This is a genomic window from Dactylosporangium maewongense (assembly GCF_039531485.1).
Classification (GTDB): domain Bacteria; phylum Actinomycetota; class Actinomycetes; order Mycobacteriales; family Micromonosporaceae; genus Dactylosporangium; species Dactylosporangium maewongense.
Genome location: NZ_BAAAQD010000021.1, coordinates 115,343 through 171,003 on the forward strand (window position 1 = coordinate 115,343; position 55,661 = coordinate 171,003).

Genomic DNA, 55,661 nt, shown 5'->3' on the forward strand with positions numbered 1-55,661 from the left:
GGGAAGACGCTCCGCCACTGGGTGATCTTCGGGTCGTTGGGGTTGACGCCCACGACGTCCGCGACGGCGATGACGGCGTCGCTGACCATGCCGTTGACCGCCGGGAACGGTGTGGTGAGCGTGGAGGCGGCCAGGCGCAGGCCGTTGACCAGCACGGCCGGCGGGTCCTTGCGCTCCGTGGACAGCGAGGCGCTGTAGCCGGGCGGCCCGAGCGGCGAGCCGAACGCGTCGTTGACGCGCAGCATGGCCGGCCCGGCGAGCACGACCATGCCGGCGACGATCGCCAGGCCGGCGCCGGCGGTGCGCAGCCACTGCCCGGTCCGGCCGCCCGCCCTGTCTGAAAGCCCGTCCGAAAGCCCGTCTGAAAGCCCGTCTGAAGGCCCGTCTGAAGGCCCGTCTGAGGGCCCGTCTGAGGGCACGGGAGCCTCGGACGTCACCGCCAACCGCGCCGGCCGGAGACGGAGCTGGCAGACGCCCCAGAAGACGAGGATCGGGGCGAGGGGCATGAGGCCGGTCGACTTGGTGACGGCGGTGAGGCCGGCGACCGTGGCGAGGGTCAGGACGTCGCCGGCGGTGGCGACCCGGCGGGCGCCGTCGAGCGCGAGGCTGGCGGCGCAGGCGACCCACGCGGTGACGACGAGGTCGTTCTGGGTGCTGGTGGCCTCCAGGGCGACCGCCGGGGCGGTGAGCAGGACGGCGGCGGCGATGAGCTGGCCGAGGCGGCCGACGCCGAGCTGGGCGGCGCAGCGGGAGACGGCGACGGCGGCCAGCAGCGACACGCCCCACTGCAGCAGGTTGTACAGCGAGTCGTCCCCGGTCAGCAGCCGGGCCTGCAGCAGCAGGTACTCCGCGCCCGGGACCAGGATGATCTGCTGGTTCTGGATTGTGGCGTAGGGGGCCAGGTCGCCGTCGGCGATCCAGTGCTCGATCTTCGTGAGGTGATAGTGGTTCGAGTCGTAGTTGTTCGGCGAGTGGGCCAGCGCGAGGACCAGCTCAGCCAGTACCAACGCCGCAAACGCTGACAGCAGCACCTTGTCCCAGTTTCGCAGGACAAGGTGGGGGACGTGCAGGTGGCGCCTGGCGAAGAAGGCCGACACGCCGGCGAAGAGCACCCAGTAGACGATCACCGGCCAGGTCGTGATCAACCCCGCGAGCGACAGCAGCTCGACGAAGACGACCGTGACGCCCGCCACCGTGGCCGCCGCGCGGATGACCGCCTGGCGGGCGTCCAGACTGCCCGGACGCAGCGCGAACGCGGTGAACACCAGCGCCGCCAGCGGGAGGAGCGCGAGCAGCGTGCGGGCCGTCGGCATCATGGGAACCGGATCGTAGATGACCAGGCTCACCCCGCCGCTGGCGGGCCTTTCGTTAGGCTCACCACGTGCTGCTGTGCATCGACATCGGAAACACCAACACGGTGCTCGCCACGTTCGAGGGCGAGAAGCTGGTCCACTCGTGGCGGATCAAGACCGACGCGAGGGCCACCGCCGACGAGCTCGGCCTGCTCTACCGGGGGCTGCTCGCCACCGACGCCGTGTCGCTGACCGGCATCGCGGCCTGCTCGACCGTCCCCGCGGCCCTGCGCTCCCTGCGCACGATGCTGCAGCGGTACTACCCGGGCGTCCCGACCGTGATCGTCGAGCCGGGCGTGCGGACGGGTGTCCAGCTGGCGATCGACAACCCGAAGGAGGTCGGCACCGACCGGGTCGCGAACACCCTGGCCGCCTTCACGCTCTTTGGCGGCCCGTCGATCGTCGTGGACTTCGGCACGTCGACCAACTTCGACGTCGTCTCCGCCCGCGGGGAGTTCCTCGGCGGCGTGCTGGCGCCCGGCATCGAGATCTCCGTGGACGCCCTTGCGGCCCGCGCCGCCCAGCTGCGCAAGGTGGAGCTGGTCAAGCCGCCGCGGGTGATCGGCAAGAACACGGTCGAGTGCCTGCAGTCCGGCGTCGTCTACGGCTTCGCCGGGCAGGTCGACGGCATCGTGCGGGGTGTCACCGCGGAGCTGGGCGTCCCGGTGAAGGCGGTCGTCGCGACCGGTGGCCTGGCCCCGATCGTGATCGGCGAGTCCGCCACGGTCACGCACCACGAGCCGATGCTCACCCTGATCGGGCTGCGACTGATCTTCGACCGCAACCGCGGTTAGCGTTTGCGGCCGATGTACGCGTAGGTCACGTACGGCAGCTCGAACTCCTCGGTCCGCGGCAGCACCTCCAGCAGCTGCTCCTCGAGCCGTCGCCGCGCCTCGTCGCCCGAGACCAGGTAGTAGCTGCGGGACTTGACCAGCTCCAGGAACGACTCCCTCGTGTGGGTGGCGCTCCACTCGAACGTCCCCCGCTCCACTGGGCCGAAGAGGGGGCCGAAGTCCTGCACGGCCGTCTCGTCGAACGCGTCGCGCTCGCGGGCGCCGTCGAAGAGGGTGGAGGACTCGGCGACCCAGGGGACGCGCTCGTCGCGGATGTTCCAGATCGGGACGAAGCGGCCGCCGGGCCGGAGGACGCGGGCGATCTCGGCGTGCGCCGGCTCGCCGTAGAACCAGTGGTAGGCCTGCCCGGCGGTGACGACGTCGACGGACGCGTCCGGCAGGGGGATGTGGGTGGCGTCACCCTTGCGGGCTTCCCCGGGGATCTTGGCGCGCATCTTGTCGTCCGGCTCGACGGCGATGGTGTGATGGCCCAGGTCGCGGAGCTGGCGGGTCAGGATGCCGGTGCCCGCACCAAGATCGCAGATTTCGGATTTTTCCGGTATCGCCCATTGCAGGGCCTCGCGCGGGTACCGGGGGCGGATGCGGTCGTACAGGTCGGCGGCCGCTCCGAACGAGGAGGCATGTGCTGCGAAATCCACGCCGCCAAAAGTACCGAATCCGAAGTTGCGAGGTCGCGCCGTAAAACGCGGAATTGGCCGGCCGGGCACGCATGGCTCTCTCTGGGCGGCTGTTGGCCTCTGCTACCTGCAGCCGCCATGTTGCAGTTGTGCAAGGTGGTGCTGCACCTGCCATTCGTCACGCATAGCAATGCGACGGACACGGATTTGCGTCGGCGTATCGCCCTATCCGATTCCGAGGCCCTGTCTTCCTTGCCTGCGGCCCTGGCTGCGGTGTGCGTGCCGGGTGCGGATGCCTGATCGGGAACTAACCGCGCGTGATGGAGTACGGAATGCCACCGGCGGCAGGCGTGTGATGGGAATCGATCGCGTTGGCGTGCGGCCCGTCGCGCCCGGCATTCGGGAAACGCGGTGTCTTTCCGCTGGTGCGGTAGCGGTAGTTTCGGCGTACCGTTGACGAAGCGGACCCTGATTGCGTTATCTTTGCATTCGCACAACGCGGGGTGAGCTTCCTCGAAGGGAATACGACAGTGGCCAAGCGGACCATCCACGTGCTGGTCGACGACATCGACGGCGGGGACGCCGACGAGACCGTGAAGTTCGCGCTGGACGGCGTTCAGTATGAGATCGACCTCTCGAAGAAGAACGCGACGAAGCTGCGTGACGCGTTCGGGCCGTTCCTCGGTGCGGCGACCAAGGTCGGCCGGGGTGGCGTCGTGGTCGGAGGGCGCGCCGCCAGTGCCCGCGGCCGCGGTGGGGCAGCCGCCGATCGCGAGCAGAACAAGGCGATTCGGGAATGGGCTCAGAACAAGGGCATCAAGGTCTCCGACCGGGGCCGCATCAAGCAGGAAATCGTGGACCGCTACAACGCCGAGGCCGGCCGTTAGCGCTCGTTGACCGGTTTCGGCCTGAGCGGTCGTTTTGGGGTTCTTTCAGCGCCTTTCACCCATCGTAGCCAACTTGCTACGGTGGGTGACTTGCATGGTGCGTCGATTTCGCTCTTGGCGTACGGGCTCGCCAGCAGGAACACGGCGACGGATGCTCGCGTTGAGCAAAAGCGCCGGGTACACGCGTCCCCGGCGGGTAGACAAGTACCACGCAACGACTCCGACATGGTCCGATGGTGGGGTGCGGCAATGGCGCACACCCGCAATGTGTCGGCCTACGGCGATAGAGTGATGGCACGGTCACGTTGGCGTCCGACAGAGCTTCGGCGTGGCGACCCCCTCGAGGGGTTCCGCGGCAGGGGCGGCGGCGACGGACACGGCACGTGAAGGAGCAGGGATGTTCGAGCGGTTCACCGACCGAGCACGACGGGTTGTCGTCCTGGCGCAGGAAGAAGCCCGGATGCTCAACCACAACTACATCGGCACCGAGCACATCCTGCTCGGCCTCATCCACGAGGGTGAGGGCGTGGCGGCCAAGGCGCTCGAGAGCCTCGGCATCTCGCTGGAGGGAGTCCGCCAGCAGGTCGAGGAGATCATCGGCCAGGGGCAGCAGGCGCCGAGCGGGCACATTCCGTTCACGCCACGAGCCAAGAAGGTGCTGGAGCTGTCCCTGCGCGAGGCGCTGCAGCTCGGGCACAACTACATCGGCACGGAGCACATCCTGCTGGGTCTGATCCGCGAGGGTGAGGGCGTGGCCGCCCAGGTCCTCGTGAAGCTCGGCGCCGACCTCAACCGGGTCCGCCAGCAGGTCATCCAGCTGCTCTCCGGCTACCAGGGCAAGGAGCCGGCCGCCGCCGGCACCGGTGCCCCCGGCGAGGCTGCTCCGTCGACCAGCCTGGTGCTCGACCAGTTCGGTCGAAACCTCACCCAGGCCGCCCGCGAGGGCAAGCTCGACCCGGTCATCGGGCGCGAGAAGGAAATCGAGCGGGTCATGCAGGTCCTGTCCCGCCGCACCAAGAACAACCCGGTGCTGATCGGCGAGCCGGGCGTCGGCAAGACCGCCGTGGTCGAGGGCCTGTCCCAGCGGATCATCAAGGGCGAGGTGCCCGAGACGCTCAAGGACAAGCAGCTCTACACGCTCGACCTCGGTGCCCTCGTCGCCGGTTCGCGCTACCGCGGTGACTTCGAGGAGCGCCTGAAGAAGGTGCTCAAGGAGATCCGCACCCGCGGCGACATCATCCTGTTCATCGACGAGATCCACACGCTCGTCGGTGCGGGTGCCGCCGAGGGCGCGATCGACGCCGCGTCGATCCTCAAGCCGATGCTGGCCCGTGGTGAGCTCCAGACCATCGGCGCCACCACCCTCGACGAATACCGCAAGCACCTCGAGAAGGACGCCGCGCTTGAGCGCCGCTTCCAGCCGATCCAGGTGGGTGAGCCGTCGCTGGCGCACACCATCGAGATCCTCAAGGGCCTGCGCGACCGCTACGAGGCGCACCACCGGGTGACGATCACCGACGCCGCCCTGGTGGCCGCCGCGACGCTGGCCGACCGCTACATCTCCGACCGCTTCCTGCCGGACAAGGCGATCGACCTGATCGACGAGGCCGGCGCGCGGATGCGCATCCGCCGGATGACCGCGCCGCCAGACCTGCGCGACTTCGACGAGCGCATCGCCCAGGTGCGCCGCGACAAGGAGTCCGCGATCGACGCGCAGGACTTCGAGCGGGCCGCGCAGCTGCGCGACAAGGAGAAGCAGCTGCTCGGGCAGAAGGCGCAGCGCGAGAAGGAGTGGAAGGCCGGCGACCTCGACGTCGTGTCCGAGGTCGACGACGAGCAGATCGCCGAGGTCCTGGCGAACTGGACCGGCATCCCGGTCTACAAGCTGACCGAGGAGGAGACGGCCCGCCTCCTGCGCATGGAGGACGAGCTGCACAAGCGCCTCGTCGGCCAGGACGACGCGGTCAAGGCGGTCTCGAAGGCCATCCGGCGCACCCGGGCCGGCCTGAAGGACCCGAAGCGCCCCTCCGGCTCGTTCATCTTCGCCGGCCCGTCCGGCGTCGGGAAGACGGAGCTGTCCAAGGCGCTCGCCGAGTTCCTCTTCGGCTCCGAGGACGCGCTGATCCAGCTCGACATGTCCGAGTTCCACGACCGCTACACGGTGTCGCGCCTCGTCGGTGCGCCTCCCGGGTATGTCGGTTACGACGAGGGCGGCCAGCTGACCGAGAAGGTCCGCCGCCGGCCGTTCTCGGTGGTCCTCTTCGACGAGATCGAGAAGGCCCACCCGGACGTCTTCAACACGCTCCTGCAGATCCTGGAGGACGGCCGTCTCACCGACGGTCAGGGCCGCATCGTGGACTTCAAGAACACGGTGATCATCCTGACCACCAACCTGGGCACCCGCGACGTGGCCAAGGCCGTGTCCCTGGGCTTCCAGGCGTCGGAGGACAACGAGTCCAACTACGAGCGCATGAAGATCAAGGTCAACGACGAGCTGAAGCAGCACTTCCGCCCGGAGTTCCTCAACCGCATCGACGACACGATCGTCTTCCACCAGCTCATGCAGGACCAGATCCTGGGCATCGTCGACCTGATGATCGCCCGCATCGAGTCCCAGCTGCGCAACAAGGACATGGGCCTCGAGCTGACCGACAACGCCAAGAAGTTCCTGGCGAACAAGGGCTATGACCCGGTCCTGGGGGCCCGGCCGCTGCGCCGGACCATCCAGCGCGAGATCGAGGACTCGCTCTCCGAGCGCATCCTGTTCAACGAGCTCCGCCCGGGCCAGATCGTCGTCATCGACTGCGAAGGCGACCCGGCCCAGTTCGAGAAGGCCAAGCTGGTCTTCAACGGCGCCGACCGCCCGGGCGCAGTCCCGGACGCCGTCCCCGCCGAGCTGACCAAGGGCGGCTCCGCCGAGGAGTCCGCAGCCTGACCCGGCACCACGCGAAAGGCCCCCGTCCACTCAGGACGGGGGCCTTTCCCGTTTCGTGCGGTTCCGTTCTTGCGACCACCGCTCTCCCGCCGGCGCCGTTGTCGTGCAGTTTGTTCAGCCACGCACCGCCGTCCACCTCGCGTGCTGACCACTTCCTACTGGAACCTTGGCATTCCACCGCGACCGAATTCGTGCGGTGTTCTCTTTGAACCAGCGCCATCAGGCAAAGTTCGTCGCGCATTCCGGCTGCGCCCAGCGCGCCGGCGTCCAGCGGATGTGGTGATCGAAGGACGAAACCGGTCGTGATGGCAGCCAGATCCGTCCTTCGATCAAATTCAACGGTGTGGCGTCCGCCGGTGCGGTGGCCAGATCCGTCCGTCTTTCCATCAACCCCCCCACATTGCGGGGTCGTCAGCGGCGTGATCGAAGGAGAGGACTGGTCGTGGGGGCAGCCAGATCCGTCCTTCGACCAACTCAATCGTGCGGTGAGCGAAGGAGGGCCGGTCTTGGTGGCGGCACGATCCGGGCATTGATTGTCGGTGGCGTCGTGGGGGCATGTTGCGAGGATGGTTCACGCGGCTGGGTGGGGTTGGTGGCGAAGAGTGACATGTCGAGGGTTCGTGGGGGCGGTCGGCGGGTTACGTTGCCTGGCGTGAGTGGGTGGTGGCGGGACTTCGGGGCGGCGCGCTTCGGGCGGCCGGTCGCGCCGCGGCCGATCGTCCGGACGGGGTTGCTCGCGCGGCTCGACAGGGCGTTCGACGAACCAGGCCGGGAGCAGGCCCACCGAGCTGCCGACCGGGACGCCGGCCTCGCGCCGGACCGGGAGCGGCCACGCCGACCTGCCGACCCGGACGCCGGTCTCGCGCCGGAGCGGTCTGGCACGTTGCCCGGGCAGGGGCTGAGTGAGAGGGCCGAGGCGGGGCAGGAGGCTGGGAGCGACAGGGCGGCAGGGGCGCCGGTGGTTGTGGTGGTGGCGGGGAGCGGGGCGGGGAAGAGCATCCTGCTGGGGCAGTGGGCCGAGCGGCGGGGGGCGGTGCTCGTACAGGCGGAGGAACTGCCGGCTGAGGTGCCTCCGGGTGCCCTCGTCGTGGTTGACGGGGTGGAGCGGCTTGAGGTCGGGGGTGCTGGGTGGGGGTGGGTGGTCGCGCGGGTCGGGGTGGTGCCGTTGGTGCTCAGTGGCAGGGAGCCAATTCCGGTGGCCGCGGTGGACCGGTTGGGGGCGGGGCACCTGGCGTTCGGCGAGGATGAGACGTATCAGGTGCTGGCGGCGGCGCTGGCGGATGCGGCGGGGGCCGACAGGCTGGCGCCTGACCTGCATCTGTTGACGGGGGGATGGCCCGGGCTCGTCGGGCTGGCGGCGGCGTGGCTGGCGCGGGTGCCGCAGGCGGAGCGGGCGGGCAGCCTGCGGCAGCTGGCGCGGGTCGACGGGGGGCTGCAGGAGCATCTCGTCGGCGCACTGGTCGGGGTGCTGGACGCGGGGGAGCGGGAGCTCGTGCGGCGGCTCGCGTACCTGCCGGCGGTGGACGCCGGACGGGCGGATGTCCTGGGGCTGGCGGAGGAGTGGGGCGCGGTGCCGCCGCTCGTGGTGCCGGCCCGTGCGGAGAAGGAGGCTTTCGTCGTACCGGAGCCGCTGCGGAAAACGATCCAGCAGCGGCTGCCGCTCGCTGAAGCCGAACGGCAGGCGCTGCTGGAGGCGTTTCAGGGAATGTAGTCCTCCAGCAGGGCCGGGGTGAGGCCGGCGGCCTTGATGGCCTGGAGGGCCGCGATGAAGTCGTCGACGAACCGGTCGCGGAAGTGCATCAGGATGATGTCGCCGCGCTGGACCGTGTTGCCCTGCTGGTAGCGGACGATGCCCTTGTCGACGGTTTCCTTCCAGAAGAAGGCGGCGTGCATGCCGCAGTCGTGGGAGGCCTTCAGCGTCGTGTCGTCCTTCTCGCCGTACGGCGGGCGGAAGAGGACCGGGCGGCGGCCGTACCAGTTGCCGAGCTTGTCCGCGGAGTCGCAGATCTCCTTGCGCTGGACGTTGTACGACTTGCCGCGCAGGCTCTGGTGGGTGACCGTGTGCGCCTCGATGACGGCGCCGGCGTCCTGGAGGCGCTTGAAGTACTGCGGGTCGTTCCTGATCGCGTCGATCATGAGGAACAGCGTGACGGGCACGCCGGCCTGCTTGATCAGGTCGAGGGCCTCGGGGCGCTTGACCTGGCCGTCGTCGATGGTGATGAACGCGACGGGCTGGTCGGTCGGGATGCGGGAGTAGTACGCCGCGAGGTTGCCCTCCGGCAGGTGGACCTTGTCGGCCTTCGGGGCGCGGTCGAACTTCGGCAGCCGGTCACCGTAGTTGACGCCGGCGGGTGGTGCCGCCGCGGTGGTGGTGGCCTGCGTCTTCGAGGGCTTCGCGGCGGGCGAGGCCGACGGCGGGGCCGCTTCGGACGAGGCCGGCGACGCCGCGACGGCGCTGGAGGCGACCGCCGGCGGCGGGGCGGCGGTGTCCGTCCACTTCGGATGGTCAGGCTTCGACGCGGCACAGCCCGCGAGCGTCGCGACGGCGAGGACCGCCGCGGCGATCCGGCGTGCCCTGAGGCGAGGGATGAGCACGCCGTGAGCCTATCCATGCGGGCACGTGAGGGGAGTCCCGAAAAGTGTGGGAAAAACCAGCTGAACCGGCTGCAACCCTCGCCTCACCCGGGCAGCGTGAACGTCCCACCCCGCTCGCGGACCAGCCCGTCCTCGATCAGCCCGGCCAGCGCCCGACCGCGCTGCACCTCGTCGTCCCAGACGAGGTCGAGCCGCGCCGCGGGCACCGGGTCGTCGCTGGCGCGCAGCACGGCGAGCAGAAGGCCCCGCACATGGCGGTCGGTTCCGTGGTACCGCTGCGTGCGCCGGCTCGGGCCACTGGACGCCGGCGCCCCGGCGATGCGCCAGGCACAGACGCCGGCCATCGGGCACTCCTCACAGCGTGGTGCGCGGGCGGTGCAGATCACGGCGCCGAGCTCCATGAACGCGACCGAGGCGCGGGCCGCCGCCTCGTGGTCCTCGGGCAGCAGCACCTCGACGGCGCGCAGGTCGGCGGGGGTGGTGGCGGGTCCGCCGTCGGCGACGCCGTCGACGATCCTGGCGACGACCCGGCGGACGTTGGTGTCCACGACCGGGTGGCGCTGGCGGAACGCGAACGCGGCGACCGCCCGGGCCGTGTACATGCCGATGCCGGGCAGCGCGAGCAGCGCGTCGACGTCGTCGGGGACGACACCGTCGTGCCGCTCCACGATCGCCACCGCGCACGCGTGCAGGCGCAGGGCGCGGCGCGGGTAGCCGAGACGGTCCCACGCGCGGATGGCCTCGCCGGGCGGGTCGGCGGCCAGGTGGGCGGGCGTCGGCCAGCGCTCCATCCAGCGGCGCCAGGCGGGGTCCACGCGGGACACCTGGGTCTGCTGGAGCATGACCTCGCTGACCAGCACGCCCCACGGTGTCGCGTCGGGCTGCCGCCAGGGGAGGTCCCGGGCGTTGGCGTCGTACCAACTGGTGACGGTCTGTGAGAGGGCGATGGAGGCGATAAGGAAGGATAAGCCAGGTGAACGAGTACGCCGTCACCGTCATCGGCCACGACCGCCCCGGCATCATCGCCGACGTCGCGGAGATCCTCGCCGGTCTGGGCCTCAACCTCACCGACTCGACGATGACCCGCCTGCGCGGGCACTTCGCGATGACCCTGGTCTGCGCCGGGTCCGTGTCCGCCGCCGAGGTCGAGTCGGCGCTCGCGCCGCTGACCGCCGGCCGGACGCTGCTGGTCACCGTCCGCGAGGTGGGCCAGGACCTGGTCGACGAGCCTTCGGGCGCGCACTACGTGCTGACCGTCCACGGCGCGGACAAGCTGGGGATCGTGGCGGCGCTCTGCCGTACCGTGGCGGCGGCGGGCGGCAACATCACCGACCTGACCACCCGTCTGGCCGGCAACCTCTACGTGGTCGTGGCCGAGGTCGACGCGCCCGGGCCGATGGCGGAGCTGGCCGAGGCGATCGAGCGGGTCGCCGGCGAGCTCGGGGTCGAGGCGACGCTGCGCGCGGGCGAAGCGGACCTGATGTGACCGTCCTGCAGGTCGTCCAGGCCCCCGCGGAGGTGCTGGGCTCGGCCGGCGTGGCCGTGGACCCGTGCGCCGACGACATCGTCAAGCTCGCGGCCGACCTCGTCGACACGATGCGGGTGTCGCCCGGCTGCGTCGGGCTCGCCGCGCCGCAGGTCGGCGTCGGCGCGCAGGTCTTCGCCGTCGACGTCACCGGCCACCCGAAGGCCCGCACCGTGCACGGCACGCTGGTGCTGTGCAACGCGCGGGTCGTCGAGGCCTCGCAGTGGCAGAAGGGCCGCGAGGGCTGCATGTCGGTGCCCGACCTCACCGGCGACGTGAAGCGCGCCAACCGGCTCGTCGTGGCCGGCCAGGTCCCCGGAACGGGTGACGAGATCGAGATCACTACGGATGCGTTCGAGGCGAGGGCTTTACAGCACGAGATCGATCATTGCGCTGGGTTACTGTTCCTTGATCGTGTTGCCGGCGCGCATGCCGTATACGCCCGCAAGGTCTATCTCTGAGCGGTCTACACGGCGCGCCGCCCCGTTCGCCACCCGTTCCCTCGATACGGTGAGTGCATCATGAAGCTGACGGTTGGCCCGCTTCCCGCTGGCGTTTACTGGCGGCGTCGCGCCATCCTCGGCGGGGCGCTGCTCATCGTGGTGCTCATGCTGTGGGTGCAGTGCTCCGGACCGGACCCGAAGCGAACCCCGGCATCGGCACAGACCAAGGCTCCGGCTTCCACGGGGCCCACCGCCACGCCTGCCGCGGCCGAGCCGACGATCCAGACTCCGACGACCGGCGACCCGGTCTCCAGCGCACCGCCTTCGAGCGCGCCCGCCGGGACGTCCACGGTGCCGGTCTGCGCCGACACGGACCTGTCGCTGGTGGCGCAGCCCGAGCAGGCGATGCAGTTCCGCGGGGCGTATCTCAAGTTCTTCCTGAAGATCAAGAACACCTCGACCCGGGAGTGCACGCGTGACGTCGGCGCCGACTATCAGGAGCTCTACCTGCAGGTCGGTGCGGTCAAGATGTGGTCGTCGGACGCCTGCGACGCCCCGAAGGGCAGCCAGCCCACGACGCTGAAGCCGGGCATCGAGGTGCAGTTCTCCACCACGTGGAACGGCAAGACCACCAAGGACGGGTGCGAGCACCGGGAGCTGCCGCCGGCCGGCAAGTATGAGCTGATGGCCCGCCTCGACACCAAGCTGAGCGCGCCGGTCCAGGTGCAGCTCACCTGAACGTGACTTCTTAGACGTAGCGCTCCAGGATCGAGGCCTCGGCCAGGCGGCTCAGGCCCTCCCGGACGCCGCGGGCGCGGGCGTCGCCGACGCCGTCGACCGCCTGCAGGTCCTCCACGGTCGCGCCGAGCAGCCGCTGCAGGCTGCCGAAGTGCTCGACCAGCCGGTCCACGACGAGCGCCGGCAGCCGCGGTACCTTGGCCAGCAACCGGAACCCACGAGGCGACACCGCGGCGTCCAGGGCGTCGCTCGCCCCCGGATAGCCCAGCGACTTCGCCACCGCGACCAGGTCGATCAGCTCCGTCGCCGTCAACGCGTCCAGCTCGTCGAGCGCGTCGTCCGACGAACGGCTGCGCCGCCCCGACGGCAGGTAGTCGCGGATCACCAGCGTCCGGTCGGCCTCCACGCCCGCCATCAGCTCCTCGAGCTGCAGCGCCAGCAGCCGCCCGTCGGTGCCGAGCTCGACCACATACCCCGCGATCTCGTCCGCGATGCGCCGCACCATCTCCAGCCGCTGCACCACCGCCACCGCGTCGCGGACCGTGACCAGGTCCTCGATCTCCAGCGCCGAGAGCGTCCCACTGACCTCGTCGAGGCGCAGCTTGTACCGCTCCAGCGTGGCGAGCGCCTGGTTCGCCTTCGACAGGATCGCGGCCGAGTCGTCCAGCACGTGCCGCTGGCCGTTCACGTACAGGCCGATGATCCGCATCGACTGGCTCACCGAGATCACCGGGAACCCCGCCTGCTTCGCCACCCGCTCGGCCGTCCGGTGCCGGGTCCCCGACTCCTCCGACGGGATGGTCGGGTCCGGCATCAGGTGCACGGCGGCCCGGACAATTCTCGTGCCGTCACTCGACAGGACGACAGCACCGTCCATCTTGCACAGCTCACGCAGCCGCGTCGCGGAGAACTCGACATCCAGCGGGAACCCGCCGGTGCAGATCTGCTCCACCACCTTGTCGTAGCCGAGGACGATCAGGGCGCCCGTGCGCCCCCGGAGGATGCGCTCCAGCCCGTCACGCAGCACCGTCCCCGGCGCCATCAGGGCGAGCGTCGCCCGCAGCGGGTCTGCGGCGGCCCAACCCCCGTTGAGGCCGGTGTGGGAACCGCCCCTGCTGGGCTCGCGGTCTATCGGCACCCGCACAGTCTACGGATGGTCGGACATCCGGTGCTGGTGCGGTATCGACCCAACCCGTAGAGTGGGCCGACCCCATCAGCCGATGGATCGAAGTTGATGTCTGCGTTCAGTCTGTGAGGTCCCACCGGTGGCCGGTCCCGAGCGGATCGAGTGGCGGCGCAGCTTCCCGTCCCGCGCACTGGTCAGCCTCGCCTGGTACGTGCTCTCCGCCGCCCTCGCCGTCGGCCTCGTCCGCGGCTTCTTCGCCGACGAGCCCGACGTCCTCCCGTCAGGCGCGAACAACCCCCTCGCCGACCTTCCGATGTGGACCGTCGCCCTCGCCGCGGTCGGCGCCACCCCATTCGTCCTCGCCGTCGTGCGCCGCCCCCGGGTCGGCGCCAACCACTTCGCCCTCACCCTGCGCCCCGGCTGGGTCCGCACGCTGGTCCTGCCGTGGTCACGCGTCGCGCAGGTGGCCCTGATGGACGTCGGCGGCGAGCGGTACCTGCTGGTCAGGCTCCGGGCCGGCCTGGACCGCACCGGCACCAACCCCGGCTGGCTCGACCAGAACGTCGTCCGCGAACTGTCGAAGACCCCGTCGAAGCGCGCCCGCGGCTTCGACGTCGCCGTCCGCCTCCGCGACTTCACCGGCACCTCCGACGGCCGGCTGGCGGCCTTGGCCGCCTTCGCCCCCGACCAGGTCCTCATCGCCAACCACCTGCCGCTGTAGCTGTATTTCCGCCCCACCGCTGTCGCGGCGGGTCCCGGCGCGGATTCTCACCCGACCGCTGTGCTTCCGCCCCACCGCTTCGCGGCGGGTCCCGGCGGGGATTCTCACCCGCACCCCAATGCGCCGCTCCGCGACGCACAGCCCGCGCTCGCGCGTGGCTGGGATCGCGCGTGCGCGCCGCAACCTGTGGCCGGCCGCCGTCCTGCCGCAGTGCCGTGAATGCGTTTGACTCGCACATCTGGCCGGGCGGCTTCCGGCACCTACGACAGACGTTGGTCAATGCCCCGCTATGTGGCATCTGCGCCATCGACGTTGCGCGATCCACTCACAAGATGATCTCTAAAGTGGAGGCAGATCGCGCAACGTCTATCCGAGCCGTCATGTACCGGAACCGCATGGGATGAGGGAGGAGCAGCGGGTTCGCCCGGACGCGCCGAGCCACCGGATGTCGACGGCCCGTGGGTCATTGGCCGAGCCGCGCGTCGCTGAACGTCTCCCGAGCCTGGCCCTTCGGGTGCGCACGGCTGGTTGGGGTGCTGCCACGTGATGTGCCGTTGGCGGTCTACAGCACTGCGCCGGTCGAGCCGCTGTGGCCCAGACGAGCGGCCGTCGTGCCGGGCAGGCTGGTGGCGGTGCCGAGCGGGTAGGCAAGGGTCGGGCGGGCTGCTGCGGGGTCGGTCGGATGGTGCCGGTGCTGGTTGAGCTGCTGTGCAGCTAAGAAGTCGGGTGGGCTGGTGCGGAGTCGGTCGAGCGGTTGCGGTGTCAGGCAGCTGGCGTAGTGCCGGGCTGGCCGGCCAGTGGGGGCGGGCGGGTCTGCCGTAGCAGTGGTCGGCCGGCTGCGGTGCTGGCTGGCCGGCTGTGATGCGGGTGGGGGCTGGTTGAGCGGCTGTCGGTCGGTCCGGGCTGGATTGGTGGGGTGGGTGGCCTGAGGGCGCGGGTGGGCTGGTGTGGAGTGGGTCGAGTGGTCGCGGTGGTGGGCAGCACGTGCAGTGGCGGGCGAGCTGTTGTGGTGCCGGGCGGTCTGGCCAGTGGGCGTGCGCGGGTCTGCCGTTGACGTGGTTGACGGGCTGCGGTGCTGGCTGTGGCGCGGCTGGGTTGGTGTGGTGCGGTGCTGGTCAGCCAGTGGGGGTGGGCAGGTCTGCCGTAGCAGTGGTCGGCCAGCTGTGGTGCCGGGCGGGTGCTGCAGAGCCGGGCGGGCTGTTGTGGTGCCGGGCGGTCTGGCCAGTGGGCGTGCGCGGGTCTGCCGTTGACGTGGTTGACGGGCTGCGGTGCTGGCTGCGGCGCGGCTGGGTTGGTGCGGGTCTGCCAGTGGGGGTGGGCGGGTCAGCCGTAGAAGTGGTCGGCCGGCTGTGGTGCCGGGCGAGATGCTGCAGAGCCGGGTGAGCTGCTGCAGTGCCGGGCGAGCTGGTGTGGAGTCGGTCGGGTGGTCGCGGTGTCAGGCGGCTGGTGCTGTTCCGGACGACCTAGTGGGGCGGATGGGCCTGCCGTAGAAGAGGTCGACCGGCCGGCAGCGGTGCTGGCTGCGGTGCGGCTGGGCTGGTGCGGTGCGGGGGCTGGTGCGGTGCGGGGCTGGTTGAGTGGCTGTGGGTCGGTCCGGGCTGGATTGGTGGGCTGGTGCGGTGTGGGTTAGGGGGCTGTGGGTGTTGGGCGGGGGCTGGCTGAGTGAGTGGCTGCGGTGGAGGTCGGGGCGGTTGCGTGGGTGCGGGTCGAGCCGGGATGGGGTTGGTGGGGTGGGTCAGCGGGGGTCGGCTTCGCTGGAGGCCTTTACGGCGTAATGCAGGGCGGTGCGCACGTCGGCGACCTCCAGGACCCGCATGCCGGGTGGGGTGACGCCGGTGGCGGCGGGGCCGCAGCCGGGTGGGACGAGGGCGAAGCGGAAGCCCAGGCGGGCGGCCTCGGCGAGGCGGCGGGGGACGGCGCCGATGCGGCGGACCTCGCCGGTCAGGCCCACCTCGCCGATGACGACCAGGTCGGGGGGCATGGGGAGGTCGTGGGCGGCGGAGGCGGCGGCGAGGGCCAGGGCCAGGTCGACGGCGGGCTCGGTGACGCGGAGGCCGCCGACCGTGGCGGCATAGACCTCGCGGTCGTGGAGCTGGATCTTGGCGCGCTGCTGGAGGACAGCGATGATCATGGCCAGGCGGGCGGAGTCGAGGCCGCTGACCGTGCGGCGGGGGGAGCCTGGGGTCTGGGCGCCGATCAGGGTCTGCACCTCGGTGACGAGGGCGCGGCGGCCCTCCATGGCGACGGAGACGCAGGTGCCGGAGACGGCGTCGGCATAGCGGGTGAGGAACAGGCCGCTCGGGTCGGGCAGGCTGGTGATGCCGCCCTCGTGCATCTCGAAGCAGCCGACCTCGTCGGCGGCGCCGAAGCGGTTCTTCAGGCCACGGACCATGCGCAGCGAGGAGTGCTTGTCGCCCTCGAAGTTGAGCACGACGTCGACGAGGTGCTCCAGGACGCGGGGGCCGGCGACATTGCCGTCCTTGGTGACGTGGCCGACGAGGACGGTGGCGAGGCCGCGCTCCTTGGCGATGGCGACGAGGGCGGCGGTGACGGCGCGGACCTGGGTGACGCCGCCCGCGACGCCGTCGGTGCCGGGGGCGGAGATGGTCTGCACCGAGTCGAGGATGAGCAGCCCGGGCTTGACGGCGTCGAGGTGGCCGAAGACGGCGCCCAGGTCGCTCTCGGCGGCCAGATAGAGCCGCTCGTGGAGGGCGCCGATGCGCTCGGCGCGCAGACGGACCTGGCTCACCGACTCCTCGCCGCTGACGACGAGGGACGGGGTGTCGCTGTGCTTGGCCCACTGCTGGGCGACGTCGAGCAGGAGGGTGGACTTGCCGACCCCGGGCTCGCCGGCGAGCAGGACGACGGCGCCGGGGACGATGCCGCCGCCGAGCACCCGGTCGAACTCGGCCACGCCGGTCGGGCGGGCCTGGGCCGGCTTGGCGCTGATCTCGGCGATGGGCCGGGCCGGCTCCAGCGGGGCGCGGCTCTGGACGGAGCGCAGGGCGGTGGGGCCGAGCGCGGCCAGCGGTGAGGACTCGATGATCGAGCCCCACTCACCGCACTCGGGGCACCGCCCCATCCACTTGGCCGGCCGGTGGCCGCACACGTCGCACTGGTAGGCAGCGCCCCTCGTCTTCGTCACATCCGAAAACTAGCCGAGGGGTACGACAGAAAAACTATTCGCCCTCGTGCCCCACGACCGAGGACGGCTTCGGCAGCGGGCTCAGCGGCACCGTCATCGGCAGCTCGCCGAGGGTGAGCTCGGTGGTGGTGCCGTCGGCATACGTGAAGGTGAACTTGACGTCCGCCAGCGCGCCTCCGGCCATCAGCACGTCGCCGGAGAGCTTCTCGACCGCGAGGTAGGTCTTGGTGCTCTGGCTCAGCGCGACGAACCCGCCGACCGGGATCTCGACGGCCATCTTCGCCGTGCCGACCGGGGCGGGCGTGGGAGGCGCCGCAGGCAACTTCGACGCAGAGGCAGGCGCAGACGGCGACCCGGACCCGGAACGCGGCGCGGACGGCGAGGCCGAAGAAGGCGAAGGCGCGGCAGAAGTGGGCGCGGGCGCGGCAGCGGCAGGCATGGCCCCGCCGACCAGGACCACGGTGCCCGCGGCGGAGGTCACGCCGGTCAGCTTCACGGACTGCTTCGCGTTGTTGAACAGCCGCACCTCGATCGGCACGACGCTGCCGGGCTTGTACTCGTTCGAGTAGGCCACAGCGCCGTCGCGCAGCGCGATCAGGCCGTCGGTGCTGTTGGCGCTGACGCCGGGCACCGCGGCGACCTGGGTGTCGGTCTGCGTGATCTGACCGGCGCTGCAGCCCGAGAGCAGACCGACGCCGAGCGCGGCGGAAGCCAGCAGCGCGGCGCCCAGTACCGTGCGGCGGCGGGCAGCCGGAATCGTACGCGTCACCTTGGGTCCTCCATCTGGATCGGGCGGCCGACTACAGCCTAGATGCCGTTGATCGGCCGATTACGCGCACCCTGACACTGCACCGGTCATTCCAGGTTCAAGCCGCTGACCAGCAGGAATACCACATCGATCAACGCCACGGCGATGACCGACAGGAACGGGACGCGGGAGGTGGGGTCGCGGCGCATGGCGTACACGCCGAAAGACAGCGCAGTCAGAGCGACCCCGAGGGTCGGCCAGAACAGCAGCGGAGGCGGCCCCGGCGGCCCGAACGCCAGGGCCCCGGTGGCGAGCAGCAGCAGCACGGCCGCGGCGGCGAGCGAGCCGCGCCGGCCGAGCAGGTGCGGCAGGCCCCGGACGCCGGTGCGGATGTCGTCGTCCAGGTCGGGCAGCGTGTTGACGAAGTGCGCGCCGGCCCCGAGCAGGGCGCCGGCGAGCAGCAGCCACACCGGCGGGTGCAGCCCCGCACCCAGCACGACGAACGCCGGCAGGCAGCCGAACGACACCGCGTACGGCAGCACCGACACCGGCGTCGCCTTCAACGGCCAGTCGTAGAGCAGCGCGGAGACCAGCGCGACCAGGGCGACGAGTCCGGGGGTGACGCCGGACAGGAGGCCCAGCGGCAGCACGAGCAGGCCCGCCGCGACGCCGAGCGAGAGGATCGACCGGCGGGACACCACCCCGGCGGCGACCGGCTTGTCCGTGCGGCCCACCGCGGCGTCCCGCGGGGCGTCCAGGGCGTCGTTGACCCACCCGATGGAGAGCTGGCTCGCCAGTACCGCAGCAGCCGCCGCAATCACACCCGGCCAGGGTCTTCCGAGTCCGAACGACAGCAGCGCGGCGACGGCCGTGACCGCCACCGCCGGCTCCGGGTGGCTTGAGCGCAGAATCGCGCGAGCAACCGACACTCGGCAAGTGTGGCTGTCGGAGGGGTTCCGTGTCAGTCTCGATCCATGCGATCGACGCGCCGGGCGCGTAACGACCCTGGTCAGTATGACGACCTGGCCGGCGAGTGGTGGCGTCCTGGTTCGCCGCTGTCGATGCTGTACTGGCTGGCCCGCGCCCGCGCCCGGCTCATCCCGCCGGCGGAGCGCGACGGCGCCGTGCTCATCGACCTCGGGTGCGGTGGTGGGCTGCTCGCCCCGCACATCGCCGGCAAGGGTTACCAGCACGTCGGCGTCGACCTGGTCGTGTCCGGGCTGGAGCAGGCCGCGGCCCACGGCGTCCTGCCCGTGCTGGCGGACGCGCGGCGGCTGCCATTCCCCGACGGCGCCGCCGACGTGGTGAGCGCGGGTGAACTGCTGGAGCATGTCCCGGACTGGCCGGCGGTGGTCGCCGAGGCGTGCCGCGTGCTGCGGCCCGGGGGCTGGCTGGTGCTCGACACGCTCGCCGACACCGCCGTGTCGCGGCTGGTCGCGGTGCGGATGGCCGAGGCGATCATTCCGGCGGTGCGGGGCATCCACGACCCGGCCCTGTTCGTCTCCCCGAGGAAGCTGCGAATCGAGTGCGCGCGCCACGGCGTGCCGCTCGCGGTGCGGGGCGTCCGGCCGACGCTGCCCGCGCTCACCCGGTGGCTCGTCACCCGCCGCAACGCTGTGCCGATCGTGCCGACGTTCACCACCGCGATCCTCTATCAGGGGCGCGGCAGAAAGGGGACCCAGTGACAGGTGCCGCGATCGCAGGCATGGGTGTGACATTCCCCGGCCCGATGCGCCAGGACGAGGTGTGGACGGGCTTCTTCGAGCGGCACTACAGCGGCCCCCGCAAGGGGTTGGCGAAGCGGATCTTCACCAACTCCGGCGTGGTCAGCCGGCACGGCGCGGTCAACCCGCTGATCGAGGACGCGTCGAGCTGGTCGACCGCCAAACGCATGGGCCGCTACCTGACCGAGGCGCTGCCGCTGGGCAAGGATGCGGTCACGAGCGCGCTCGACGCCGCCGGTCTGCGACCGGACGAGATCGGGCTGTTCGTGGTGTGCTCCTGCACCGGGTACGCCACCCCCGGCCTCGACATCCTCCTCGCCCGCGACCTCGGCATGGCGCCGACGACCCAGCGCCTCTTCATCGGGCACATGGGCTGCTACGCCGCGCTGCCCGGGCTCGGCGCCGCGACCGACTTCGTGTCCGCCCGCGGCCGTCCGGCCGTGCTGCTCTGCCTCGAGCTGACCAGCCTGCACGTCCAGCCGCCCAGCGAGGATCCCCAGCAGATCGTGGCGCACGCCCTCTTCTCGGATGCGGCGGCGGCGGTGGTACTGGTGCCGCGGGCCGGACAGGAGGTCGCCGAGATCGCCGCCGTGACCGACACGGCCACGGCGGACCACATGACCTGGGACGTCACCGACCTCGGCTTCCGGATGGGGCTGTCGCCGAAGGTGCCCGACGTCCTGGCCATCTACGTCGCCGACCTGGTCGGTGACCTCCTCGCCCGGCACGGCCTGACCCTCGCCGACGTGGACGGCTGGGCGGTGCACCCGGGCGGCCCGCGCATCCTGGACGTGGTGCGCGACCAGCTCGCGCTGCCGGAGTCCGCGCTGGCCGAGTCCCGCGACACCCTCGCCGAGCACGGCAACTGCTCGTCCCCGACGGTCCTGCTCATCATCGACGCCCTGCGCCGCCGCCCCTCCGGCCCGCCGAGGAACACCGTCGCGCTCGCGTTCGGCCCGGGGCTGACGCTGTACGGGACGCTCCTGCGCGGCCTCTGACCTGATCAGGCTTTGATCAGGCCTTTTTTGATCAGGCGGTCGGGGCCGGGACCGCGGTCGCCAGGTTGCCCAGCTCCGAGTCGAAGGCCGACGCCGCCGTCACGGAGCTGACCGCCCTGATCACGGTGCCGTCGGCGGCCACCAGCAGGGCGGCCGTGGTGCGGCTCGGGGCGAGGAACGGCACCGCGGCCCGCACGGAGCTGTTGGGGTCGGCGAGCGCCCGGACCTTCACCTTCTCGTTCAGGCCCGGCGGCAGCGTCGGGACCCGGGCCGCGACGACGACGACCGTGGCCGACGGTGCCTTGCTCGCCGCGACCGCGTCGACCGTGCCGGTGATGAGGTCCGCGCAGGTGCAGCCCTCGACCAGCAGTACAACGGCGGGGGTGAGGTCATGCAGCGGCACCGCGGCGCCGTCGGCGTCGAACAGGCTGTGCCCGGTCAGCTTCACCGCGGCGGGTGGTGACGGCGGCGCCACCTGCGGCGTGCCGTTGGGATTGCGGCGCGGCCACGCGACGGCGAACAGACTCACCAACGTCGCGATGACGGCGATCGACATGATCAGCAGCGGCACGGCGAGCCCCGGGGAATCGTCTCCCGCTCGCTGGACCGGCTCGGGCTTCAGATGCAGCCGGCGCCGCCAGCGGCGACGGATTGCGGCACGGCGGAATTGTCGACGGATCGATGATCCTTCATCGTCGAGTGCGCCCGCATCGTCGGGAATGATGATCGTGCCCCACTCAGGGGGCAGGTCGGGGAGGCCACCACCATCTTGTGGTCGCTCACCACCGCCGTTGTCGCCCCGCAGCGTGCCCATCGCTGTTCTCCTCGCACCTGCCTTAACTTTCCCTCACCTGACGCGTCGGCGCCAGAGGAGCCACCCATCGAGATGGATGAAGAGTTTCCCACGCTCCGCCGCTGGTGGCATCACGGAGAGTGGTGTCGGAACGGTGTGCCGACGCATCTGTACGTACTCGCGGCAATCAATCGGAAATGTCCCACAGGCTGCGCATTTGCGTGTGCCCAGGGTTGTTGATCCGTTACGCAGCAGGTTCCACGATTCATGTCAAGCGGGAGAAAGGGGACTCACATGTGTTCTGACCTGCGCGAATGCTGCTCTCTGGGGTGGGACGACAGCGCGTGACCGTGTTACCCTAGACACAGCGAAAGGGGTTTCGAACCTATGGTTTTCAGTGTCGGCGAGACCGTTGTCTACCCCCACCACGGGGCCGCACTCATCGAGGCAATCGAGACTCGGGTCGTCAGGGGCGAGGAGAAGCAGTATCTCGTCCTCAGGGTCGCTCAGGGTGACCTGACGGTGCGGGTGCCCGCCGAAAACGCCGAGATCGTCGGCGTGCGCGAGGTGGTTGGCGAGGAAGGCCTGACCAAGGTCTTCGACGTCCTCCGCGCTCCGCACACCGAGGAGCCGACCAACTGGTCGCGGCGTTACAAGGCGAATCTGGAGAAGTTGGCCTCCGGCAATCCGCTCAAGGTCGCAGAGGTCGTTCGTGACCTGTGGCGCCGTGACCGGGAGCGTGGTTTGTCGGCCGGCGAGAAGCGCATGCTGGCCAAGGCGCGGGACATCCTGGTCGGTGAGGTGGCGCTCGCTGAGAAGAGCACCAAGGATGAGGCCGAGACGCTGCTGGACAAGGTGCTGACCGAGGCCTGACATCTCAGCCCGGCTATCACTGAGACCGAGGACCGCGACGTGACGGCGCACCCACGCGTGCGTGGTGACGTCGCGGTCCTCGTGCCTGCTGCGGGCATGGGGGTCCGACTCGGCCCCGGCGCCCCGAAGGCACTGCGGCTCCTGCGAGGGGAGCCGCTGCTTGTGCACGCCGTTCGCCGGGTGGCAGCTGCCCCGAGCGTCGGCTGCATCGTCGTGGCCGCTCCTTCCGACGCCGTCGACGACGTCACCGCACTGCTCGGTCCACTGGTCGCCAGTCCTGTGACCACTGCGCCAATTGTCGCCAGCGAGACCTGTGGTGCGGCTGAGCCGAAGCTGGAAGCTTCCAGTGAGTCTCCGCTGCTGCCCGGGTCGCCGCTGTTGCTCGTTGTCGCTGGTGGGGCTAGCCGGCAGGCGTCGGTCGCCGCCGCGCTGGCCGCGGTCCCCGCGGAGTTCGGCATCGTGCTCGTCCACGACGCGGCGCGCGCACTGACCCCACCGGAGCTGGTGGAGACGGTCGCGGACGCGGTGCGAGGGGGGCACGGCGCCGTCATACCCGTTCTTCCTGTGGTCGACACCATCAAAGAGGTCGACAATTCCGGCATTGTCGTCGGTACCGTCGACCGCTCGGTCCTCCGTGCCGTGCAGACCCCGCAGGGTTTCCGCCGCGACGTGCTGACCAGCGCCCATGCCGCCGCCGTCGACGAGCACACCGACGACGCCGGCATGGCGGAGAAGATCGGCGTGCCCGTCCACACGGTCCCGGGCTCCGAGGCGGCCATGAAGATCACCCGGCCGTTCGACCTGGCCATCGCCGAGCTGCTGTTCTGACACCGTGCACCGCCCGCCGGTCTGGCTCGTGGACGTCGACGGCGTCATCAACACCCGTCGCCCGCTCTGGGGCCCCGACCTGCGCCGCGGCGTCGCCCGCGCCGACGGCGTCGACTGGCCGATCCGGTGGGCGCCCGCGCTGATCACCCGGATGCGCCGCCTGTACGACGCCGGCCTGGTCGAGCTGCGCTGGTGCTCCACCTGGTGCCCGGACGCCGCGGAGCTGGAGCGGCTGTTCGGGCTGCCGCCGCTCGGCCGGGCCCTGACCCGTGCCGAGCTGGCCGCGTCTTTGTCGACCGACGCCCTGAAGTTCGCTGCCGCCCGTCGCGTCCTCGCCGCCGGCCGCCGCCTGGTGTGGACCGACGACACCGCCGTCCCGGCGACTACCTTGACCGCCGGCGGCCGCGCCCTGCTGATCCGCCCGCACCCCCGCCGCGGCCTGCGCCCCAGCGACCTGACCGCGATCGAGACCTTCGCCCGCCGCCCCGCCTTTTTGTCGTACCCGGGCGATAGTGTCGATGGCATGACGGGGATCGATCATCCAGCCACGCGGCGGTTACCTCCGAGGCGACCGGGCGCAGGTCGTCGGGCATCTGGAGCGGCCCAGGTCTGACGTGATCTCAGGCACGCGTCTGGGGTCGGCACGCGCCTGGGGCGGCACCCGCGATCGGAAGGCGGACCCGGGTCGACTCGGAAGGAGACCCACGCTCCGGTCGCGGTCGGACTCGCCGGTCTGCTCGTGGGTCATGCCGGCGTCTGGCGTTCGAAATCCGCGCTCGGGGTGGGTGCGGCGCCCGGCCGAGTTTGACGGAATCCGCCGATTCGGACACCGGTGCCCGAATCTCCGCGCGAATGTCCGCGCCTGGAGACCGGTGCCTGGAGGTGATCGGGGCCGACCCTCCGCTCGGCGGTGGTCGGCGCTTGGAGGGGCCGCTTGGACGTCGGCGCTTGGAGGCTCGCCACCGATGCCCGTCTGAGGGGCGGCCTCCGGAGCCAGGGTCCGTCCACCTGCGTGAGGAGGTTGGCATGCTTGTCCCCTCGTCCCCTCGTCCCCTCGTCGGCTCGCCGCCCCCATCCCGTCCACCCGCGTGAGGAGGTTGGCGTCTGGAGACTGAGCCCGGCGGCGGCCGAAGCCAGGAGGTGCGCCTCTGTAGGCCCCAGCTGGGGTTGACGTCCGGAGGCGGGTGTCTGGAGACCCGCGTCCGGTGCCGACGTCTGAAATGCCCGCGTTTGAAGGTCGGCGTCTGAGGCTGTTGTCCAGAGACCTGCGTCCGGAGATCCGCGCCTGGAGATCCGCGCCTGGAGATCCGCGTCTCACAGGTCGGCGTCTGGAGACCGGTGCTGGAGAGGCACGCGTCTGGGCCCGGTGTCCGGAGATCCGCGTCTCGAGGTCGGCGGCCGTGCACGGACGCGACGGTGTCGGCGAGTTCCCTGGTGAGGCCGGCTGGAGACCCGTGCTGTGGAGGCGCGTGTCTGGGGCCGGTGTCCGGAGATCCGCGTCTCACAGATCAGTGGCTGGAGACCGGTGCAGGGAGGCGTGCGTCTGGAGGTCGGCGGGTGGGCGCGGCGTGCGCGAGCGAAAGGCGTATACAACGAAGCCGGCCCCGGGCGATGAGCGCCGCGGGGCCGGTGGGAGACGGGAAAAGAGAGGTCAGGCGGCGGCAGGGGAGACCGGGGCGGCCGAGACCGGGGCGGCCAAGGCAGGGGTGACCTGTTTGCGGGGGCGGCGGCGCCAGACCAGGTAGGAGGCGATCGAGCCGCCGATGCCCAGGGTCGCGATCGCCACGCCGGCGATGGACATGCCCAGGTGGTCGCCGCGGGCGGTGGCTGAGCCGAGGGCGGCGTAGGCGATGGTGGCGGGCAGGGCGCCGAGGGTGGTGCCGGTGATGAACGCGGACCGGCGGACGCGGGTGGTGCCGAAGAGGTAGTTCGCCACGCAGAACGGCACGAACGGGATCATGCGGGAGATGATCACGGCGACGATGCCGCGGTTGGCGACGGCCTGCTCGACGGCGAGGAAGCGGCCGCTCAGGTGGCGGGTCATGAACTCGCGGCCCAGGAAGCGGCCGATCGTGTGGGCGATCAGCGCGCCGAGGGTCACCCCCGCCAGGATGTACAGGACGCCGCCGGCGAAGCCGAACAGGACGCCGCCGACGCCGGCGAGGAGGGTCCGGGGGACCAGGGCGGTGGTCAGCAGGGCGGTGCCGAAGACGGCGATCGCCGGGGCGAACGGGTGGTCAGGGCCCACGGCATGGGTCAGCGACGATTTGTCTGGGTGGATGATCAGCATCACCACGGACAACGTCGCGACCAGCAGGGCGAGCAGCCCGAAGCGCAAGGCGGCTCCGGTGCGCCACCACTGCTGTGGGGCTTTCGGGGTCGTCTGGTCGCTGCGCACCCGACCTAGCCTAGGCCCGGAACGCCACGATGCCGAGCCTGATGACGAGCCAGCAACCGGAAGTTCACGATTGTGCACCGGTCGTCGTACCCTCCCAAAGTGATCCGGAAATGATGTTGATCGGCAACGGGACGGATGTGCACGCGTTCGAGAAGGGGCGCGAGTGCTGGGTCGCGGGGCTCAAGTGGGACGGGGTCGACGGCCTCGCCGGGCACTCCGACGGCGACGTCGCCGCCCACGCGATCTGCGACGCGCTGCTGTCCGCGGCGGGCCTGGGTGACGTCGGGGCGATCTTCGGCACGGGCCGCCCGGAGTGGTCCGGCGCGAAGGGCGTGACGCTGCTGGCCGAGGCCGCGCGGCTGGTCCGGGCGGCGGGCTATGAGATCGGCAACGTGTCCGTGCAGGTCATCGGCGTCGCGCCGAAGGTCGGCAAGCGCCGCGCCGAGGCGGAGGACACGCTGAAGGCCGCCATCGGGGCGATCGTCCGGTTGTCGGGCACGACCACCGACGGGCTCGGCTTCACGGGCCGCGGTGAGGGTCTCGCCGCCACCGCCGTGGCGCTGATCTATCCCGTACCGAAGGAGTAGAGACACACGTGAACGAGATGCTGCGCGAGCTGCTCGACCGCCGGGCGTTCCTGGTGCTCAGCACGATCAACCCGGACGGCGCCCCGCAGTCCAGCGTGATCTGGGCCAAGCACGACGGCGGCGATGTCGTCTTCTCGACGATCCGCGGCCGCCGCAAGACCCGCAACATGGAGCGCGACCCGCGGGTGTCGATCTGTGCGTACGACCCCGCCAACCCGTACCGCCACGTCGAGCTCCGCGGCACCGTCGCCATCACGGAGGAGGGCGGGCCGGAGCTGATCGACGAGCTGAGCCGCTCGTACGACGGCAAACCCTGGATCGAGAAGGTCCCGGGCGTGACGAGGGTGGTCTGCCGGGTGACCGCCACCAAGGTCGTCGAGCACTAGCGGAAAAACGCACCCAACCGCCGCCGGCCCGCCGCGCGTCAATGCGGTGGGAGGCGATGTGCGCGACGAACTGGAGCGGGAGTACGTGGAGTACTTCCAGCCGCGGCTGCCGCAGCTGCACCGGCTGGCGGTGATGCTCTGCGGCGACGCCGACCGTGCCGACGACATCGTGCAGGCGGCGGTCACGACGCTGTACGCGCGGTGGCGGCAGGTGCGGCAGGTCGGCAACCTCGACGCGTACGTGCGGCGGAGCGTGGTCAACGCGTTCCTGAGCGAGCGCCGCCGCCTCTGGTCCCGGGTCGTGCTGACCGAGACGCCGCCCGACCGGCCGGCTGTCACGGGGCAGCCGGCCGACGAACGGCTGGTGGTCCGGGCGGCGCTGCGGACGCTGCCGCCGAAGCAGCAGGCGGTGCTGGTGCTGCGGTTCCTGTGCGACCTGCCGGTGGAGCAGGTCGCGGAGCTGGTCGGCTGCTCCGCGGGGACCGTGAAGAGCCAGACGTCGGACGGGCTGGCGAAGCTCAGGAAGCAGCTGGGCGTGCTCGCGCCGGCCGGAGGTGCACGATGACCGAGGATCTGCTTGCCCCGCTGCGCGACCCCGATGTGCGGCCGCCGGGGGTCGACCTGCACCGGGCGATCCGGACCGGCCGGCGCCGGCGCAGGATCCGGAACGCCGCGGTCGCCGCCGTCGCCGTGCTGGCGGTGACCGTCGCGATCGGCGCCGTGCGGAGCCGCCCCCAGGCGATGCCGGCGGATCGGACGCCGGTGCCGCTGCCGACGTCGACGATCGCTCCGCCGCTCGGCGAGTGCACGATCAGCAAGGACACCGCGCCGTGGGCGAAGTGGCATCCGTGGTTCGTGCTGGACGACACCTGGCGGGTGGTCGTGCACCTCGAGGCGCGAGGGACGGGACCGGTCGAGGCGGTGCGGTACGTGGACGGTGCCGTCGAGCGGATCCCGGACGTGCCGAGCAGGTTCCAGCTGACGAACGTGAACCGCGCGGGTGACTTCGCCGGGGTCAACGGGAAGGTCGAGCGCGGCTGGGTGTACCGCGACGGCCGGTTCAGGGCCCTTACGCTCCCCAAGGGTGCGACGCACCTCGCGCTGACCGACATCAACGAGGCCGGTGATCTCCTCGGCGCGGTGGACCTGGGAAACCCCATGGGTTATGAGGCGGTGGTGTGGCCGGGCGGCCGGCCGGACCGCCCCCGGATGCTCAAGGCTCCCGCCGGTCATGTCGCGCGGGCGACCGGGATCGCCTGGGACGGCCTGATCGTCGGCGAGCTGGTCAGGGGTGATGTCGTCACACCGTATCTGTGGCACCCCGACGGCACCGGCGAGCCGTTGCCGGTGCCGCCGGAGGTCGGCGGGAAGGTCGAGGTCACCGGCCTGACTGGTGATTGGGCGGTCGGGTCCGGGGTGCGGTGGAACATCCGCACCCGCCACGCCGACGCGATCAACGGCCTGAGCCGCCGGTGGGCTGTCGTCGACATGTACGGGCGGGTCTACGGCGAAACGGACACGCCCGAGCACCGGCAGGCGGTGTGGGTCAACGGCACCCTCCAGCCGGTGCCCGACCAGTTCGAGGGCCGGACAGCGCGGCCCGAGGCGGTCCGGGACGACGGCCGGCAGCTGTTCGGCTGGTCGCTCCCGGACAACAGCCCTGTGCGCTGGGACTGTGGCTAGACGGTGCGGGCCCAGGTCCAGGCGTAGCCGGTGTCCTCGACGGACAGGCCGGGCTCGCACAGGTCGAGCGGGCGGAACGTGTCGACCATGACCGCCAGCTCGTCGAACGCCTCCACGCCGAGCGACCGCTCGACCGCGCCCGGCTGCGGGCCGTGGGTGAAGCCGCTGGGGTGCAGCGAGATCGAGCCCTGGACGATGCCCGACCCGCGGCGCGCCTCGTAGTTGCCGCCCGTGTAGAAGAGCACCTCGTCGGAGTCCACGTTGTGGTGGTTGTACGGCACGGGGATGGACAGCGGGTGGTAGTCGACCTTGCGCGGCACGAACGAGCAGATGACGAAGTTCGGGCCTTCGAAGGTCTGGTGTACCGGCGGCGGCTGGTGCAGCCGGCCGGTGATCGGCTCGAAGTCGTGGATCGAGAACGCCCACGGGTAGAGGCAGCCGTCCCAGCCGGCGACGTCGAACGGGTGCTGCGCGTACACGTGCTCGGTCCACCCGCGCCGGTGCTGCACGAGGACCGGCACCTCGGTGCCCTCCACCAGCAGGGGTGACGAGGGTGCGCGGAGGTCGCGCTCGCAGTACGGCGAGTGCTCCAGGAACTGGCCGCGCCTGGACAGGTACCGCTTGGGCGGCCCGATGTGCCCGGACGCCTCGATCACCAGCAGCCGGACCTCGCCGGAGACCGGCACGAGCCGGTGGATCACCGACGTCGGGATGATCGCGTAGTCGCCCTCGTTCAGCGGCAGCGCGCCGAACACCGACTCGACCAGCATCGAGCCGGACTCGACGTACAGGCACTCGTCGCCGATCGCGTTGCGGTACAGCGGGGACGGCGCCGTCGCGACCGCGTAGGACAGCCGCACGTCGTCGTTGGCCAGCAGGTGCTGCCGGCCCAGGACCGCGTCGGAGGGCCCGCCGCCGAGCTTGTGCGTCTGGAGATGGCGCGGCTTGAGCGGCAGGTTGGGCGCGCGGGTCGTGGCGAACGGCGTCACCACGGTGGCCGATAGAATAGCCGTCGGTCGATGCGTGTGGTACAGCAGGGACGAGTCGCTCGAAAAACCCTCCTGCCCCATCAGCTCTTCCGCGAACAGTGAGCCGTCCGGCTGGCGAAACTGGGTGTGTCGCTTCGGTGGAACGTCGCCCACGCGACGGTAGTAGGGCATCGCTGCCTCCCGGAAGAATGGAAACCGTCCGGATAGCGGACGAAGTTGTCCGCCCTGTATAGCGTCCATTAGATTCGGAAGCTGTGTCAAACGCAGTACCGCCTCTGCTGGCCGCCCTGGTCGACGACGCCGCCGTCTTCCCGCCGGGGAGCATGCCGCTGCCCGACGCCGTCCCGGCCCACCTCCGCCACCGCGCCGGCCGGTGGGCGCCGATGATCGGCCCGCTGCTGGTCCCCACCGCCGACCTGCCCGAGATCGCCGCGACCGTCGACATCGGCGTCGTCGGCGAGCCGGCCGCCGTGGACCAGGCCCTCGCCGCGATCCCCGGCAACCTCACCGTCCGGCAGGTCGAGTCGCCCGTCGCCAAGCGCGGCGAGGACCCCGCACCCGGCATCGACCGGCTCGCCGCCCTGGCCCAGAAGTACAGCGACAAGCCGTGGTCCTGGTACTTCGAGGTGCCGCTCGCCTGGGGCCTGATGCAGGCCCTCGATCACCTGGCGAGGCTGCGGGCCGACGGGCTGCCGGTCGCCGCGAAGTTCCGCACCGGGGGGCTCGCCGCCGAGCTGTTCCCGACGCCGGTCGAGCTCGCCGCCGTGATCTGCGCGTGCCGGGACCGGGAGCTGCCGTTCAAGCTGACCGCGGGCCTGCACCACGCCGTGCGGCACACCGACCCCGACACGGGCCTGGTCCACCACGGCTTCCTCAACGTGCTCGCCGCGTGCCTGGCCGCCGAAGACGGCGCCGAGCCCGCCGACCTGGCCGGCATCCTCGCCGCCACCGACGGGCTCCCGCTCGCGACGGCCGTCCGCGGCGCGCTGGACCGGCCGCGCCCGCTGTGGGTCGGCTTCGGCAGCTGCAGCGTCGACGAGCCAATCACTGACCTGACCAACCTGGGCCTCCTACCCCGAGAGGTGCATGCGTGACCCCGTGGATCCAGCCCGCCGCCGACGACCCCTTCGGCCTGCACAACCTGCCCCTGTGCGCCACCCGTGACGGGTGGGTCGGCGTCCGCGCCGGCGACCTCGTCCTCAACCTCGCCGCCGCCGAGGAGGCCGGCCTGGTCGACGCCGGCGGCGCGTTCACCGGCGCGCCGAACCTGAACCGCTTCCTCGCCGCCGGCCGCCCCACCTGGACCCGGGTCCGCGCCCAGCTCACCGACCTCTTCACCGGCGGCGTGACCGGGACCGTCGAGCAGCACCTGCACCCGGTGGACGGCGTCGCGCTCGCGCTGCCGTTCGAGGTCGCGGACTACGTCGACTTCTACTCCTCCGAGCAGCACGCCAACAATCTCAGCGCGATCTTCCGCCCCGACGCCCCGTCGCTGCTGCCCAACTGGAAGTCGCTGCCCATCGGGTACCACGGCCGCGCCGGCACCGTCGTCGTCTCCGGCACCGACATCCCGCGCCCCCAGGGGCAGCGCAAGGCGCCGGACGAGGAGCGCCCCAGCTACGGCCCGTCCCGGCGGCTGGACGTCGAGGCCGAGCTCGGGTTCGTCGTCGGCGCGCCGTCCGTGCCCTCCAAGGGAGCGATCGCCGTCGACGACTTCCGCGAGCACGTGTTCGGCGCCGTACTGGTCAACGACTGGTCCGCCCGCGACATCCAGGCGTGGGAGTACCAGCCGCTCGGCCCCTTCCTGGGCAAGTCCTTCGCCACGTCGGTGTCGCCGTGGGTCGTGCCGCTGGACGCGCTGGAGCCCGCGAAGGTGGCCGCCGTGGTCCAGGACCCGCCCGTCCTGCCCTACCTCGCGGAGTCGGAGCGCTACTCGTACGACATCCGCTGCGAGATCCGGTGGAACGGGACGCTCGTGTCGCGGCCGCCGTATGCCGGCATCTACTGGACGCCCGCGCAGCAGCTCGCCCACCTCACCGCCAACGGCGCCTGGGCGCGCACCGGCGACCTGTACGCGTCCGGCACCATCTCCGGCGACACGCCCGAGCAGACCGGCTCGTTCATCGAACGGACGTGGAACGGCGCACAGCCGGTCCGGCTCGACGACGGCATGACCCGTAGCTTTCTGCTCGATGGCGACACGGTCACGATTTCCGCCACCGGGTGGTGTACGGGTGGGGCCGTGGTTGGCTTTGGTGAAGTGACCGGCACGGTGGTGACGCAGGTGTGAGAAGCCCGGCGATCGACGGTCACCGTGAGCAGAATGCGACGATCGCCGGGTATGGTGCCCGGCGGAGGTGGTTATGGGGACCGGTGGTGCTGGGCGTCTTTCGGTGCGCCCGCGGACTTGGCCCCGGTCGTTGCGCCGGGTGCTCACCGCGCTCCTCGCGCTCGTGGTCATCGCGGCGATGGGCGTCACCGCGTACCGGACCCTCAAGCCCGCCGAGACGGTCAGCAGCGCCAAGAAGCCGGTGCCGTCGCCCGAGCCGGTCAAGTCCATCCAGTACGCCGAGCTGCCCTCCGCCCCGCTGATCGTCGAGGGCCGCCTGCGCGTCTACACCGAGCAGCGCCGGGTGTTCGCCGACACGCCCGTGACCGCGCAGCGGCTGATGACGCCGCACTGGGCGTACCGGCGCTGGCCCGCGGAGGTCGTCTCGGTCGTCGCCGTCGAGAAGCCCGCCAGCGGCGTCGGCATGTCCGTGGTCGTCACCAAGTGGTCCGACGGCGAGATCGTCGCCCTGGACGCCGAGAAGGGCGACATCGTCTGGCAGGTGCGCATCGACCCCGCCGACGGCGAGACGTTCAAGGGCCGCCGCACCGGTGCGAAGACGCTGTACAGCCCGGAGGACCTCTTCGTCACCACCTCGGCGCTGGACCACCAGCAGGTCGTCATCGCCACCGGCAAGGACGTCGTGCAGGCCATCGACCCGGTCGACGGCAAGATCCGCTGGACCCACTCCTTCGCCGCCACCCCCGGCTGCCACGCCGTCGACTGGACCAGCCTCGACGCCTACTTCGTGAAGGACACCTGCGCCAAGCCGGCGACCCTCGAGGTGTACGACGCCGGCACCGGCACCCTCCTCACCACGTGGCGCCCGCCGGGCGCGTCGATCGGCCCCGACAACATCACCAACTGGTACCTGGAGCCGACCTCCTGCCAGCTCGGCCGCTCGGGCTGCGCCCTGTTCAAGGCCGCCCCGACCGGCGACGTGGTCTCCTTCGCCGACGCCGCCTCAGGCATCGGCAGCATCACCCCCACGTACTGGTCCCTCGGCGCCGACCACATCGTCAAGCCGGAGCTCGTGCCCGACAAGGACAAGGTCGTCGTGGTCGGCGACGTCCTGGCCGAGCAGGTCGTGGGCGGCTACATCTGGGCCTTCTCCCGCACGTCCGGCCAGCGCCTGTGGATGTCGGAGGTCTCGGGCACGCTGATCGGCGCCGACCAGCGCAACGTCTACCTGATCAACCGCGACTACCAGCTCCTGGTCCTGAACCTCGTCACCGGCGCCGTCACGTCGAGCACCGAGCTGCGGATCCGGCCGGAGGACAGGTTCGTGTTCAGCGAGCTGTACCTGCACGGCGGCTACCTCAGCGTGGAGCGCCTGCACACCACCAACGCGTCGGAGATCGACGATCGGTACTACTTCAGCATGAACACCGTCGTCCTGGTCGGCATCGGCTGATGCCGCCCGCCCTTGCCGGCGCCCCTGTTCGTGGCGGTCGGGTTCGCGGCGGTGGCCTTGCCGCGGCCGTCACGCTGACCGCGGCGCTGCTGGCCGCCTGCTCTTCCGGCACTGGCTCTGGTTCCAGTTCCCATGGTCACGATGCCACGCCGAGGATGACGGCATCGGCCGGCGCGTCGCCGACGGTCTCCGTTGCCTTCAACGCGACCGACGTACAGTTCGCGACCGACATGATCCCCCACCACCAGCAGGCCGTGGACATGGCCGACCTGGCCGCCACCCACGCCTCGAACCCCGACGTGAAGGCCCTCGCCGCGAAGATTCGCAAGGCCCAGGATCCCGAGATCGCCACCATGTCCGCCTGGCTCCGCTCATGGGGCGAGCCGGTGCCGGGCCCCATGCATCACGAAGCGGGCGACATGGGCGGCATGCCCGGCATGCTCACCGACACCGAGCTCCGCCAGCTCGCGGCCGCCACCGGCCCCGCCTTCGACACCAAGCTCCTGACCCTCATGATCAAACACCACGAGGGCGCCATCGAGACCGCGAAGACCGCCCAGGAGCAGGGCTCAGCGGTCAAACACCTCGCAGCCGAGATCGCGACAACCCAGACCGCCGAGCTCACCGAGATGAAGACCCTCCTCGACAAGCTCCCGTAGCCCGTCAGGGGCGCTTGCCGGGCAGGGATCCGGAAGGCCTCGGGCTGGGCGAGGTCTTCCGGATCATGAGCGCAGCGGTCAGAGGCAGTCGAGGAAGGCGTCGTTCTCGCCGGGGGAGCTGATCGTGACGCGGACGCCGTCGCCGGCGAAGGCGCGGACGATCACGCCGGACTCCTCGCACTTGGCGGCGAAGTCCAGGGCGGCGTCGCCCAGCGGCAGCCAGAAGAAGTTCGCCTGGGTGTCGGGGACATCCGGGTACACCTTGCGGACGGCGGTGACGACCCGCTCGCGCTCGGCGGTGATCAGGTCGACCCGGCGCTGCATCTCGTCGGCGGACTGCAGGGCGGCCAGGGCCGCGGCCTGCGCCGTCGCCGAGGTCGAGAACGGCGTGATGACCTTGCGCACGGTCGCGGCGACCTCGGCGGAGCCGATCAGGTAGCCGACGCGCAGGCCGGCCAGGCCCCACGCCTTCGAGAGAGTGCGCAGGACGACGACGTTGGGGCGGTCGCCGTACTCCACCAGGCCGTCGGGCACGTCGGGGTCGGTGACGAACTCGCGGTACGCCTCGTCCAGGGCGACCAGCACCGTCGGCGGTACAGCATCCAGAAACGCGTCGAGAGCGGCCTTGCCGGCGGCGGTCCCGGTCGGGTTGTTCGGGTTGCAGACGATGACCAGGCGGGTCTTGTCGGTGATCGCGGCGGCCATCGCCGGCAGGTCGTGCTCGTGCGAGGCGGTGTTGGGCACGCGGACGCTGGTCGCGGCGGAGGCGGCGGCGATGATCGGGTACGCCTCGAACGAGCGCCAGGCGTAGACGGCCTCGTCGCCCGGGAGGCAGGTCGCGCGGAAGAGGTGCTCGAAGAGGGCGACGGAGCCGCAGCCGGTGGCGATGCGGTCCGGGTCCACGCCCAGCCGGTCGCTGAGCGTGGCACGCAGCGCGGTGGCGCCCGGGTCCGGGTACCGGTGGGCGCCGCTGATCGCCGCCGTGACCGCGTCGACGACGCCGGGCAGCGGGCCGTACGGGACCTCGTTGCTCGCCAGTTTGATCGCGCCGGGCACGGTGCGGCCGGCGACGTAGGCGGGCAGGGCGTCGAGGTCGGGTCGCGTGAGGCGGGTCATGAAGGATCTCCACTAGGTTCAGAAGGCTGCTGCGGAACGTCCCGCACCACGACGGTGCCGGCCGAACGGTCGTGGAAGGCCCGGTGCAGCGGCCAGTCGATCACCGGCGAGAGGCTGTCGAGGAACTGCAGCACGAACCCGACGCCGCAGGTCCACAGCAGCACCGACAGGCCCAGCGGGTTCCACCGGCGGATGGCACGGCCGTAGCCGATGCGCTCCTCGCTCTCCAGCCGCATGACCTTGATCTTCAGCAGGCGCTTGCCCAGGGTCTGGCCGTTGTTGGCGATCGCGGGCACCTCGTAGGCGAACCACAGGGCCGCGATGAGGATGAGGATCACCACCTGCAGCGAGTTGGCGCGGTCCGGCGGCACGACGTCGCTGGGCGACTCGTTGGCCAGGTAGCGGTCGTACGACTCCTGGAACACCGGCCACATCTCGCGCAGGTACTGGTAGACGAACCAGCCGGTGACCACGGCGTTGATCAGCAGCAGCGCGGCGATGTCGACGAGCCGGGCGAGCAGCCGCGCGCCGAGGCCGGCGACCTGGCGGCCGTGCGGCATGGCCGCCGCCGGGTTGAGGCCGGCGAAGGCCTGCGGCGGGAGCAGCACCTGGACGGCGCCGGTCGGGTACCCACCGGGCGGGAGGGTGCCCTGCGGCTGGGCGCCGGGTGGCAGCGGCGCACCCGGCGGCAGCACGATGGCGCCGGGCGGCAGCTGGCCGGGTGGGAAGCCGCCGGGTGGCACGGGCGTGCCGGGCGGCAGGATGACCGCGCCCATCTGCGGGACGGGCTGCGGTGGCGGTTCGACGGGCGGTGGAGCGACGGCTGGCGGCCCCGCCGGCGCGACCGCGTCGGCCGGGATGGCGTCGCCGATCCAGCCTTCACCGTCCCAGTACCGCTGGACGGCCGAGTCGACGGGGTCTTTATACCAACCTGGAGCTGTCACCTGTTGACCTTTACCACAACCGTCGTCGCGACCTTGTCGTGCAGGCACTGCTGGTATGGCTTGTCCCACAGCTGCCAGAGGCCGTCGACCCAGGAGAAGAACGGAACGAAGATCGCCACCACGTACTGCATCAGCCAGCGCTTGGCGGCAACGCCGCGGGTGATCGGCGCCGACGGGTTGTCGAGCCGGATGAGCGTCAGACCGAGCGCCCGCTTCCCCAGTGTGACACCGCGCCGGGACGGGAACAGCTCGACGTAGTACACGTAGCTGAGGGCGAACAGCCCGACGAAGAGGCCGACGTACATCAGGATGATCGGCCCGATGAACGTCCCGGGGTCGGGGGAGTTGGTGATCTGGCCGGTGACGGGGTCGGTCTCGATCTGCGACGCCTGCGACTCGGCCCAGGCGACGATCCCGATGATCGCCGGGATCATCACGATCATCGACAGGAAGCTGAAGACGATCGCGTCGATGATGTATGCGCCGAGCCGGGCGCCGAATCCGGCGAGCGGCTGACCGGTCGGCGCCATGGGCACCGGCGGAGGCCCGTAGTAGGCCTGCGCCGGCACACCGTATGCACCCTGGGGGTACGGGTTGTGCTGCGGATGCTGAGGGCCCTGGGGGTATGGGTTGTGCTGAGGAGGCTGAGGGTATGTCACCCCGACAGTGTTACAGGTTCCCGCGACTCTCCTGTTCCCTCTCGATGGCCTCGAAGAGCGCCTTGAAGTTGCCCTTGCCGAAGCCGAGCGAGCCGTGCCGTTCGATCAGCTCGAAGAACACCGTCGGGCGGTCCTGCACCGGCTTGGTGAAGATCTGCAGCAGGTACCCGTCCTCGTCGCGGTCCACGAGGATGCCGCGCGCCTTGAGGTCCTCGATCGGCACCCGCACCCGGCCGATCCGCGCCCGCAGCTCGGGGTCGTCGTAGTACGAGTCGGGCGTGACCAGGAACTCCACCCCGGCCGCCCGCATCACGTCGACGGTCCGCAGGATGTCCCCGGTCGCCAGCGCGATGTGCTGCGCGCCCGGCCCGCCGTAGAACTCCAGGTACTCGTCGATCTGCGACTTCTTGCGCGACACGGCGGGCTCGTTGAGCGGAAACTTGACCTTTCGGGTGCCGCTGGCGACGACCTTGCTCATCAGCGCCGAGTACTCCGTCGCGATGTCGTCACCGACGAACTCCGCCATGTTCGTGAAGCCCATGACCCGGTTGTAGAACTCGACCCACTCGTCCATCTTGCCCAGCTCGACGTTGCCGACGACGTGGTCGACCGCCTGGAAGAACCGCTTCGCCGGCGGCGCCACGATCGGCTGCTTCGCCACGAAGCCCGGTCGCCAGGGGCCGCTGTACCGCGAGCGGTCGATCAGCGTGTGGCGGGTCTCGCCGTACGTCGCGATCGCCGCGACCCTGACGGTCCCGTGCTCGTCCGTCTCGTCGTGCGGCTGCTCGAGCCCGGTCGCCCCCTGCTGCAGCGCGTGCGCGTAGGCGGCGTCGACGTCCGGCACCTCCAGCGCGATGTCGGCGATCCCGTCACCGTGCCGCTCGTGGTGCTGCGTCGCCGCGGCCTGCCGGTGCACCCCGCCCGCCAGCACGAACACCGCCGAGCCGGACCGCAGCACGTACTCCGCGTGGTCCCGGTAGCCCTGCTCAGGCCCCCGGTACGCGACCAGTGTCATCCCGAACGCGGTCGAATAGAAGTGCGCGGCCTGCTTCGCGTTGCCGACGTAGAACAGCACGTGATCGAGCCCCGTCAGCGGGAACGGATCATGCGAAACGTCGCGCTCGACAGCACCGATGAGCTCGTTGATGTCCTCGACAGCCTGGGTCATGCGCCAAGCCTCGGTCGCCCACGGCGGCTGTGCAAGGAACGCTATTCTCCATGGTCAGGTTGCTCATTTTGCCGTTGGTTTCGGGGGTACTGGTGGACAAGTTGCCTAGTCCGATCGACACGCTGGACGCCAGGCTGATCGCGCTGCTCGCCCTGGAGCCCCGCATCGGTGTGCTGGAGTGCTCCCGCCGCCTGCAGGTCGCCCGCGGCACGGTCCAGGCCAGGCTCGACCGCCTCACCGACCGCGGCGTCATCCGCGGCTACGGCCCCGACATCGACCCCGCGGCCCTGGGCTACGGCGTGACCGCCTTCGTCACCCTCGAGATCCGCCAGCGCTACGGCCACGACCCGGTAGCCGCCCACCTCGCCGAGATCCCCGAGGTCCTGGAGGCCCACACCATCACCGGCTCAGGCGACCTGATGTGCCGCATCGTCGCCCGCTCCAACTCCGACCTCCAACGCGTCATCGACCGCGTCATGGGCTTCGACGGCATCGAGCGCTCTTCGACGATCATCGCCCTCGCCGAACAGATCCCCCACCGAACCCTCCCCCTGGTCCACGCCGCCTCCCGCCCCCTCGCCGCCGACAGCGACAGGCGGCGAGATTGACCGGTCTATGGTGTTCTGGGCGGGGGCTTCACGAGAAGAAGGTCAGCGGCGGCCGACGGTGAGGACGGGCTTCGTGACTTCGGCGAAGCGTCGTTGCCGGTGCTGTCGGCGCCAACGCGCGGGACAGTGGCGCTGCTCCTGAATCGCTACGCTCACGCCGTGACCGACACGCAGGAGCTCACGGCTGTGGATGCCCCGCCTCGCCAGTCTTATCGCTGGCTGAGTGTGACGAGTGCGGCGTTCGCCCTGGCTGTCGTCCTTGGCGGAACAGATCTGGTGGCCGGGGCGTCGGCGTCGGACTGGCGGTTCCTTGTCATCCTTGCCTTGGCGGTGGCATTTCTGTCATTCGCGTTGGTCGGTGCCGGCCTGCTGTCCAGCGGCGCCAACCAGCCGGCGATCGCGGGTATCGGTGTCGCGGCGCTGGGCATCGCGCTTCTCGTCTCGTGGTTGGTGCCGGACGGCCTTCCCGGTCCTGCACTTCCCGGTTCTGTGCAGATCAGGACCAGCAACGAATCGATATGCGGCGAGATCACGTCCAGCGATCACGAGTTCGTCGCAATCGACGAGCGCATAGGCGACGAACCTAACGGCCAACGGGCGAGGATCTTTGCACGGAGACTCATACCGGTCGCCGCCATCGAATCCATCACCGGCGTGAGTCGCTGCTGACGCCGGTCAGGGGCGCCCATAGGACGCCCCTGAGCCGGACGGCTAGCGGCGGCCGACGGTGAGGACGGGCTTGGTGACTTCGGCGAAGAAGTCGTTGCCCTTGTCGTCGACGACGATGAAGGCGGGGAAGTCGACGACGTCGATCTTCCAGACGGCCTCCATGCCGAGCTCCGGGTATTCGAGGACCTCGACGTGCTTGATGCAGTCCTGGGCCAGGCGGGCGGCGGGGCCGCCGATGGAGCCGAGGTAGAAGCCGCCGTATGTGTTGCAGGCCTCGGTGACCTGCTTGGAGCGGTTGCCCTTGGCGAGCATGACGAGGGAGCCGCCGGCGGCCTGGAACTTCGACACGTAGGCGTCCATGCGGCCGGCCGTCGTGGGGCCGAACGAGCCCGACGCGTAGCCCTCGGGGGTCTTGGCCGGGCCGGCGTAGTAGACGGCGTGGTCGCGGAGGTAGGCGGGCATCGGCTCGCCGGCGTCCAGGCGTTCGGCGATCTTGGCGTGGGCGATGTCGCGGGCCACGACCAGGGGGCCGGTCAGGGACAGGCGGGTCTTCACCGGCAGGGCCGACAGCTGCGCGCGGATCTCCGACATCGGGCGGGTCAGGTCGACCGCGACCACGTCGTCGTCCAGGTGCTCGTCGGTCACGTCGGGCAGGAAGCGGGCCGGGTCGCGCTCCAGCTGCTCCAGCCAGACCCCGGACTCGTTGATCTTCCCGACGGCCTGGCGGTCGGCGGAGCAGGAGACGGCGATCGCGACGGGGCAGGAGGCGCCGTGTCGCGGGAGGCGGACGACGCGGACGTCGTGGCAGAAGTACCGGCCGCCGAACTGCGCGCCGATGCCGAACTCCCGCGTCAGCTGCAGCACCTCGGCCTCAAGCTCCAGGTCGCGGAAGCCGTGGCCGGTCGGTGAGCCCGACGTGGGCAGCGTGTCGAGGTACTTCGCGGAGGCGAGCTTGGCGGTCTTCAGGGCGTGCTCGCCGGAGGTGCCGCCGATGACCACGGCCAGGTGGTACGGCGGGCAGGCGGCGGTGCCGATCAGGCGGAGCTTCTCCTCCAGGAACTGCATCATCCGGGTGGGGTTGAGCAGGGCCTTCGTCTCCTGGTAGAGGTAGCTCTTGTTGGCCGAGCCGCCGCCCTTCGCCATGAAGAGGAACTTGTAGGCGTCGTCGCCCTCGGCGTACAGCTCGATCTGCGCGGGCAGGTTGGAGCCGGTGTTCTTCTCATCCCACATGGTCAGCGGGGCGAGCTGCGAGTAGCGCAGGTTGAGGCGGGTGTACGCGTCGAAGACGCCACGGGCGATCGCCGCCTCGTCGTCGCCGTCGGTGAGGACGAAGCGGCCGCGCTTGCCCATGACGATCGCGGTGCCCGTGTCCTGGCACATGGGCAGGACGCCGCCGGCGGCGATGTTGGCGTTGCGGAGCAGGTCGAGCGCGACGAACCGGTCGTTGGGGGAGGCCAGCGGGTCGTCGATGATCGAGCGGAGCTGGGCGAGGTGCGCGGGGCGCAGGAAGTGCGCGATGTCGTGCATCGCCTCGTCGGTGAGGAGCGTCAGCGCCTCGGGGGAGACGGTGAGGAACCGCCCGTCGCGCCCGATCCCGTCGCTGGTGACCAGCCGGTATTCGGTGGTGTCGGGTCCGAGCGGCAGCAGCGGCGAGAACGCGAACTCAGGCATGCCTCGACTGTAGTTACTGGATTCCGGCCAGTCTGAGCAGGGCGGCGGTGAGTGCGGCGGCCACCACGACGACCACGAACGGCAGCTTCCGCCACGCGAGCACGGCGCCGACCACGACGCCGGCCGGCCGGGCGACGCCGACGAAGTCGGTGCCGTCGAGCAGCGCGGCGGTGCCGATGAGCGCGGCGAGCAGCGCGACCGCGGCCAGGGTCAGGTAGCGCTTGACGGCGTCGGAGACCGACAGCCGGCTGCGCAGGACGGGCCCGGCGAAGCGCAGCGCGTACGTGCCGGCGGCCAGGACGATGATCGCGATCCAGCTCATGACGGCCGCCGCTTGGAACCGGGCACGGGCAGCGCGAACGCGAGTCCGAGCAGCGCCAGCAGCACGGGCAACCCGGCCGGCAGCAGCGGCGTGGTGGCGAGCGCGATCGCGGCACCGGCGACTGCCACTCGTACCGACGCGGAATCCTTCAACGAGGGCAGCGTCAGCGCCAGGAGTGCGGCCGGGAACGCCGCGTCGATGCCGTAGCGGTTCGGGTCGCCGAGGGCGCTGCCGGCGATCGCGCCGACGGTCGAGGCGATGTTCCACGTGACGAACAACGCGACACCGGTCAGCCAGTACGCGCGGCGGCGCTGCGCCGGGTCGTCCTGCGCCAGGGCGAACGCGACCGACTCGTCGGTCAGGATGTGGCTGCCGACGATGCGCCGCCACCGGCTCGCGCCGAGCGTCTCGTTGCCGATCGCCAGGCCGAACGGCAGGTGCCGGGCGTTGAGCAGCAGGCCGGCCAGGACGATCGCGAGCGCGGTGCCGCCGGCGGAGACGAGCCCGACCGCGAGGAACTGCGCGCCGCCCGCGTAGACGAACGCCGACATGACCACGATCTGGCTGAGCGGCAGGCCGGCGGCGGTGGCGATCGCGCCGAACGAGAGGCCGACCACGACGGCCGCGGCACACAGCGCGCTGACGTCGCGGACGATGGGATCCCGTGTTCGTATCATCGAACGCATAGTTCGATATGCTGGACTGGTCGCAATCGTTCGTCAAGCCGAATGATTCGTTCGCTACGCCGAACGCATGGAGGTCGCACATGGGCGCGCCGTTGGAGTTCATCGCCGCCGCGCTGCGCCGCGAGCGCGACCGGGAGAAGCTGTCGCTGAGCGAGGTCGCGAAGCGGGCCGGCATCGCCAAGTCGACCCTCCACCAGCTGGAGTCCGGGGCCGGCAACCCCAACATCGAGACCCTGTGGGCCCTGGCGGTGGCGCTCAACGTGCCGTTCAGCCGCCTGGTCGAGCCGCCCGCGCCGACCGCCCCGCGGGTGATCCGCGCCGGCGAGGGCCCCTCCATCCAGGCCGAGCAGGCCGACTTCGGCGGCGCGCTGCTCGCCACCTGCCCGCCGGGCGCGAAGCGCGACATCTACCTGATGAACGTCGGCATGGGCGGCCCCCGCAAGGCCGACGCGCACCTGCTGGGCACCGTCGAGCACGTGGTCCTGATGAGCGGCCGCCTCCGGGTCGGCCCTTCCGATGCGACCGTCGACCTGTCACCGCACGACTACTGCTCGTTCCCCGGCGACGTGCCGCATCTCTACGAGGCGCTCGAACCCGGCACGTCGTTCACGCTCGTGATGGAGCACCGCTAGCTGTACGGCAGGAACCCCAGATTCCGTCCACGGGAGACGATCAGCCCGTCCGGTCCGACGCCGAGGACGTCAGAGCTCGTCTTCGCGTCGAGCCTGAGGGTGCCATTGTCCGGCTTGTACGCCTTGAGCGTCCCCGAGTCCCGGATCAGCACCGCGTAGCGGGTGATCGCCACGTCCGCCTTCTCGCCGATCTCCTGCTTCCACGCGGTCTTCCCCGTGGTCAGGTTGATCACCTGGAGGGTCTTCTTGTCGGCGCCGCGGATCAGCCCGTACTGGCTGTCGGCCGCGACCAGCGTGTCCCCGAGCGCGCCCACGAACAGCTCCCGCCCGTCGCGCGGCGACAGGAACACCTCCCGGTTGTCCCCGCGGGTCGCCGCGATCACCGAGTCCGCCCCCGCCGGGTCCCTGCGCTGCTCGCACCCCGCCCCGGACGACGTCCGCAGGTCGTAGCCGTCCTTGCGCCAGACCGTCTTGCCCGTCGCGGCGTCCCGCGCCTCCAGGCTGTAGCGGCAGTTGCCGTCCTTCGGCTGCGCGGTCGAGACGAGGACCCTCCCACCGACGACTACGATCCGACTGGTGTTCGTCGGTTCTTCGGTACGCAGCCGCTTCCCGCTGAGCGTGTCGATCACCTGCACCCGCTGGTCGATCGGGAAGCCCAGCATGGCCGGAATGGCGTTCGGGCTCGCCTCGACGGCGTTGTCGTACGTGTCGGAGAGCAGCCTGGTCCCGAGCAGGTCCGTGTTCACGCCCGCGAGCACCCGCCCGATCCCGGGCAGCGTCAGCTTCCAGATCTGCGCCCCGTCCTTGGGCGAGCGCGCCGTGAGGGTGCAGTCGGTCAACCCACCGCAGGCCAGCGCCAGCACCGAGTCCCGGTAGGTCCACGCCCCGACCGCGTCGCCGTCCTTCCACTTGACGGACCCGTTCGCGGGGTCGACGGCCTCAAGCCCCTTCCCGCGCCGCCCGACGACGACCACCTGACCGGCCCCGTCCCCGGCGACGGCGGCCCAGTCGGCCTCCTTGTCCCACAGCTTCGTCCCGCTGCGCAGCCCCCGGGCCTCGATCGTCCCCCGCATCTGCACGACCACGGCGTCCCCGGCGATCACGGCCGCCGACGGCTGCCCCCCGACCCGGTCCGTCCACAACGTCTCAGGCTCCGACAGCTTCCCGCCACTGGAGGCGACCTTCTCCCACCAGCCCGTGAAGTCCATCGACATCTTGGGCAGCGGATTCCACCCGGTGACCAAAATCCCCGTGATGATGAGCGCCAGCACCCCGATCGCACCGAGCGCCGTCTCAAAGTTCCGGACCGCTCCCCTAGCCACCCGCCCACCGTAACGGCGCCGGATCGTACTGCGGTGGATCGCCCGATAAGCCCGTGTCGCGGATATTTCATCCTCAGGGGTTGAAGGCTGGCGAGCGGCAACTCGTGAGTCGCGGCAGCGGGGCGGTAGAGCTACCCGGACGTATACGCGCCGTATAAGCTTGGCGGGTGGGTTACGACTGGCTCCCCGGTCTCGACGATCGTCGCGGCACGACCCATGACACCCCTTGAGATCGCCCAACTCGAGACGTGGGAGCTGGACCATGAGTGACGACATCGACCTGCAGCGGATCGCCGAGGATGAGCGCATCGCCCGCGAGCTCGCGTCCGGCGACCTGCGACTCACCTACGACGGCACCGCGGAAGTCCCGGACCTGCCGCCACCCGGCGCGCCGGTCAACGTGATCCGGCCGCTGCGCATCCCCCATGACCTCGACGTGCAGGTGCGGGAGCTCGCCGAGCAGCGCGGTGTGACGATCTCGGTCATGCTGCGGGAACTGATCGTCGCCGGCCTGCAGGATGTCACCGCCCGGCAGTCCGATCCGCTCGCCGAGCTTCGCCATCTGGGTGCTGCCGTTCAGCGGGTCGCGGACACGCTCGCCTTACGGGAACAGCGCGACGCTGCCTGACCCCTGGTGGGCAGTGGCGGTGGAGAGCGCGAGGCAGGAATCAGGCGTGGTTGCCGCTGCGGAGCGGCCGTTTGCTTGGCGTTGAACGAGTGACGGGCCGCCTCCGGGGAGGCGGCCCGTCGGGCTAGACCAGCGGGTGGGCGAGGCGGACCGTGGCCAGGGTGGTCTTGATGCCGCTGTCGATGAGGCGGCCCGACGCGTCGAAGGCGGCTGGGCCGTCGGTCATGCCGAAGTCGTTGTCGTTGATGAGGGCGATCGTCCACGGGTTCAGGACGGCGACGCCCTCGATCTTCTTCTGGGTGCCGGGGACGGTGTTCAGGTCGATGACGAGGGTCTTCGGGACGAGGGTCACCGCGGAGGCGTCCTGCTCCAGGGACGGCGTGGTGGCCGGGTTGTCGTAGGGGCCGCCGAGGAGGTTGGTGGCCTTGCGCAGGTCGGCGCGGTAGAGGCGGGCGGCCTGGTCGGTGCGCTCCTGGACGAGGACGGTGTTGGGGCCGAGGCCGACGATGGAGGAGATCTTCAGCTCGGCGGGGTTGGTCTGGCCGGGGTCGACGACCGAGACGGGGGCGAACTGGTAGGCGTACTCGCCGACGACCTTGCCGGAGCGGGGGGAGAAGCGCAGCAGGCGGGTGTTCAGCGACGCCTCGCCGGCGGCCTTGGTCGGGACGAGGAGGGGGCTCTGCAGGCCGATGACCAGGTCGCCGCCGGGGAGGACGCCGAGGCCCTCGAAGCCGCGGTTGACCTTGCGGGAGGCGTAGATGGCGGGGAAGGCCTCGATCACCGGGTAGTCGGTGCCGGTCAGGCCCAGGCCCGACGGGACGTAGCGGGCGAGGACGCGGCCGCGGGACGACACGTGGACCAGCGAGGGGCTGTACTCGTCGACGAGCCAGAAGGTGCCGTCGTTGGCGCGGACGATGCCTTCCGTGTCCAGGCCGTTGGGGTTGATCGACAGCGGGGTGCCGGCGTTGTACGTGTAGGGCTGCTCGTCGTGCGGCAGCTGGTTCGGCAGGCCGGTGACGGGCTTGCCGGACGAGGTCGTGATCGGGATGGTCTGCACGACCTTCAGGACAGAACCAGCAGCGCGGACGCGGACGATCGTCGGGTTGAAGTCGGGGGTCGGGAAGGTCCGGCGCTTCTCGGTGCCGACCGTGATCTGGCCGTTGGGGCCGCGGTCGGTGATCGTCCAGTACTCGCCGGGGCGGCCGGCCGGGAAGATGTCGCTGCCGATGCCGCCGAGGTTGACGCCGCGGTCGTCGGCGACGCCGAGGGTGCTGAGCGGGATCGAGGGCAGGGTGGCCGTCGCGGTGACCCGGGCGGCGCCGCCGTGAGCGGACGCGGGGGTCGCCGACAGCAGCAGGGCCGGGACGGCGACGGCGGCGGTCACGGCCGCGCGCAGCAGGAATGGCATAGCTCGACACGATGGGCGAGCCGGCCGAAGGTGGTGTGGCCGGAGGGTGAACGGGGGCCGCACACGACGTTGGGCGCGGCCCCAGAATGCGAATTCGCGCCGAAATGTCCCCGTTCGTCCAGAGCAACCCCGCAGAGGGCTTGAGTAGCCCGAATCCGGTTTATGAGCAAACCGCCTGCAAGACCTGGACGCATTCCGGCACACGCATGTCGTTCCACGAAAAAGACTCCACGGCGCTGCTCTTTCGCCGCTCTCATTTGACTACCATCGGGCAATACCGCGTGCAGCTTCGAGGGGAGGCAGGCGCCGCACAGAGGGTGGTTATGCGCAATTCGACCAAGTTTTCGATCTTGGGGCCGGTGCAGATCCGCACGCCGGGCTCGGAGATCACGGTTGCGGCGCCCCGTGAGCGGATCCTCCTGGCGCTGCTGTTGCTGCGCGAAGGGCAGCTGGTGCCGTTCCAGCAGGTCATCTCGGCCCTGTGGGACACCAGCCCGCCGACCACCGCGCGGGCCCAGGTGCACAGCTGCGTCTCCCGGCTCCGCCAGCTGCTGCGCCGCGCCGGGCTGCCCGAGGAGCTCGTCATCACCGAGCCTTCCGGGTACCGCATCAAGGTCGGCGCCGACGAGCTGGACGCCGTCGTCTTCGCCGCCCGGGTCGAGCGCGGCCGGGCCGCGGCGGCCGACGGCGACCTGGCCGCGGCCCGCGACGAGCTGCGCGCCGCCCTCGCCCTGTGGCGCGGCCGGCCGCTCGCCGACGTCGACTCCGACGCGGTCCGCGCCTCCGCGGCGCACCTGGAGGAGCAGTGGACCGCCGCCCTGTCGCTCTGCCTGGACCTGGAGCTGCGGCTCGGCGCGGCGGAGGAGATCCTCGCCGAGGTCGCCGACCTGGTCGAGCGGTTCCCGCACCACGAGCAGTTCCGCGGGCACCTGATGACGGCGCTCGCCCGCACGGGGCGGCGGGCCGACGCGCTCGCCGTGTTCCGCCGGGGGCGGGCGATGCTCGCCGAGGAGCTCGGCATCGAGCCGGGCGCCGAGCTCGTCGAGCTGCACCGCAGGATCCTCAACGGCGACGTGACGCTGCTGCTCGCGCCGTCCGAGCCGGCCGACGAGGGGCGCCGCGCCGCCCGCTGCCTGCCGCGCGACATCGCGGACTTCGCCGGGCGGGCCGACGCGTTCGCCGAGATCGTGGCCGCGCTCAGCGACGAGCGGCATGCCGTGCTCGCGATCGACGGGATGGCCGGCACCGGCAAGACCACGCTCGCCGTCCGCGCCGCGCACGCGGTGTCGCCCGGGTTCCCCGACGGGCAGCTCTACCTCGACCTGCGCGGGCACAGCGACCGGGCGCCGCTGGACCCGGGGGAGGCGCTCGGCGCGTTGTTGCGGCAGTTGGGGGTACCGCCGGAACGGATCCCAGCCGTCTCGGACGAGCGCGCGGTGCTCTGGCGGACCGAGCTGGCCGACCGCAGGGTGCTCGTGCTGCTCGACAACGCCCTGGACTCCGCGCAGGTGCTGCCGCTGCTGCCCGGCACGGCGCTCACGGGGGTGCTCATCACCAGCCGACGCCGGCTCGGCGGGCTCGACGGCGCCCGGCCCGTGTCGCTGGACGTGCTGCCGCTCGACGAGGCGGTGGAGCTGCTGCAGCGCACCGTCGGCGCCCGCGCCGTCGCCGACCCGGCGTGCACCGTCGAGGTGGTGGAGCTGTGCGGGCGCCTGCCGCTGGCGGTGCGCCTCGCGGGCGCGCGGCTGCAGCACCGGCCGAGCTGGACGATCGCCGACCTGGCCCGCCGGCTGCGCGGCGCCGACCGGCGGCTGCCCGAGCTGGCCGTCGACGGGCGGACCGTGGCGGCGGCGTTCGCGCTGTCGTTCCAGCAGCTGCCCGTACACCTGCAGCAGTTCTTCGCGGTGCTCGGCGTGCACCCGGCGGGTGACTTCGAGCCGGCCGTCGCCGCCGCCATGGCGCAACTGCCCGTGGCGGACGCCGAGGAGCTGCTGGAGGACCTCGTCGACGTCCACCTGGTCGAGGCGCCCGAGGCCGGCCGGTACCGGCTGCACGACCTCCTGCGGGACTACGCGGCCCAGCTCGTGGCCGACGCGGACGCCGTCGTCGACCGGATGCTCGATCATTATCTGTACAGCGTGGCCGCCGCGAACGCGTTCCTGGAACTGGCCGACACGCGCGTCGCCCTGCGGCTGGACACACCGCCGCCGGCCGCGCGGGTGTTCACCGGGATCGCCGAGGCGCGCGGGTGGATGGAGCGCGAGCTGCCCAACGTCCTCAGCGCCGCGCGCCTCGCCTCCGACCTCGGCCGGCACCGGCAGATCTGCCTGATGACCCGCGCGGTGTCGCCGTTCCTGTTCGGCTTCGGCTACGGCGAGGCGCAGCTCGACCTGTACGAGCGGGCGATCGCGGCCGCGCGGACCCTGCCCAGCGCGGAGCTGGAGGCGGAGGCCCAGAACTACCTCGCCGGCGTGTACTTCCGGATGGGCCGGATGGCGAACGCCCTCTCGACGCTGCGGCTCGTGACCGCCATCGCCGAGCGCGAAGGCATCCCCCGGCTCATGGGCACCGCGCTGACCAACATGGCGATGCTGCACAGCCGGCTCGGCCAGTACGCCGCCGCCATCGCCGCCGCGGAGGCCGCCGCAGCGCTGCACCTGGACGAGGCCCCGGCGCACCTCCAGTTCAAGATCAATAGCACGATCGGCATCGCGCACACCCAGGCCGGCAACTACGACCAGGCCCTGCAGGCCAACCGGCGCGGCCTCGCCGCCGCGCGCACGCTCGGCGGGATGCGCGCCGTCGGCATCATGATGGGCGAGCTCGGCCTCAACCACCTGCACCTCGGCCACCTCACCGTCGCGCCCGCCCTGCTGCGGCGCGCGCTGACGCTGAAGCAGCACTCGGTCAACCAGTTCGGCTCCGCGGAGACCCTCAGCAAGCTCGGCACCGCGCACCGCCTGCAGGGCCACCTCGCCGACGCCCTCGCCTGCCAGCGCGCCGCGCGGTCGCTGATGGACCAGGTCGCCGACGTCTCCGGGCAGTGCCTCACCGCCAACGACCTCGCCCTCACGCTGCGCGCCCTCGACATGCACGACGAGGCCCGGCAGCTCAACGAGGAGGCGCTCGCCAAGTCCGTGCGCATCGGCGACCGGTACGAGCAGGCCCGCGCCCTGGCCGGCCTCGGCCGCCACGAGCAGGCGGTCGCGCTCTTCGAGGAGCTCGGCGTCAGTGATCTGGGCGCGCTCTACCGTTGACGGCGGTCGCCGCGGGGCACTGTAGAACGTATGGAATTCCGCGTGGAGCACGACACCATGGGCGAGGTCCGCGTCCCCGCCGACGCGCTGTGGCGGGCGCAGACGCAGCGCGCCGTCGAAAACTTCCCGATCTCCGGCGGCCGGCTGGAGTCCTCCCACATCAAGGCACTGGCGCAGATCAAGGGCGCGGCCGCCACGGTGAACGCCTCGCTGGGCGTCCTGCCCGAAGGGCTCGCGCAGGCGATCGTGGCCGCGGCGGCGGACGTGGCGAGCGGCGTGCACGACGACCAGTTCCCGATCGACGTGTTCCAGACGGGGTCGGGCACGTCGTCGAACATGAACGCCAATGAGGTCATCGCGACGCTGGCGTCCCGGTTGCTGGGCTCGCCGGTACACCCGAATGACCACGTGAATGCGTCGCAGTCGTCCAACGACGTATTTCCCACCTCCATTCACATCGCCGCCGCGTCGGCTCTGACATCCGAATTGGTGCCGGCTCTCTCCGTGCTTTCTGACGCCTTGTCGGATAAATCGGACTCGTTTGCGTCTGTGGTCAAGGCGGGGCGGACACATCTCATGGATGCGACGCCGGTGACGCTCGGGCAGGAATTCTCCGGATACGCCGCTCAGGTCCGGTATGGCATCGATCGAATTCAGTCCGTCCTGCCGCGCGTCTGCGAGCTGCCCCTCGGTGGCACGGCGGTGGGGACGGGCATCAACACCCCGCCGTCGTTCTCCGCCGCGGTGATCGCCGCCCTGGCCGGGACGACCGGTCTGCCGCTCACCGAGGCCCGCAACCACTTCGAGGCCCAGGGCGCCCGCGACGCCCTCGTCGAGGCCTCCGGCCAGTTGCGGACCATCGCCGTCGGCCTGTACAAGATCGCCAACGACATCCGGTGGATGGGCTCCGGCCCGCGCGCCGGCCTGCGCGAGCTGCGCCTGCCCGACCTCCAGCCCGGCTCGTCGATCATGCCCGGCAAGGTCAACCCCGTCGTCCCCGAGGCGGTCCGCCAGGTCGTCGCCCAGGTCATCGGCAACGACGCCGCCGTCGCGTTCGCCGGCTCCCAGGGCGACTTCGAGCTCAACGTCATGCTCCCGGTGATCGCCCGCAACCTCCTGGAGTCCATCCGCCTGCTCGCCAACGCCGCCCGCCTCTTCGCCGCCCGCTGCGTCGACGGCCTGGAGGCCAACGAGGAGGTCCTGCACTCGTACGCCGCCGGCTCCCCGTCGATCGTCACGCCCCTGAACCGCTACCTCGGCTACGACGAGGCCGCCGCCATCGCCAAGGAGGCCCTCGCCACCGGTCACACCATCCGCGACGTCGTCATCTCCCGCGGCCACCTCGACAAGGGCACCCTCACCCAGGCCCAGCTCGACGAGGCCCTCGACCTGCTGTCGATGACGCACCCCTGACGCGGACTTAGGCTGCACGGATGCCGAGCCTCACCGCCGCCGTGCAGCGGGCCGACAGTCCGGTGGGGCGGTGGATGCGGGCCACGTTCCCGCACCTGGCGCCGCTGCAGCAGGCCGTCCGGGAAGCGGCCGACGAACTGGCGGTCACCCCGTCGGCGGCGGTCGCCCTCGGTACGCAGGGCGGGGCGATCGACTGGTGGATCCGCCTGCTGGTCGACCCGCGGGTGTCCCTCGAACTGCCGATCCGGGGACTGTGGGACCGCCGGGCGGCGTTCGACGGGGCGGGCCGGGAGCTGCTGGAGGTGCTCTGCCCGCGCCGCCCCACCGTGCTCGAGGCCGGCCTGCACGAAGGCCGGCCGGACGAGTGGTGGGCGCGGACCTGCTACGCGCTGGCGCTGCTGGTCGAGCGGTTCCGCAACCCGATGGCCACCGGCTCGCGGCTGTTCACCCTCCCCGCCGGCAGCAGGGCGGACGACCTGCTCGCCCTCGCCAACGACGACGAGGTGGCCGACCTGATCGCGATGCGCGACCTCGCCCGAACGCGGCTGCTGCCGTGCCTGGCGGCCGGGACCGTGCACAGTGGACCGACGTTCGACGGCAGCGAGCTGCTCGCGGCGGACGCCGATCTCATCGTCGCGGGGCTCCTCATCGACATCAAGTCGGGCTCCGGCGGCCGGCCGCGCCTGGACGGCACCAGGTCACCGGCGCTCGCCGCCACCGACGTGTACCAGCTGCTCGGCTACGCCCTGATGGACTTCAGCGACCGGTACGCGCTGCGCGGCGCCGGCATCTACGCGGCCCGGTTCGGCTGCCTCGTACAGTGGCCGCTCACCGAACTGATCCAGCAGGCGACCGGCCGGTCCGGCCGCGGCCTCCTCGACCTCCGGCGGGAGTTCGAGGACCTGGTCAGATCCGGCGGCGGACCCAGCGGCCGAGCAGGGCGCAGGTGACCAGGAAGAGGAGGAGGAACGTGCAGGAGCGCCACATGTCCGCGGTGGTGTTGTTCCCCGTGTACGCCTTCACGCCGTAGAGGAAGTAGCCGGCGTCGGCGAGCAGGGTGCCGAAGAGGACCTTGGTGTCGGTGCGCGGGCCGCGCCTGGCGGGCGGGGCGCCGTGGTTGATGTGGATGTCGCCGCTCTGGGTGGCGTACAGGTCGCCGTTGTTGACCGAGTTGTTCTGGCCGCCGTTACTCACAGGTGCTCCTTCGCGTTGGGGCGCGACACCAGCTGCGGGATGGTGTGGCTGGCCGGGTCGTGCATGCCGAGCACGGCGACCGCCTGGTCGAACGCCTGCGGGACCGGGCGGCCGAAGCCCAGCGCGGAGTAGAACGACGCGGCGAAGATGGTGGCGACCTCGTCGGTGACGGACGCGTTCATGCCGACGACGTGGTCGACGTGCCGGCCGATCTCGGCGGCCTGCGCGGCGGAGTGGCAGGCGTTGAGCACGACGACCCGGATCTGCTCGCCGGCGGTCCGGAACAGCTCCCCGATCCGCGCCGCGGACACCCGCCGGTCGGTGCCGTCGCCCGCGGACAGGTACACCTCGCCGGCGCGGTTGCCGTGCCCGCTGAAGTGCACGATCTGCGGGTTGTGCTGGTTCAGGTACTGCAGCAGGTCCAACGGCCGGACCGCCCAGCACGTGATCAGCTCGAACACGTCCCGGTCGTGCGCGAGCCGCAGCCGCTCGGTGACCTGCCGCGCCTCCTCGTCGATCGCGAGCCGCTCGGTGCTGCCGGGGTTGGCGGCCAGCATCAGCACCCGGATCTTCCGCTCCGGCACCGGCGTCGACCGCCCCGTGACGGTGATGTCGCCACCCTGCGTCACGTACATGTCGCCGCTGTGCACGGTGTTGGTCTGCGGCCCGTACTCCTGCATGCCTCCTCCTGACGGACAGGCAGGCCGGAGGGGTTCCGCTCCGGGCGGGCAGGGATCAGGATGCAGCGATGGGGATGCGTTGGCGGAGCGTGATCGGCGGGCTCAGCGGGCTCGCCGCGGCGGTGATCTGGGCCGTGTGCCTGGCGATCTACCAGCCGTACATGGAGCCGTCTCCGGCGGCCGAGTTCGTCGGCAACAACACGTACTGGCCGCGGGACATCCGGCAGCTCGCGATCCTGCTCGCGTTCGGCGGGGTGGTCCTCATCTTCCGTGCCGACCTGCGGGCCGTCCTCGCCGCCGCCGTGGGGGCCGTGATCTGGGTCGGGGCCGACCTGGCGCTCGACCGGGCCGGCGTCAGCGGTGGCGTGGCGGCCGTCTGGCTGGCCGCCGGTGGCGCCGTGGCGTTCGCCGGGATGGTGTTCGCCGCCCGTACGGTGGCGACCCCCGAACCCGGACCGGCGCACTTCCTGACGACGGTCTTCGCGGTGGCCGCCGCGGTCACCGTGCTGATCACGACGCCGTGGGACGAGCCGGTCACCGACGCCGCCGACGTCCGCGTCGAGAACGGCCTCTCCCTGCTGAAAATCGTCCTCATCGTGATGCTCGCGGCCGTCACGATGGGGCTCCTGCCGCTGGACCGTCTCCTGTGGGCGTTGCCGTTCGCCGCGCTGGCCGCGCTCGCCGCGTGGCCGGCCACCGCCGCGTACGGCTGGCTCGGCGCCCTCGGCCTGGTCCTCCTGCCGTCGGCCGCCGCGGCCGCGGTCACCGCCACCGGCGACGTGCCCCCGCTGCGCCTCCTCGCCATCACGGGCGCCTGCGCGTTGGCGCTGATTCCGGCGTACCTGCTGCTGTACTTCATCGGCTCCGCGGTCGGCGCGGCGATGACGTCCCTGGCCGGCAACCCCGCCATCGACTCCGCCGACACCGACCTCTCCCTCGCCACGGTGGCCCTGCTGCTCGGCCTGCTGTTCGCCACGATCAGCCGCGCCTTCCTCGCCTCAGCGCCGCCTTCGCCTTCTTCTTCGCCTTCTTCTTCGCCTTCTTCTTCGCCTGCGGATTCGGCTGCGGACTCGGCTGCGGACTCGTTTTCGGCTCCGGATGAGGCTCGATGAGCGCCATCCGCCTCCGCCCGGTGACCGAATCGGACCTGGCGATGTTCCACCGGTTCGCCACCGAGCCGGGCCTCATCGGCCTGGACTGGTCCGGCTACCGCGACCCGCACGCGGCCGACCGGCGCTTCGCCCAGGACGGCTACCTCGGCCCCGACTCGGGCCGCCTCATGGTGGAGGCCGACCCGGACGGCGTAGCGGCGGGCTTCGTCAGCTACGTCGCCGGCAAGTACAGCGGCCCTATCGGCTACTGGGAGATCGGCATCGCCCTCCTCCCGCAATGGCGAGGCCGCGGCCTGGGCTGGCGCGCCCAGGCCATGCTGTGCGACCACCTCTTCGCCCACTCCCCGGTCCAGCGCATCCAGGCCGGCACCCACCCGGAGAACATCGCCGAACAGAAATCCCTGGAGAAGGCCGGCTTCACTCTGGACGGCATCGTCCGAGCCTGCGAGTTCCGCGCCGGCCGCTGGCACGACGGCTACCTCTACAGCCGCCTCCGCACCGACCCCGCCCCGCCGCTGTGAACCACCTGATTCACGCACCTGACTCGGCACATGCGGCATAAGCCGGGCTTATACTGTCGGCATGTGGGAGGTCAGGCTTCACCCAGAGGTCGAGGCATGGTTTCTGGAGCTCTGCCAGGCCGACCCAGGCACCGCCGATCTCGTCGCCGAGGCCGTCGACGTGCTCACCGAGCAGGGGCCAGCGCTCGGTCGCCCGCTGGTGGACCGGTTGAAGGGCAGCATCTATCACAACATGAAAGAGCTACGGCCCGGCTCAACCGGCACAACCGAGGTTCGGATGATCTTCGCGTTCGATCCGGCACGTGAAGCGATCTTCCTGATCGCCGGCGACAAGTCAGGCCGATGGCAGACTTGGTACAGCAAGGCGATCCCGCTGGCCGACGAGCGGTTCACCGAGCATCTTGCGGCGCTGAAAGAGGAGAACGGGTTATGACCGAAGCCGCGAACTGGCGCGACGTCAAAGCGAAGGCTCGTGCCGCCGACCCGACGTGGGACAGCGCCGAACGCGTCGCTCGTCGCCGCGAGATGCGTGAGCAGATGCTTGCCTCGGTCAGTGGCGCGCAGCTCGCCGAGATCCGCCAGCAACTCGGCATGACGCAAGTACAGCTCGCCGAGGCGGCTGGCCTGACCCAGGCACGGATCAGCCAGATCGAGAACGGCGATGCCGTGGGGCTGGAGACGCTGCGTGCCTACGTGACCGGGCTCGGCGGCCACCTCGACATCGTGGCCCGCATCGGCAACATTCAACTCCACGTGGCTTGAACTGGCCGGCGAGCGCCACGATCCAAGACGGCTTCTGAACGACCGCCGGCCGACTATGTGCCGTACGGCGACCGCAGGCCATACGTCGTTGCGGACAGCCTGACCGAGCTGCGTGGTCCGACGAGCGGCACGGTCGTGCTGCCCCGCCACCTGGATTGGTCAGGCAGCGCCGATCACAACCTGGACCGGCCGGCCCGGCTCGCCTCGATGTATCGAACGGTGCTGGTCGAGGCTGCCACGGAGGACGATCTGCGGGCCTGGCTCGACGGTGTGTTGCTGGTCGGGCTCTGGCGGGCGATGTGGCTGCCCGCTCGGCTTCGCGGTCTCTGGGAGAACCGGTTTCCAGAGCTGGCCCGGTGCGTGGGGTCAGCGCAGGGCGGAGGCGACCGTGGTGGCGGCGGTGGTGACAAGGGTGGGGACTGAGGTCGGGTCGAGGGCGGTCAGGGCGACCACCCCCACGCTCGCCTCCAGGCCCTCGACGCCGGCGACGGCTGCGGCCACGCCGTAGGCGCCGGGCTGGAGTTCGCCGACCGTCGTGATGGCGGTGTAGTCGCCGCGGCGGCCGGCGAGGATGGCTTTGCCGGCGGCGCCCACGTCCAGGGCGTGGCGGGAGCCGGTCCGGTAGGCGACGTGGAACTGGGTCCAGCTCGGCTCCACCACTGCCAGGGCGTAGGCCTCGCCGCCGTCGGCGATGGTCAGGTGGGCGGTGGCGCCGACAGTCTCGGCCAGGCGGCGTAAGGCCGGCAGGGCGGCGTCGGCGACGAGAGGCTGGGCGCGGCGGGCGAGCTGGAGGACGCCGGCGCCCAGGCGGAGGCGGCCGGAGCGGTCGCGGCGGACCATGCCGTGCTCGGAGAGGGTGGCGACCAGGCGGTACACGACGGCGCGGCCGACGCCGAGGAGGGCTGCGGCCTCCGTCATCGTCAGGCCGCCGGGCGTCTCCGCGACCACGTGCAGCAGACGCAGGCCACGGTCGAGGGTCTGGGCGGTCTCGGTAGCCACAGGCTCAGGTTAGTGCTGGTGCGGGTTTGGAGCGGTCCGACCGTTACTCTTGCATCCGTGACCCTACGCCTGTATGACACCGCGACCCGATCGGTCCGGGACTTCGTCCCGATGACGCCCGGGCAGGTCGGTATCTACCTGTGTGGGCTCACCGTGCAGGGCGGGCCGCACATCGGCCACCTGCGCTCCGGGGTGAACTACGACGTGCTGCGGCGCTGGTTCCTGCGCTCGGGGTACAACGTCACGTTCATTCGCAACATCACCGACATCGACGACAAGGTCCTGGTCAAGGCGGAGGAGCAGGGCAAGCCGTTCTGGGCCGTCGCGTATGCCAACGAGCGGCTGCTCTCGGCGACCTACCTGAAGCTCGGCGTGCTGCCCCCGACCTACGAGCCGCGGGCGACCGGGCACATCACCGAGATGCACGAGCTGATCCAGCTGCTCATCGACCGCGGTCACGCGTACCCGGCGACGGACGGCAGCGGCGACGTGTATTTCGACGTGCGCTCGCACGCCGAGTATGGCGCGCTGTCCGGGCAGCGG

Annotated in this window: 57 protein-coding genes (2 of these 57 running past the window's edge); 33 read left to right on the plus strand and 24 right to left on the minus strand. The window is 71.1% G+C overall.

What is annotated here, in order from left to right:
* Positions 1–1,316, minus strand: the 5' portion of a protein-coding gene (locus ABD332_RS41205) for a hypothetical protein (RefSeq protein WP_344509115.1). The gene continues 700 nt to the left of window position 1, outside the view; the window shows 1,316 of its 2,016 coding nt (coding positions 1–1,316); its start codon is at positions 1,314–1,316; its stop codon lies off the left edge, out of view.
* A 65-nt stretch (positions 1,317–1,381) separates the two neighbouring features.
* Here ABD332_RS41205 and ABD332_RS41210 point away from each other — a divergent pair, with 65 nt between their 5' ends.
* A complete protein-coding gene (locus ABD332_RS41210; protein ID WP_344509117.1) occupies positions 1,382–2,146 on the plus strand; it encodes a type III pantothenate kinase in 765 nt (254 codons plus the stop codon).
* Here the strand turns inward: ABD332_RS41210 and ABD332_RS41215 are convergent.
* A complete protein-coding gene (locus tag ABD332_RS41215) occupies positions 2,143–2,844 on the minus strand; it encodes a class I SAM-dependent methyltransferase (protein WP_344509119.1) in 702 nt (233 codons plus the stop codon). The genes ABD332_RS41210 and ABD332_RS41215 overlap by 4 nt on opposite strands.
* Positions 2,845–3,353: 509 nt before the next feature.
* Between ABD332_RS41215 and ABD332_RS41220 the strand changes: the two genes are divergently transcribed.
* Both ABD332_RS41220 and ABD332_RS41225 read left to right on the plus strand, forming a co-directional pair.
* Positions 3,354–3,710: a histone-like nucleoid-structuring protein Lsr2 gene (locus ABD332_RS41220; protein WP_033363218.1), complete on the plus strand. Its 357-nt coding sequence runs from the start codon at positions 3,354–3,356 to the stop codon at positions 3,708–3,710.
* Between the two features lie 397 nt (positions 3,711–4,107).
* Positions 4,108–6,645, plus strand: coding sequence for an ATP-dependent Clp protease ATP-binding subunit (locus tag ABD332_RS41225; RefSeq protein WP_344509121.1), 2,538 nt, complete (start codon positions 4,108–4,110; stop codon positions 6,643–6,645).
* 219 nt (positions 6,646–6,864) lie between these two features.
* Here ABD332_RS41225 and ABD332_RS41230 read toward each other — a convergent pair whose 3' ends face one another.
* Positions 6,865–7,032, minus strand: coding sequence for a hypothetical protein (locus ABD332_RS41230; RefSeq protein WP_344509123.1), 168 nt, complete (start codon positions 7,030–7,032; stop codon positions 6,865–6,867).
* A gap of 265 nt (positions 7,033–7,297) precedes the next feature.
* Between ABD332_RS41230 and ABD332_RS41235 the strand changes: the two genes are divergently transcribed.
* A complete protein-coding gene (locus tag ABD332_RS41235; RefSeq protein WP_344509125.1) occupies positions 7,298–8,356 on the plus strand; it encodes a hypothetical protein in 1,059 nt (352 codons plus the stop codon).
* Here the strand turns inward: ABD332_RS41235 and ABD332_RS41240 are convergent.
* Together ABD332_RS41240 and ABD332_RS41245 are read right to left on the minus strand one after the other, a co-directional pair.
* Positions 8,344–9,240 (minus strand): polysaccharide deacetylase family protein, encoded by an 897-nt coding sequence (locus ABD332_RS41240; protein ID WP_344509127.1) that lies wholly within the window; start codon positions 9,238–9,240, stop codon positions 8,344–8,346. The genes ABD332_RS41235 and ABD332_RS41240 overlap by 13 nt on opposite strands.
* Before the next feature lie 83 nt (positions 9,241–9,323).
* Positions 9,324–10,196 (minus strand): HhH-GPD family protein, encoded by an 873-nt coding sequence (locus ABD332_RS41245; RefSeq protein ID WP_425552380.1) that lies wholly within the window; start codon positions 10,194–10,196, stop codon positions 9,324–9,326.
* A 17-nt stretch (positions 10,197–10,213) separates the two neighbouring features.
* On the opposite strand from ABD332_RS41245, the gene ABD332_RS41250 reads away from it, so the two are divergent.
* From ABD332_RS41250 to ABD332_RS41260, 3 genes are read left to right on the plus strand one after another with little or no spacing between them, the layout of a single operon-like run.
* The gene (locus tag ABD332_RS41250) at positions 10,214–10,726 is read left to right on the plus strand and encodes a glycine cleavage system transcriptional repressor (RefSeq protein WP_344509131.1); all 513 of its coding nucleotides are present in this window, start codon (positions 10,214–10,216) and stop codon (positions 10,724–10,726) included.
* Positions 10,723–11,226: a peptide deformylase gene (locus ABD332_RS41255; RefSeq protein ID WP_344509132.1), complete on the plus strand. Its 504-nt coding sequence runs from the start codon at positions 10,723–10,725 to the stop codon at positions 11,224–11,226. Before ABD332_RS41250 ends, ABD332_RS41255 begins: the two co-directional genes overlap by 4 nt.
* Positions 11,227–11,286: 60 nt before the next feature.
* Positions 11,287–11,946 carry a hypothetical protein gene (locus ABD332_RS41260; RefSeq protein ID WP_344509133.1) on the plus strand — a complete coding sequence of 220 codons (660 nt, stop codon included), beginning with the start codon at positions 11,287–11,289 and terminating at the stop codon, positions 11,944–11,946.
* 10 nt (positions 11,947–11,956) lie between these two features.
* Here ABD332_RS41260 and disA read toward each other — a convergent pair whose 3' ends face one another.
* Positions 11,957–13,084, minus strand: a complete 1,128-nt coding sequence (gene disA, locus ABD332_RS41265) for a DNA integrity scanning diadenylate cyclase DisA (RefSeq protein ID WP_425552377.1) — start codon at positions 13,082–13,084, stop codon at positions 11,957–11,959.
* 127 nt (positions 13,085–13,211) lie between these two features.
* Between disA and ABD332_RS41270 the strand changes: the two genes are divergently transcribed.
* A complete protein-coding gene (locus tag ABD332_RS41270) occupies positions 13,212–13,793 on the plus strand; it encodes a hypothetical protein (protein ID WP_344509135.1) in 582 nt (193 codons plus the stop codon).
* Between the two features lie 1,735 nt (positions 13,794–15,528).
* Here ABD332_RS41270 and radA read toward each other — a convergent pair.
* From radA to ABD332_RS41285, 3 genes are all read right to left on the minus strand, one after another.
* Positions 15,529–16,938 carry a DNA repair protein RadA gene (gene radA, locus ABD332_RS41275; RefSeq protein ID WP_344509137.1) on the minus strand — a complete coding sequence of 470 codons (1,410 nt, stop codon included), beginning with the start codon at positions 16,936–16,938 and terminating at the stop codon, positions 15,529–15,531.
* Positions 16,939–16,972: 34 nt separating this feature from the next.
* Complete coding sequence (locus tag ABD332_RS41280; protein ID WP_344509139.1) at positions 16,973–17,707, minus strand: hypothetical protein; 735 nt, start codon at positions 17,705–17,707, stop codon at positions 16,973–16,975.
* A gap of 86 nt (positions 17,708–17,793) precedes the next feature.
* Complete coding sequence (locus ABD332_RS41285; RefSeq protein ID WP_344509374.1) at positions 17,794–18,651, minus strand: UbiA family prenyltransferase; 858 nt, start codon at positions 18,649–18,651, stop codon at positions 17,794–17,796.
* A gap of 9 nt (positions 18,652–18,660) precedes the next feature.
* Here ABD332_RS41285 and ABD332_RS41290 point away from each other — a divergent pair, with 9 nt between their 5' ends.
* On the plus strand, positions 18,661–19,371 hold the full coding sequence (locus ABD332_RS41290; RefSeq protein WP_344509141.1) for a methyltransferase domain-containing protein: 711 nt from the start codon (positions 18,661–18,663) through the stop codon (positions 19,369–19,371).
* Between the two features lie 20 nt (positions 19,372–19,391).
* Positions 19,392–20,408, plus strand: a complete 1,017-nt coding sequence (locus ABD332_RS41295) for a type III polyketide synthase (protein WP_344509143.1) — start codon at positions 19,392–19,394, stop codon at positions 20,406–20,408.
* Between the two features lie 31 nt (positions 20,409–20,439).
* Here the strand turns inward: ABD332_RS41295 and ABD332_RS41300 are convergent, their stop codons facing one another.
* Positions 20,440–21,222 (minus strand): hypothetical protein, encoded by a 783-nt coding sequence (locus ABD332_RS41300; RefSeq protein WP_344509145.1) that lies wholly within the window; start codon positions 21,220–21,222, stop codon positions 20,440–20,442.
* A gap of 366 nt (positions 21,223–21,588) precedes the next feature.
* On the opposite strand from ABD332_RS41300, the gene ABD332_RS41305 reads away from it, so the two are divergent.
* The 3 genes from ABD332_RS41305 to ABD332_RS41315 are packed head-to-tail and all read left to right on the plus strand — an operon-like array spanning position 21,589 to position 23,515.
* A complete protein-coding gene (locus ABD332_RS41305) occupies positions 21,589–22,074 on the plus strand; it encodes a CarD family transcriptional regulator (RefSeq protein ID WP_033363204.1) in 486 nt (161 codons plus the stop codon).
* A gap of 39 nt (positions 22,075–22,113) precedes the next feature.
* Complete coding sequence (gene ispD, locus ABD332_RS41310; protein ID WP_344509147.1) at positions 22,114–22,902, plus strand: 2-C-methyl-D-erythritol 4-phosphate cytidylyltransferase; 789 nt, start codon at positions 22,114–22,116, stop codon at positions 22,900–22,902.
* A 4-nt stretch (positions 22,903–22,906) separates the two neighbouring features.
* Positions 22,907–23,515: a hypothetical protein gene (locus ABD332_RS41315; protein ID WP_344509149.1), complete on the plus strand. Its 609-nt coding sequence runs from the start codon at positions 22,907–22,909 to the stop codon at positions 23,513–23,515.
* Between the two features lie 1,038 nt (positions 23,516–24,553).
* On the opposite strand, the gene ABD332_RS41320 is transcribed toward ABD332_RS41315, so the two are convergent.
* Positions 24,554–25,300 (minus strand): TVP38/TMEM64 family protein, encoded by a 747-nt coding sequence (locus tag ABD332_RS41320; RefSeq protein ID WP_344509152.1) that lies wholly within the window; start codon positions 25,298–25,300, stop codon positions 24,554–24,556.
* A gap of 110 nt (positions 25,301–25,410) precedes the next feature.
* On the opposite strand from ABD332_RS41320, the gene ispF reads away from it, so the two are divergent.
* From ispF to ABD332_RS41340, 4 genes are read left to right on the plus strand one after another with little or no spacing between them, the layout of a single operon-like run.
* Positions 25,411–25,887, plus strand: a complete 477-nt coding sequence (gene ispF, locus ABD332_RS41325; RefSeq protein WP_344509154.1) for a 2-C-methyl-D-erythritol 2,4-cyclodiphosphate synthase — start codon at positions 25,411–25,413, stop codon at positions 25,885–25,887.
* Positions 25,888–25,904: 17 nt separating this feature from the next.
* Complete coding sequence (locus tag ABD332_RS41330) at positions 25,905–26,273, plus strand: PPOX class F420-dependent oxidoreductase (RefSeq protein ID WP_344509375.1); 369 nt, start codon at positions 25,905–25,907, stop codon at positions 26,271–26,273.
* Positions 26,274–26,331: 58 nt separating this feature from the next.
* Positions 26,332–26,838: a SigE family RNA polymerase sigma factor gene (locus ABD332_RS41335; protein WP_344509156.1), complete on the plus strand. Its 507-nt coding sequence runs from the start codon at positions 26,332–26,334 to the stop codon at positions 26,836–26,838.
* Positions 26,835–27,956: a hypothetical protein gene (locus tag ABD332_RS41340; protein WP_344509158.1), complete on the plus strand. Its 1,122-nt coding sequence runs from the start codon at positions 26,835–26,837 to the stop codon at positions 27,954–27,956. Before ABD332_RS41335 ends, ABD332_RS41340 begins: the two co-directional genes overlap by 4 nt.
* Here the strand turns inward: ABD332_RS41340 and ABD332_RS41345 are convergent.
* A complete protein-coding gene (locus ABD332_RS41345) occupies positions 27,953–29,116 on the minus strand; it encodes a homogentisate 1,2-dioxygenase (RefSeq protein WP_344509160.1) in 1,164 nt (387 codons plus the stop codon). The genes ABD332_RS41340 and ABD332_RS41345 overlap by 4 nt on opposite strands.
* An 83-nt stretch (positions 29,117–29,199) precedes the next feature.
* Between ABD332_RS41345 and ABD332_RS41350 the strand changes: the two genes are divergently transcribed.
* The 4 genes from ABD332_RS41350 (at position 29,200) to ABD332_RS41365 (ending at position 33,347) form a co-directional block, all read left to right on the plus strand.
* A complete protein-coding gene (locus ABD332_RS41350; RefSeq protein ID WP_344509162.1) occupies positions 29,200–30,039 on the plus strand; it encodes a hypothetical protein in 840 nt (279 codons plus the stop codon).
* A complete protein-coding gene (gene fahA, locus ABD332_RS41355; protein WP_344509164.1) occupies positions 30,036–31,235 on the plus strand; it encodes a fumarylacetoacetase in 1,200 nt (399 codons plus the stop codon). Before ABD332_RS41350 ends, fahA begins: the two co-directional genes overlap by 4 nt.
* 139 nt (positions 31,236–31,374) lie before the next feature.
* A complete protein-coding gene (locus ABD332_RS41360; RefSeq protein ID WP_344509166.1) occupies positions 31,375–32,688 on the plus strand; it encodes an outer membrane protein assembly factor BamB family protein in 1,314 nt (437 codons plus the stop codon).
* Between the two features lie 155 nt (positions 32,689–32,843).
* Complete coding sequence (locus ABD332_RS41365) at positions 32,844–33,347, plus strand: DUF305 domain-containing protein (RefSeq protein ID WP_344509168.1); 504 nt, start codon at positions 32,844–32,846, stop codon at positions 33,345–33,347.
* A gap of 78 nt (positions 33,348–33,425) precedes the next feature.
* Here ABD332_RS41365 and hisC read toward each other — a convergent pair whose 3' ends face one another.
* The 4 genes from hisC to hppD form a co-directional block, all read right to left on the minus strand.
* Positions 33,426–34,463: a histidinol-phosphate transaminase gene (hisC, locus tag ABD332_RS41370; RefSeq protein ID WP_344509170.1), complete on the minus strand. Its 1,038-nt coding sequence runs from the start codon at positions 34,461–34,463 to the stop codon at positions 33,426–33,428.
* Positions 34,460–35,407: an RDD family protein gene (locus ABD332_RS41375; protein WP_344509172.1), complete on the minus strand. Its 948-nt coding sequence runs from the start codon at positions 35,405–35,407 to the stop codon at positions 34,460–34,462. Before ABD332_RS41375 ends, hisC begins: the two co-directional genes overlap by 4 nt.
* A complete protein-coding gene (locus ABD332_RS41380) occupies positions 35,404–35,976 on the minus strand; it encodes an RDD family protein (protein WP_344509174.1) in 573 nt (190 codons plus the stop codon). Before ABD332_RS41380 ends, ABD332_RS41375 begins: the two co-directional genes overlap by 4 nt.
* 100 nt (positions 35,977–36,076) lie before the next feature.
* Positions 36,077–37,234, minus strand: coding sequence for a 4-hydroxyphenylpyruvate dioxygenase (hppD, locus tag ABD332_RS41385; RefSeq protein WP_344509176.1), 1,158 nt, complete (start codon positions 37,232–37,234; stop codon positions 36,077–36,079).
* Between the two features lie 50 nt (positions 37,235–37,284).
* On the opposite strand from hppD, the gene ABD332_RS41390 reads away from it, so the two are divergent.
* Both ABD332_RS41390 and ABD332_RS41395 read left to right on the plus strand, forming a co-directional pair.
* Positions 37,285–37,842 carry an Lrp/AsnC family transcriptional regulator gene (locus ABD332_RS41390; RefSeq protein ID WP_425552378.1) on the plus strand — a complete coding sequence of 186 codons (558 nt, stop codon included), beginning with the start codon at positions 37,285–37,287 and terminating at the stop codon, positions 37,840–37,842.
* A gap of 159 nt (positions 37,843–38,001) precedes the next feature.
* Positions 38,002–38,511 (plus strand): hypothetical protein, encoded by a 510-nt coding sequence (locus tag ABD332_RS41395; protein ID WP_344509180.1) that lies wholly within the window; start codon positions 38,002–38,004, stop codon positions 38,509–38,511.
* A 42-nt stretch (positions 38,512–38,553) separates the two neighbouring features.
* On the opposite strand, the gene ABD332_RS41400 is transcribed toward ABD332_RS41395, so the two are convergent.
* The 3 genes from ABD332_RS41400 to ABD332_RS41410 are packed head-to-tail and all read right to left on the minus strand — an operon-like array spanning position 38,554 to position 41,181.
* Entirely contained in the window at positions 38,554–40,182 is a 1,629-nt protein-coding gene (locus tag ABD332_RS41400; RefSeq protein WP_344509182.1) for a fumarate hydratase, read from the minus strand.
* A 13-nt stretch (positions 40,183–40,195) separates the two neighbouring features.
* Positions 40,196–40,504: an AzlD domain-containing protein gene (locus ABD332_RS41405; protein WP_344509184.1), complete on the minus strand. Its 309-nt coding sequence runs from the start codon at positions 40,502–40,504 to the stop codon at positions 40,196–40,198.
* Positions 40,501–41,181 (minus strand): AzlC family ABC transporter permease, encoded by a 681-nt coding sequence (locus ABD332_RS41410; protein WP_344509186.1) that lies wholly within the window; start codon positions 41,179–41,181, stop codon positions 40,501–40,503. The genes ABD332_RS41405 and ABD332_RS41410 overlap by 4 nt, the downstream gene beginning before the upstream one ends.
* An 89-nt stretch (positions 41,182–41,270) precedes the next feature.
* Between ABD332_RS41410 and ABD332_RS41415 the strand changes: the two genes are divergently transcribed.
* Entirely contained in the window at positions 41,271–41,822 is a 552-nt protein-coding gene (locus ABD332_RS41415) for a helix-turn-helix domain-containing protein (RefSeq protein WP_344509188.1), read from the plus strand.
* On the opposite strand, the gene ABD332_RS41420 is transcribed toward ABD332_RS41415, so the two are convergent.
* On the minus strand, positions 41,819–43,144 hold the full coding sequence (locus ABD332_RS41420; RefSeq protein ID WP_344509190.1) for an outer membrane protein assembly factor BamB family protein: 1,326 nt from the start codon (positions 43,142–43,144) through the stop codon (positions 41,819–41,821). The genes ABD332_RS41415 and ABD332_RS41420 overlap by 4 nt on opposite strands.
* A 262-nt stretch (positions 43,145–43,406) precedes the next feature.
* Here ABD332_RS41420 and ABD332_RS41425 point away from each other — a divergent pair, with 262 nt between their 5' ends.
* Complete coding sequence (locus tag ABD332_RS41425) at positions 43,407–43,772, plus strand: hypothetical protein (RefSeq protein ID WP_344509192.1); 366 nt, start codon at positions 43,407–43,409, stop codon at positions 43,770–43,772.
* A gap of 124 nt (positions 43,773–43,896) precedes the next feature.
* Here the strand turns inward: ABD332_RS41425 and ABD332_RS41430 are convergent, their stop codons facing one another.
* A complete protein-coding gene (locus ABD332_RS41430; RefSeq protein WP_344509194.1) occupies positions 43,897–45,180 on the minus strand; it encodes an esterase-like activity of phytase family protein in 1,284 nt (427 codons plus the stop codon).
* Between the two features lie 359 nt (positions 45,181–45,539).
* On the opposite strand from ABD332_RS41430, the gene ABD332_RS41435 reads away from it, so the two are divergent.
* Genes ABD332_RS41435 through ABD332_RS41445 form a run of 3 tightly spaced genes read left to right on the plus strand, consistent with a single transcriptional unit; the run spans position 45,540 to position 50,800 of the window.
* Positions 45,540–48,437, plus strand: coding sequence for an AfsR/SARP family transcriptional regulator (locus tag ABD332_RS41435; protein WP_344509196.1), 2,898 nt, complete (start codon positions 45,540–45,542; stop codon positions 48,435–48,437).
* Between the two features lie 30 nt (positions 48,438–48,467).
* A complete protein-coding gene (locus ABD332_RS41440) occupies positions 48,468–49,850 on the plus strand; it encodes a class II fumarate hydratase (RefSeq protein ID WP_344509198.1) in 1,383 nt (460 codons plus the stop codon).
* Between the two features lie 20 nt (positions 49,851–49,870).
* A complete protein-coding gene (locus ABD332_RS41445) occupies positions 49,871–50,800 on the plus strand; it encodes a hypothetical protein (RefSeq protein WP_344509200.1) in 930 nt (309 codons plus the stop codon).
* Here the strand turns inward: ABD332_RS41445 and ABD332_RS41450 are convergent.
* Positions 50,757–51,044 (minus strand): hypothetical protein, encoded by a 288-nt coding sequence (locus tag ABD332_RS41450; RefSeq protein ID WP_344509202.1) that lies wholly within the window; start codon positions 51,042–51,044, stop codon positions 50,757–50,759. The genes ABD332_RS41445 and ABD332_RS41450 overlap by 44 nt on opposite strands.
* Positions 51,041–51,724, minus strand: a complete 684-nt coding sequence (locus tag ABD332_RS41455) for a CHAT domain-containing protein (protein WP_344509204.1) — start codon at positions 51,722–51,724, stop codon at positions 51,041–51,043. Before ABD332_RS41455 ends, ABD332_RS41450 begins: the two co-directional genes overlap by 4 nt.
* A 68-nt stretch (positions 51,725–51,792) precedes the next feature.
* On the opposite strand from ABD332_RS41455, the gene ABD332_RS41460 reads away from it, so the two are divergent.
* From ABD332_RS41460 to ABD332_RS41475, 4 genes are all read left to right on the plus strand, one after another.
* Entirely contained in the window at positions 51,793–52,836 is a 1,044-nt protein-coding gene (locus ABD332_RS41460; protein WP_344509206.1) for a hypothetical protein, read from the plus strand.
* Positions 52,833–53,357, plus strand: a complete 525-nt coding sequence (locus tag ABD332_RS41465) for a GNAT family N-acetyltransferase (protein ID WP_344509207.1) — start codon at positions 52,833–52,835, stop codon at positions 53,355–53,357. Before ABD332_RS41460 ends, ABD332_RS41465 begins: the two co-directional genes overlap by 4 nt.
* A gap of 61 nt (positions 53,358–53,418) precedes the next feature.
* Complete coding sequence (locus tag ABD332_RS41470) at positions 53,419–53,790, plus strand: type II toxin-antitoxin system RelE/ParE family toxin (protein WP_344509209.1); 372 nt, start codon at positions 53,419–53,421, stop codon at positions 53,788–53,790.
* Positions 53,787–54,119 carry a helix-turn-helix domain-containing protein gene (locus tag ABD332_RS41475; protein ID WP_344509211.1) on the plus strand — a complete coding sequence of 111 codons (333 nt, stop codon included), beginning with the start codon at positions 53,787–53,789 and terminating at the stop codon, positions 54,117–54,119. Before ABD332_RS41470 ends, ABD332_RS41475 begins: the two co-directional genes overlap by 4 nt.
* A gap of 366 nt (positions 54,120–54,485) precedes the next feature.
* Here ABD332_RS41475 and ABD332_RS41480 read toward each other — a convergent pair whose 3' ends face one another.
* On the minus strand, positions 54,486–55,118 hold the full coding sequence (locus ABD332_RS41480) for an IclR family transcriptional regulator (protein WP_344509213.1): 633 nt from the start codon (positions 55,116–55,118) through the stop codon (positions 54,486–54,488).
* 57 nt (positions 55,119–55,175) lie between these two features.
* Between ABD332_RS41480 and cysS the strand changes: the two genes are divergently transcribed.
* Positions 55,176–55,661, plus strand: the beginning of a protein-coding gene (cysS, locus tag ABD332_RS41485; RefSeq protein WP_344509215.1) for a cysteine--tRNA ligase. It continues 921 nt past the right edge of the window; the window shows 486 of its 1,407 coding nt (coding positions 1–486); the start codon lies at positions 55,176–55,178; its stop codon lies off the right edge, out of view.

Excerpts from the sequence above, each read along its gene's own strand:
- ABD332_RS41225 (WP_344509121.1), top strand. The coding sequence starts at position 4,108 with ATGTTCGAGCGGTTCACCGACCGAGCACGACGGGTTGTCGTCCTGGCG.
- ABD332_RS41230 (WP_344509123.1), bottom strand. The coding sequence starts at position 7,032 with ATGGAAAGACGGACGGATCTGGCCACCGCACCGGCGGACGCCACACCG.
- ABD332_RS41260 (WP_344509133.1), top strand. The coding sequence starts at position 11,287 with ATGAAGCTGACGGTTGGCCCGCTTCCCGCTGGCGTTTACTGGCGGCGT.
- ABD332_RS41290 (WP_344509141.1), top strand. The coding sequence starts at position 18,661 with ATGCGATCGACGCGCCGGGCGCGTAACGACCCTGGTCAGTATGACGAC.
- ABD332_RS41295 (WP_344509143.1), top strand. The coding sequence starts at position 19,392 with ATGGGTGTGACATTCCCCGGCCCGATGCGCCAGGACGAGGTGTGGACG.
- ABD332_RS41300 (WP_344509145.1), bottom strand. The coding sequence starts at position 21,222 with ATGGGCACGCTGCGGGGCGACAACGGCGGTGGTGAGCGACCACAAGAT.
- ABD332_RS41305 (WP_033363204.1), top strand. The coding sequence starts at position 21,589 with ATGGTTTTCAGTGTCGGCGAGACCGTTGTCTACCCCCACCACGGGGCC.
- ispF (WP_344509154.1), top strand. The coding sequence starts at position 25,411 with ATGATGTTGATCGGCAACGGGACGGATGTGCACGCGTTCGAGAAGGGG.
- ABD332_RS41330 (WP_344509375.1), top strand. The coding sequence starts at position 25,905 with ATGCTGCGCGAGCTGCTCGACCGCCGGGCGTTCCTGGTGCTCAGCACG.
- ABD332_RS41340 (WP_344509158.1), top strand. The coding sequence starts at position 26,835 with ATGACCGAGGATCTGCTTGCCCCGCTGCGCGACCCCGATGTGCGGCCG.
- ABD332_RS41345 (WP_344509160.1), bottom strand. The coding sequence starts at position 29,116 with ATGCCCTACTACCGTCGCGTGGGCGACGTTCCACCGAAGCGACACACC.
- ABD332_RS41365 (WP_344509168.1), top strand. The coding sequence starts at position 32,844 with ATGACGGCATCGGCCGGCGCGTCGCCGACGGTCTCCGTTGCCTTCAAC.
- hisC (WP_344509170.1), bottom strand. The coding sequence starts at position 34,463 with ATGACCCGCCTCACGCGACCCGACCTCGACGCCCTGCCCGCCTACGTC.
- hppD (WP_344509176.1), bottom strand. The coding sequence starts at position 37,234 with ATGACCCAGGCTGTCGAGGACATCAACGAGCTCATCGGTGCTGTCGAG.
- ABD332_RS41390 (WP_425552378.1), top strand. The coding sequence starts at position 37,285 with ATGGTCAGGTTGCTCATTTTGCCGTTGGTTTCGGGGGTACTGGTGGAC.
- ABD332_RS41400 (WP_344509182.1), bottom strand. The coding sequence starts at position 40,182 with ATGCCTGAGTTCGCGTTCTCGCCGCTGCTGCCGCTCGGACCCGACACC.
- ABD332_RS41405 (WP_344509184.1), bottom strand. The coding sequence starts at position 40,504 with ATGAGCTGGATCGCGATCATCGTCCTGGCCGCCGGCACGTACGCGCTG.
- ABD332_RS41410 (WP_344509186.1), bottom strand. The coding sequence starts at position 41,181 with ATGATACGAACACGGGATCCCATCGTCCGCGACGTCAGCGCGCTGTGT.
- ABD332_RS41415 (WP_344509188.1), top strand. The coding sequence starts at position 41,271 with ATGGGCGCGCCGTTGGAGTTCATCGCCGCCGCGCTGCGCCGCGAGCGC.
- ABD332_RS41425 (WP_344509192.1), top strand. The coding sequence starts at position 43,407 with ATGAGTGACGACATCGACCTGCAGCGGATCGCCGAGGATGAGCGCATC.
- ABD332_RS41430 (WP_344509194.1), bottom strand. The coding sequence starts at position 45,180 with ATGCCATTCCTGCTGCGCGCGGCCGTGACCGCCGCCGTCGCCGTCCCG.
- ABD332_RS41440 (WP_344509198.1), top strand. The coding sequence starts at position 48,468 with ATGGAATTCCGCGTGGAGCACGACACCATGGGCGAGGTCCGCGTCCCC.
- ABD332_RS41445 (WP_344509200.1), top strand. The coding sequence starts at position 49,871 with ATGCCGAGCCTCACCGCCGCCGTGCAGCGGGCCGACAGTCCGGTGGGG.
- ABD332_RS41455 (WP_344509204.1), bottom strand. The coding sequence starts at position 51,724 with ATGCAGGAGTACGGGCCGCAGACCAACACCGTGCACAGCGGCGACATG.
- ABD332_RS41460 (WP_344509206.1), top strand. The coding sequence starts at position 51,793 with ATGGGGATGCGTTGGCGGAGCGTGATCGGCGGGCTCAGCGGGCTCGCC.
- ABD332_RS41465 (WP_344509207.1), top strand. The coding sequence starts at position 52,833 with ATGAGCGCCATCCGCCTCCGCCCGGTGACCGAATCGGACCTGGCGATG.
- ABD332_RS41470 (WP_344509209.1), top strand. The coding sequence starts at position 53,419 with ATGTGGGAGGTCAGGCTTCACCCAGAGGTCGAGGCATGGTTTCTGGAG.
- ABD332_RS41475 (WP_344509211.1), top strand. The coding sequence starts at position 53,787 with ATGACCGAAGCCGCGAACTGGCGCGACGTCAAAGCGAAGGCTCGTGCC.